Annotated in this window: 53 protein-coding genes (1 of these 53 running past the window's edge); 30 read left to right on the top strand and 23 right to left on the bottom strand. The window is 59.5% G+C overall.

Translation table 11 applies throughout. The features are described from left to right. Positions 1-243: 243 nt before the first annotated feature. Complete coding sequence (locus tag ACXAH0_RS12410; RefSeq protein ID WP_475175326.1) at positions 244-588, top strand: ArsR/SmtB family transcription factor; 345 nt, start codon at positions 244-246, stop codon at positions 586-588. A 130-nt stretch (positions 589-718) separates the two neighbouring features. Next, complete coding sequence (locus ACXAH0_RS12415; RefSeq protein ID WP_475191579.1) at positions 719-2641, top strand: ABCB family ABC transporter ATP-binding protein/permease; 1923 nt, start codon at positions 719-721, stop codon at positions 2639-2641. 52 nt (positions 2642-2693) lie between these two features. Here ACXAH0_RS12415 and ACXAH0_RS12420 read toward each other — a convergent pair whose 3' ends face one another. Continuing rightward, entirely contained in the window at positions 2694-2930 is a 237-nt protein-coding gene (locus tag ACXAH0_RS12420) for a hypothetical protein (protein ID WP_475175322.1), read from the bottom strand. Between the two features lie 96 nt (positions 2931-3026). On the opposite strand from ACXAH0_RS12420, the gene ACXAH0_RS12425 reads away from it, so the two are divergent. The 4 genes from ACXAH0_RS12425 to ACXAH0_RS12440 all read left to right on the top strand — a co-directional run bounded on the left by ACXAH0_RS12425 (position 3027) and on the right by ACXAH0_RS12440 (position 6574). Then, a complete protein-coding gene (locus ACXAH0_RS12425) occupies positions 3027-3944 on the top strand; it encodes a LysR family transcriptional regulator (RefSeq protein ID WP_475191581.1) in 918 nt (305 codons plus the stop codon). Between the two features lie 165 nt (positions 3945-4109). Beyond that, positions 4110-4841, top strand: coding sequence for a phosphatidylserine decarboxylase (locus ACXAH0_RS12430; protein ID WP_475191583.1), 732 nt, complete (start codon positions 4110-4112; stop codon positions 4839-4841). A gap of 155 nt (positions 4842-4996) precedes the next feature. After that, a complete protein-coding gene (locus ACXAH0_RS12435; RefSeq protein ID WP_475175340.1) occupies positions 4997-5809 on the top strand; it encodes a CDP-alcohol phosphatidyltransferase family protein in 813 nt (270 codons plus the stop codon). A 240-nt stretch (positions 5810-6049) separates the two neighbouring features. Continuing rightward, a complete protein-coding gene (locus ACXAH0_RS12440; RefSeq protein WP_475175317.1) occupies positions 6050-6574 on the top strand; it encodes a GNAT family N-acetyltransferase in 525 nt (174 codons plus the stop codon). 12 nt (positions 6575-6586) lie between these two features. Here the strand turns inward: ACXAH0_RS12440 and ACXAH0_RS12445 are convergent, their stop codons facing one another. The 4 genes from ACXAH0_RS12445 to ACXAH0_RS12460 form a co-directional block, all read right to left on the bottom strand. Continuing rightward, a complete protein-coding gene (locus ACXAH0_RS12445) occupies positions 6587-7534 on the bottom strand; it encodes a helix-turn-helix domain-containing GNAT family N-acetyltransferase (protein ID WP_475175314.1) in 948 nt (315 codons plus the stop codon). Positions 7535-7779: 245 nt separating this feature from the next. Then, entirely contained in the window at positions 7780-11733 is a 3954-nt protein-coding gene (locus ACXAH0_RS12450; protein WP_475191585.1) for an efflux RND transporter permease subunit, read from the bottom strand. Beyond that, positions 11730-12833: an efflux RND transporter periplasmic adaptor subunit gene (locus ACXAH0_RS12455; protein ID WP_475191587.1), complete on the bottom strand. Its 1104-nt coding sequence runs from the start codon at positions 12831-12833 to the stop codon at positions 11730-11732. The genes ACXAH0_RS12450 and ACXAH0_RS12455 overlap by 4 nt, the downstream gene beginning before the upstream one ends. 33 nt (positions 12834-12866) lie before the next feature. Continuing rightward, positions 12867-13418 (bottom strand): helix-turn-helix transcriptional regulator, encoded by a 552-nt coding sequence (locus tag ACXAH0_RS12460; protein WP_475191588.1) that lies wholly within the window; start codon positions 13416-13418, stop codon positions 12867-12869. 328 nt (positions 13419-13746) lie between these two features. Between ACXAH0_RS12460 and ACXAH0_RS12465 the strand changes: the two genes are divergently transcribed. From ACXAH0_RS12465 to ACXAH0_RS12495, 7 genes are all read left to right on the top strand, one after another. Further along, positions 13747-14118, top strand: a complete 372-nt coding sequence (locus ACXAH0_RS12465; RefSeq protein WP_475191590.1) for a hypothetical protein — start codon at positions 13747-13749, stop codon at positions 14116-14118. A 344-nt stretch (positions 14119-14462) separates the two neighbouring features. Then, the gene (gene puuE / locus ACXAH0_RS12470; protein WP_475175306.1) at positions 14463-15374 is read left to right on the top strand and encodes an allantoinase PuuE; all 912 of its coding nucleotides are present in this window, start codon (positions 14463-14465) and stop codon (positions 15372-15374) included. A gap of 109 nt (positions 15375-15483) precedes the next feature. After that, positions 15484-15825, top strand: a complete 342-nt coding sequence (locus tag ACXAH0_RS12475) for a hypothetical protein (RefSeq protein WP_475191591.1) — start codon at positions 15484-15486, stop codon at positions 15823-15825. 266 nt (positions 15826-16091) lie between these two features. Next, positions 16092-16409 carry a hypothetical protein gene (locus ACXAH0_RS12480; RefSeq protein ID WP_475191593.1) on the top strand — a complete coding sequence of 106 codons (318 nt, stop codon included), beginning with the start codon at positions 16092-16094 and terminating at the stop codon, positions 16407-16409. Positions 16410-16580: 171 nt separating this feature from the next. Next, positions 16581-17003 (top strand): hypothetical protein, encoded by a 423-nt coding sequence (locus ACXAH0_RS12485; RefSeq protein WP_475191594.1) that lies wholly within the window; start codon positions 16581-16583, stop codon positions 17001-17003. A 133-nt stretch (positions 17004-17136) separates the two neighbouring features. Beyond that, positions 17137-17520 carry a winged helix-turn-helix domain-containing protein gene (locus ACXAH0_RS12490; protein WP_475175297.1) on the top strand — a complete coding sequence of 128 codons (384 nt, stop codon included), beginning with the start codon at positions 17137-17139 and terminating at the stop codon, positions 17518-17520. A 471-nt stretch (positions 17521-17991) separates the two neighbouring features. Further along, a complete protein-coding gene (locus ACXAH0_RS12495; RefSeq protein WP_475191598.1) occupies positions 17992-18339 on the top strand; it encodes a hypothetical protein in 348 nt (115 codons plus the stop codon). Between the two features lie 125 nt (positions 18340-18464). On the opposite strand, the gene pcaF is transcribed toward ACXAH0_RS12495, so the two are convergent. Both pcaF and ACXAH0_RS12505 read right to left on the bottom strand, forming a co-directional pair. Further along, a complete protein-coding gene (gene pcaF / locus ACXAH0_RS12500; RefSeq protein ID WP_475191603.1) occupies positions 18465-19670 on the bottom strand; it encodes a 3-oxoadipyl-CoA thiolase in 1206 nt (401 codons plus the stop codon). Positions 19671-19770: 100 nt separating this feature from the next. Further along, the gene (locus ACXAH0_RS12505; protein ID WP_475191604.1) at positions 19771-21165 is read right to left on the bottom strand and encodes a mannose-1-phosphate guanylyltransferase/mannose-6-phosphate isomerase; all 1395 of its coding nucleotides are present in this window, start codon (positions 21163-21165) and stop codon (positions 19771-19773) included. 191 nt (positions 21166-21356) lie between these two features. Here ACXAH0_RS12505 and ACXAH0_RS12510 point away from each other — a divergent pair, with 191 nt between their 5' ends. The 8 genes from ACXAH0_RS12510 (at position 21357) to ACXAH0_RS12545 (ending at position 29035) form a co-directional block, all read left to right on the top strand. Continuing rightward, positions 21357-22196 (top strand): ATP-binding cassette domain-containing protein, encoded by an 840-nt coding sequence (locus ACXAH0_RS12510; protein WP_475191607.1) that lies wholly within the window; start codon positions 21357-21359, stop codon positions 22194-22196. Continuing rightward, positions 22186-23004, top strand: coding sequence for a metal ABC transporter permease (locus ACXAH0_RS12515; RefSeq protein WP_475191609.1), 819 nt, complete (start codon positions 22186-22188; stop codon positions 23002-23004). The genes ACXAH0_RS12510 and ACXAH0_RS12515 overlap by 11 nt, the downstream gene beginning before the upstream one ends. A 67-nt stretch (positions 23005-23071) precedes the next feature. Next, entirely contained in the window at positions 23072-23470 is a 399-nt protein-coding gene (locus ACXAH0_RS12520; protein WP_475175339.1) for a Fur family transcriptional regulator, read from the top strand. 317 nt (positions 23471-23787) lie between these two features. After that, on the top strand, positions 23788-24369 hold the full coding sequence (locus ACXAH0_RS12525) for an NnrU family protein (RefSeq protein WP_475191612.1): 582 nt from the start codon (positions 23788-23790) through the stop codon (positions 24367-24369). Between the two features lie 214 nt (positions 24370-24583). Continuing rightward, a complete protein-coding gene (locus ACXAH0_RS12530; RefSeq protein WP_475175282.1) occupies positions 24584-25267 on the top strand; it encodes a tetratricopeptide repeat protein in 684 nt (227 codons plus the stop codon). Further along, on the top strand, positions 25264-26616 hold the full coding sequence (locus ACXAH0_RS12535; RefSeq protein ID WP_475175280.1) for an outer membrane protein assembly factor BamB family protein: 1353 nt from the start codon (positions 25264-25266) through the stop codon (positions 26614-26616). Before ACXAH0_RS12530 ends, ACXAH0_RS12535 begins: the two co-directional genes overlap by 4 nt. A gap of 52 nt (positions 26617-26668) precedes the next feature. Further along, positions 26669-28096 carry a ribosome biogenesis GTPase Der gene (gene der / locus ACXAH0_RS12540; protein WP_475191613.1) on the top strand — a complete coding sequence of 476 codons (1428 nt, stop codon included), beginning with the start codon at positions 26669-26671 and terminating at the stop codon, positions 28094-28096. Between the two features lie 138 nt (positions 28097-28234). After that, a complete protein-coding gene (locus ACXAH0_RS12545; protein ID WP_475191615.1) occupies positions 28235-29035 on the top strand; it encodes an inositol monophosphatase family protein in 801 nt (266 codons plus the stop codon). Positions 29036-29588: 553 nt separating this feature from the next. Here the strand turns inward: ACXAH0_RS12545 and ACXAH0_RS12550 are convergent. The 10 genes from ACXAH0_RS12550 to rpsF all read right to left on the bottom strand — a co-directional run bounded on the left by ACXAH0_RS12550 (position 29589) and on the right by rpsF (position 39149). Further along, positions 29589-30317 carry an SDR family NAD(P)-dependent oxidoreductase gene (locus ACXAH0_RS12550; RefSeq protein ID WP_475191618.1) on the bottom strand — a complete coding sequence of 243 codons (729 nt, stop codon included), beginning with the start codon at positions 30315-30317 and terminating at the stop codon, positions 29589-29591. Positions 30318-30341: 24 nt separating this feature from the next. Then, the gene (gene purF / locus ACXAH0_RS12555) at positions 30342-31814 is read right to left on the bottom strand and encodes an amidophosphoribosyltransferase (RefSeq protein WP_475191620.1); all 1473 of its coding nucleotides are present in this window, start codon (positions 31812-31814) and stop codon (positions 30342-30344) included. 147 nt (positions 31815-31961) lie between these two features. Next, positions 31962-32573 carry a CvpA family protein gene (locus tag ACXAH0_RS12560; protein WP_475175271.1) on the bottom strand — a complete coding sequence of 204 codons (612 nt, stop codon included), beginning with the start codon at positions 32571-32573 and terminating at the stop codon, positions 31962-31964. An 86-nt stretch (positions 32574-32659) separates the two neighbouring features. Continuing rightward, the gene (gene radA, locus ACXAH0_RS12565; RefSeq protein ID WP_475175269.1) at positions 32660-34054 is read right to left on the bottom strand and encodes a DNA repair protein RadA; all 1395 of its coding nucleotides are present in this window, start codon (positions 34052-34054) and stop codon (positions 32660-32662) included. Positions 34055-34068: 14 nt separating this feature from the next. Then, positions 34069-35211 (bottom strand): alanine racemase, encoded by a 1143-nt coding sequence (gene alr / locus ACXAH0_RS12570; RefSeq protein ID WP_475191622.1) that lies wholly within the window; start codon positions 35209-35211, stop codon positions 34069-34071. A gap of 136 nt (positions 35212-35347) precedes the next feature. Then, positions 35348-35623: a PilZ domain-containing protein gene (locus tag ACXAH0_RS12575; RefSeq protein ID WP_475175264.1), complete on the bottom strand. Its 276-nt coding sequence runs from the start codon at positions 35621-35623 to the stop codon at positions 35348-35350. Between the two features lie 245 nt (positions 35624-35868). Further along, positions 35869-37353, bottom strand: a complete 1485-nt coding sequence (locus ACXAH0_RS12580) for a replicative DNA helicase (RefSeq protein ID WP_475175261.1) — start codon at positions 37351-37353, stop codon at positions 35869-35871. 369 nt (positions 37354-37722) lie between these two features. Beyond that, entirely contained in the window at positions 37723-38358 is a 636-nt protein-coding gene (rplI, locus tag ACXAH0_RS12585; protein ID WP_475191627.1) for a 50S ribosomal protein L9, read from the bottom strand. 116 nt (positions 38359-38474) lie between these two features. Next, the gene (gene rpsR, locus ACXAH0_RS12590; RefSeq protein ID WP_029066450.1) at positions 38475-38723 is read right to left on the bottom strand and encodes a 30S ribosomal protein S18; all 249 of its coding nucleotides are present in this window, start codon (positions 38721-38723) and stop codon (positions 38475-38477) included. Positions 38724-38729: 6 nt separating this feature from the next. Continuing rightward, the gene (gene rpsF / locus ACXAH0_RS12595; RefSeq protein WP_475175256.1) at positions 38730-39149 is read right to left on the bottom strand and encodes a 30S ribosomal protein S6; all 420 of its coding nucleotides are present in this window, start codon (positions 39147-39149) and stop codon (positions 38730-38732) included. A gap of 1208 nt (positions 39150-40357) precedes the next feature. Between rpsF and fabD the strand changes: the two genes are divergently transcribed. From fabD to gmk, 7 genes are all read left to right on the top strand, one after another. After that, positions 40358-41302: an ACP S-malonyltransferase gene (gene fabD, locus ACXAH0_RS12600; protein WP_475191629.1), complete on the top strand. Its 945-nt coding sequence runs from the start codon at positions 40358-40360 to the stop codon at positions 41300-41302. 88 nt (positions 41303-41390) lie between these two features. Beyond that, on the top strand, positions 41391-42128 hold the full coding sequence (gene fabG / locus ACXAH0_RS12605) for a 3-oxoacyl-[acyl-carrier-protein] reductase (RefSeq protein WP_475175252.1): 738 nt from the start codon (positions 41391-41393) through the stop codon (positions 42126-42128). A 250-nt stretch (positions 42129-42378) separates the two neighbouring features. Further along, the gene (locus tag ACXAH0_RS12610) at positions 42379-42612 is read left to right on the top strand and encodes an acyl carrier protein (RefSeq protein WP_008194310.1); all 234 of its coding nucleotides are present in this window, start codon (positions 42379-42381) and stop codon (positions 42610-42612) included. A gap of 85 nt (positions 42613-42697) precedes the next feature. Further along, positions 42698-43963 (top strand): beta-ketoacyl-ACP synthase II, encoded by a 1266-nt coding sequence (fabF, locus tag ACXAH0_RS12615; RefSeq protein WP_475175250.1) that lies wholly within the window; start codon positions 42698-42700, stop codon positions 43961-43963. Positions 43964-44087: 124 nt separating this feature from the next. After that, positions 44088-45206 carry an endolytic transglycosylase MltG gene (gene mltG / locus ACXAH0_RS12620; protein ID WP_475175248.1) on the top strand — a complete coding sequence of 373 codons (1119 nt, stop codon included), beginning with the start codon at positions 44088-44090 and terminating at the stop codon, positions 45204-45206. Positions 45207-45353: 147 nt separating this feature from the next. Beyond that, entirely contained in the window at positions 45354-46247 is an 894-nt protein-coding gene (locus ACXAH0_RS12625) for a YicC/YloC family endoribonuclease (RefSeq protein WP_475191634.1), read from the top strand. Positions 46248-46252: 5 nt separating this feature from the next. Further along, a complete protein-coding gene (gene gmk / locus ACXAH0_RS12630) occupies positions 46253-46948 on the top strand; it encodes a guanylate kinase (protein WP_475175245.1) in 696 nt (231 codons plus the stop codon). Positions 46949-47049: 101 nt separating this feature from the next. Here gmk and rsmA read toward each other — a convergent pair whose 3' ends face one another. The 6 genes from rsmA to lptF form a co-directional block, all read right to left on the bottom strand. Next, positions 47050-47901, bottom strand: coding sequence for a 16S rRNA (adenine(1518)-N(6)/adenine(1519)-N(6))-dimethyltransferase RsmA (rsmA, locus tag ACXAH0_RS12635; protein ID WP_475175242.1), 852 nt, complete (start codon positions 47899-47901; stop codon positions 47050-47052). Between the two features lie 12 nt (positions 47902-47913). Further along, the gene (gene pdxA, locus ACXAH0_RS12640; RefSeq protein WP_475175240.1) at positions 47914-48933 is read right to left on the bottom strand and encodes a 4-hydroxythreonine-4-phosphate dehydrogenase PdxA; all 1020 of its coding nucleotides are present in this window, start codon (positions 48931-48933) and stop codon (positions 47914-47916) included. Between the two features lie 6 nt (positions 48934-48939). Next, entirely contained in the window at positions 48940-49860 is a 921-nt protein-coding gene (locus ACXAH0_RS12645) for a peptidylprolyl isomerase (protein WP_475175238.1), read from the bottom strand. 414 nt (positions 49861-50274) lie between these two features. Beyond that, positions 50275-52650: an LPS-assembly protein LptD gene (locus ACXAH0_RS12650; protein WP_475175236.1), complete on the bottom strand. Its 2376-nt coding sequence runs from the start codon at positions 52648-52650 to the stop codon at positions 50275-50277. A 5-nt stretch (positions 52651-52655) separates the two neighbouring features. Beyond that, the gene (lptG, locus tag ACXAH0_RS12655) at positions 52656-53750 is read right to left on the bottom strand and encodes an LPS export ABC transporter permease LptG (protein WP_475175234.1); all 1095 of its coding nucleotides are present in this window, start codon (positions 53748-53750) and stop codon (positions 52656-52658) included. Further along, the gene (gene lptF / locus ACXAH0_RS12660) at positions 53747-54931 is read right to left on the bottom strand and encodes an LPS export ABC transporter permease LptF (RefSeq protein WP_475175231.1); all 1185 of its coding nucleotides are present in this window, start codon (positions 54929-54931) and stop codon (positions 53747-53749) included. The genes lptG and lptF overlap by 4 nt, the downstream gene beginning before the upstream one ends. Positions 54932-55176: 245 nt before the next feature. Here lptF and ACXAH0_RS12665 point away from each other — a divergent pair, with 245 nt between their 5' ends. Further along, complete coding sequence (locus ACXAH0_RS12665) at positions 55177-56676, top strand: leucyl aminopeptidase (RefSeq protein ID WP_475191637.1); 1500 nt, start codon at positions 55177-55179, stop codon at positions 56674-56676. Between the two features lie 586 nt (positions 56677-57262). Further along, positions 57263-57671: the 5' portion of a DNA polymerase III subunit chi gene (locus ACXAH0_RS12670; RefSeq protein WP_475191641.1), read on the top strand. 44 nt of this gene lie beyond the right edge of the window; only the first 409 of its 453 coding nucleotides appear in the window; the start codon lies at positions 57263-57265; its stop codon lies off the right edge, out of view.

Below are 57671 nucleotides of genomic sequence, written 5' to 3' on the forward strand. Positions count from 1 at the left end.
GGCGCTTTATACCTTGGGAGGCCAAAGTCAAAGGGTCCTATCATGAAGCGCTCCACAGACCCTGCTGGCAGCGACTTCGAAGACAACCGTGGACCTGGTGAGGAGGCAACAAGGCTTGGGACTTGACTGTGAGGCCGGAATTAGACAACGAACCATCTTTTCCACTTGCCTTCGGGCAGATCCATCGCATATTTACGATAAATTCAGGGCACGGCCTGGTATGGGCCAGTGTGAGGGAAGGATATGGGCGGAGCAAAGGATACGGTCTTGCAAAAAAGTGCCGGTCTTCAGGAGGAATGGGCGGAATGTGAAGACCTTGCCTCTTTGTTCCGGGCGCTGGGCCACCCGGCGCGACTTGCCATTATCAAACAGCTCGCGCTGAAGAATGAAGCCTGCTGCGGCCAGATCGTTGACTGTCTTCCCCTTGCACAATCGACTGTGTCCCAGCATCTGCAGGTGCTGAAGGAGGCCGGTCTGTTGTCCTGCGATACGCGGGGCCGAAATTGCCACTATGTTTTGAACCGGGACAAATTAAATCGCGCTGCCGCCTGTTCCGCAGCACTTTGGAAAGAATTGAAGTTAAGCTAGCCGGTTTGTGCCGCCGGCCGTGACCCGGACCGTCCGGTGTCAGCCCCATCACGATAAACCGCTGCCCCTGGCAGTCTGGAGATCAGAATTGACCGACCGATCCGCCACCCCGCCGCGAGGATCTTCCCGCGTGGCGTCCGGCAGCCAAACATCACAGGGCCAGCAGACCTCTCCGAAGGCCGTGAGTGCCGACGAAGGCAACACGCTGAAAACCCTCGCCAATTTGTGGCCCTATATCTGGCCGGAGACCCGCCCGGATCTGAAACGGCGGGTGGTCTGGGCGGTTGCCGCCCTGATTGTTGCCAAGATTGTGACTGTTTTGTCGCCCTATTTCTTTGCCTGGGCGACCGACGCCCTGACCGGAGAAAGCAGCCACCTTTCGGCCTTCCTGGTGGCGCCGGTCATGCTGGTGCTGGCCTATAACGCGGCCCGGGTCCTGGCGGTGGCCTTTAACCAGCTGCGCGATGCGCTGTTTGCCAGTGTTGGCCAGCATGCGGTGCGCCAGCTGGCCAATCTGACCTTTCGACACCTTCATCAGCTTTCCTTGCGCTTCCATCTGGCGCGCCGCACCGGTGGCCTCAGCCGGGTGATCGAGCGCGGTGTAAAGGGGATTGAGGCGATTGTCCGCTTCACCATTTTGAACGGCATTCCGACCATCTTCGAATTCGCCGTGATGGCAGCGGTGATCTGGTACCAGTTCGGCTTTGTCTATGTGGTCATTGTTGCGGTGATGATCGTTGCCTATGTCTGGTTCACGATCAAATGCTCCAACTGGCGCATCAGCATCCGGCGGGAAATGAATGACAGCGATACGGATGCCAATTCCAAGGCCATCGACAGTCTGCTCAATTTCGAAACGGTCAAATATTTTGGCAACGAAAAGATGGAAGCGGCGCGCTTTGACGTCTCCATGGAGAAGTACGAACGGGCCGCCACCCGAACCTGGACCTCTCTGGCCTGGCTGAACCTGGGACAGGCGGTGATCCTGGGCATCGGCATGGCCGCCTGCATGGCGCTGTCGGCCCGGGCGGTCATGGCGGGAGAGCAGAATATCGGTGAGTTTGTGCTGATCAACGCGCTGCTGATGCAGATCTCCGTTCCGCTGAACTTCATCGGCTTCCTCTACCGGGAAATCCGTCAGGGGCTGGCCGATATTGAGGCGATGTTCGACCTGTTGCTGGTACCCACCGAAATCAAGGACAAAGAAGAGGCCGGGCCGCTTCGGACCGAGGGCGGCAGCATCGCGTTCAAGGCTGTCGAATTTCACTATGACCCGGACCGCCCGATCCTGAAGGGCATCGATTTTGAAGTGCCGGCGGGCAAGACGATTGCCATCGTCGGCCCGTCGGGGGCCGGCAAGTCGACCATTTCCCGCTTGCTGTTCCGCTTTTATGATGTCACCGGCGGATCGGTTGAGATTGACGGCCAGGATGTGCGCGACGTCACCCAGGCCAGCGTCCGGAAGATGATCGGCATGGTGCCCCAGGACACGGTGCTCTTTAACGACACGATTGCCTACAACATACGCTACGGCCGACCGGAGGCCAGTGACGAAGAGGTCCGCGAGGCCGCCCGGATGGCACAGATCCACGACTTCATCGAAAACCTCCCCGGAGGCTACGGCTCTGAAGTGGGGGAACGCGGGCTCAAACTGTCCGGGGGCGAAAAACAGCGGGTCGCCATTGCCCGGACGATCCTGAAGTCCCCGCCCATTCTCATTCTGGACGAGGCGACCTCCGCGCTCGACACCCATACGGAGCGGGAAATCCAGTCTGCGCTGGATCAGGTGGCGCGGGACCGGACCACGCTGGTGATTGCGCACCGGCTGTCGACAGTGGTCAACGCGGATCAGATCATTGTGCTGGAGGCAGGGCAGATTGCCGAGCGTGGCACCCATCAGGACCTGCTTGCAAAAGACGGTCTTTATGCCTCCATGTGGGCGCGCCAGAGAGAAGCCGACGAAGCCGAGGAGCGGCTGCGCGCCGCACGGGATAACGACGAACTGGGGATCGTTACCCGCGGCCGGACGGCGGATTACGTTCCGGCGAAATAACGGCGCTCCCGGCAAGAGGGGCGGGCGGGTGTCAGGCGGGCGATCCCTTTGTTCAACCGGTTCGCCGAACCATCGCTCCGCCAGTGCTGCGGGGGCCGTCCCGGCCCATGGGGCATGCCACATCCCGCCGGTTGTCATTGTCCCGGAGCGCCGCGCCGCCGGAGGGCTGACAGGTTTGGCGGGCTGAGCTGCCGGACAGGAGCCGGATCAGGGCCCGCATCATGGCGCGCAGTTCCTTTTGGCGTTCCTGGCGCGCACGATGTTCGTAAATGTCTCTCGTATGCATCATGGCTGGCTCCTTCTGTTGGACACAGGCTTTGTCGCACATTGTGTTTCTTCGAAGAATTGGGTTAGTGTGGGAAGGATCTTTCGAAAGTTTCGAATAATGCGCCTTGATGATCTGAAGTTCTTCCAGCGTGTCGCCGAACTCGGGAGCCTGTCGGCAGCGGGCCGGGAATTTGGCCTGTCTCCATCTGCGGCCAGCAGCCGTTTGAGCACATTGGAAAAGGAAATCGGGTCCCAGCTTGTGGCCCGCACCACCCGCCGGACCGGGCTGACGGAAGCGGGCCAGGTGTTCCTGCGTCATTCTGCCAATGCGCTTGAGGAGATGGACCGGGCGCGGGCCTTGATCGACGCGGCCGAGGATGCACCCCGGGGCACGCTCAAGATGTCAGCAAATGTCTTTTTCGGCCGCAAGCATATTCTGCCCTATCTGGCGGAATTCCGTCAGCTTTACCCTGATTTGCGCCTGGAAGTGGATATGAGCGACCAAATGGTCGATCTGGTTGCTGACGGTTATGACATGGGCATTCGCGGGGCGCAGTTACCCAATTCCAGCCTGGTCGCCCGCAAACTTGGCGGGAATGCGCGAGTGCTTTGCGCCAGCCCGGATTATATCGCCCGCAAAGGGACACCCAAGACACCGGAAGATCTGCGAAATCATGATTGCATCCGCCTGGATTCGATGCCTGTCTGGTACTTTCAGGGGCCGGAGGGGGAAATCGTTTATCCGCTAGAGGATCCGGTCATTTCCGGAGACAATGGCGATTTTGCCTATGATGCTGCTTTGTTCGGTCTTGGACTGACGGTGAAATCCATCGCTCATGTCTGGGAAGATCTGCGCGACGGGCGGCTCGTGGAGGTCATGTCCAACTTCCCGATTGCCAGAACCGGCAATATCTATGCTGTCTATCCGCCCGCCCGGTTCATTCCGCCGAAGGTGACCGTTCTGGTCGATTTCCTGATTTACAAATATGGCCGGCCGGCCTATTGGGAGACCGATTACCGCAAGGCGGCCGGTTGACGCGGCTGAAGCCGGTCTGTGGCCTGATGTGCACAATTGCGCGCAAAACGCGCGAGACCGGTTCTCTTCGGACAAAAAAGCCTCTAGAAGCGTCTGAACCAGAAAGCGCAACAGGTGCCACCGGATGCCTTCAAGGGGCTTCAAGTTGCCCGGCGAACCCGGACCATGCCGTTTAGAAGCCGGAAGAGTTTGATGTCGATTGTGGATTCCATCACCAAAGCCGTCGTGCCGATCCACCGGGAGGGCTGGCCGTTCATCGCGATTGCGCTGGTCGCGACCCTGGTCATTGGCTGGTTTGTTGATCCCCTGTTCTGGATCGGCCTCTTCCTGACCGGCTGGGTCTGCTATTTCTTCCGCGATCCCAAACGGGTGACCCCGCTTGGCGAAGGGCTGGTCATTTCTCCGGCTGATGGGGTTGTCAGCCATGTGGGACTGGCCCATCCGCCGGCCGAACTGGAACTGGGCGGCGAAGCGCTGATGCGCGTCTCCATCTTCATGAATGTTTTCAATTGCCACGTTAACCGGGCGCCGGTCGGCGGCAAGATCCTGCGGGTGGCCTACCGGGCGGGGAAATTCCTGAATGCGGAGCTGGACAAGGCCAGTGACGACAACGAACGCAACGGGCTCGTGATTGAAACGGGCGGGGCCAAAATCGGTGTGGTGCAGATTGCCGGTCTTGTCGCCCGGCGTATCGTCTGTTTCGTGCGCGAAGGCGAAACGATTTCCGCCGGGGAGCGCTTCGGCCTGATCCGGTTCGGCTCCCGTCTTGATGTCTATTTCCCGGCTGGAACCCAGCCGAAAGTAGCCCTGGGCCAGACCATGATAGCCGGGGAAACCGTGCTGGCGGATCTCGCCCAGCCACAGGCCCCCGCCCAGCCCGTGACCCGAGTGGGGTGAGGGCTGACGTGTCCGCTTCCTCCGATCCCAATGCCCCAGAGACAGGAGCCCCTGCTCCAGACAGCTCTGGCCCCGGCACTCAAAATGCCCGATCTGCAGCGCGCGAAGAGAGCGGAGCGTCCTCCGGCGCGGCAAGACCGCCCCGCTTCAAACGGGTGCCGATGCGGCTGATCGTGCCCAATTTGGTCACGGTGCTGGCCCTGTGCTCCGGCCTGACCGCCGTGCGCATGGCCTTTGAGGGGCGCTGGGAGTTTGCCGTTGGCGCGGTTCTGGTTGCCGCCGTTCTGGATGGGCTTGACGGCCGGGTTGCCCGGCTGATGAAAGGCACGTCCCGCTTTGGAGCCGAGCTGGATTCCCTGTCGGATTTTGTCAATTTCGGCGTCGTCCCGGCGCTGATGCTGTATCTGTGGCTGCTCAAGGAAGCGGGCAATCTCGGCTGGATTGCCGCGCTGATCTTTGCCATTTCCATGGCCCTGCGGCTGGCGCGCTTCAATGTGGCGCTGGATGATCCGGACAAGCCTGCCTGGACCGCCCGGTTCTTCACCGGTGTTCCGGCCCCGGCCGGTGCGTTGATCGTGCTGCTGCCGCTTTATCTGGATTTTCTCGGCCTGTTCCCTCACTGGTTTGCCGAAGCTGCCTTTGTCGCGGCCTATACGATTGCCATTTCCTATCTGGTGATTAGCCGCCTGCCGACCTTTTCCGGCAAAACCCTGGGCACGCGGGTGCGGCGGGATTTCGTGCTGCCGCTGATTGTCGCCGCCGTTCTGATCGTCGCTCTGACGGTCAGCTATCCGTTCCGCATGCTGGCGGCGGCGGCAGTTCTTTATCTTCTGACGATCCCCATGTCCTGCCGCGCCCACCGCAAATTGCTTCTGGCCGACGCGACGATGGCGCTGGATGACGATGGTGACGAAGACGATACGGATCTGGACAATTTGGCGGACCGGGACAAGGACCACGGTGGCTAATACCCGCCTCGCCAAATAAGACCCTATCGGATGTTTTTTTCAGGTTTGCTGTCAGAAAACGCGCAGGTCGGCCAGGTTGGCCGGGAAAGCGGTGAGACACAGGCAGCGGGCGAAAGAGCCACCCAAGGCCACGACATGATCGTGTTCCGCCGTGTCGCACATCTTGTACGATGCCCCTCATCGCCCTGTGGCGTGCTCCAAAGACTTGATTGAATGTGCATCCATAAAGAGGAGCCGCAGGTGACACAGGAGATTGACATCCACAGTGCTGGGATCCGGGACCTGGGCAGTTTGCGGCAGCTCTATATCGACGCGTTTCCGGATGAAGACCTGTTCCCCCTGGTGACACGACTGATTATGGGCACCGTGCCGGTGCAGTCTCTCATGGCAACTTGCGGCGGCAAGCCTGTTGGGCATGTCATCTTTACACCTTGCACAGTTGATCCGGGCGGCATCGCCGCTTCCCTGCTGGGCCCGCTATGCGTGTCTACAGGACTTCAAAAACGCGGTATTGGCTCAGCTCTGGTCCGTTCTGGCCTCGATCAACTGAGAGCGACGGTCTCGCAGGTGCTGGTTCTCGGGGATCCTCGATACTACGCCCGGTTCGGATTCAAGCCGGACCATCTTGTCGAGCCCCCCTGTCCCATTCCGTTGGAGTGGAAGGGGGCCTGGCAGTCGGTTCAGCTTGATGGCGGTGCCGCCAGTTCATCGGGACGCCTGATTGTTCCAGAGGCCTGGAGTGACCCAGCCCTCTGGTCGGACTAAGCTGAGCGGGGCTCAGGCTTTCTTGCGCACAAATTTCTGTTCGGCGACCGCCTTGCCCCATTGATCGCCGATATACTCTTCGACCAGCACGAACCCGTTGTGTTCATAAAGGGCCCTGGCCGCCTCCAGCCCTTTCAGGGTCCACAGATGGATCTCGTCAAATCCGTTGGCGTCGCAATGGTGAAGGGCTTTCAGAAGCAGCGCTTTGCCAATGCCCTTGCCACGCAGCTTTTCGGACAGGATGAACCAGCGCAGATGGGCAATGTTGCCGTCCAGGTCTTCCCCGTCGATGGTTATGGAGCCGACGACTTGGCCATCCTCAATCACGCTCCAGCTGTTGTTGAGAGGATGGCCGATACGCTGCATGAACTCGGCCATGGCCTTCGTGACGACGCTCTCGAAGGCGGGGCCCATGCCGACAATTGGTCCGTGGGTTCGGGCATGCAGGGCGGCAAGATCTCCGATCATGCCGGTCTGATAGCCTTCCAAGATTTCAAGGGACGCCTCCACCTCAGAAGGGGCGTTCTGCGCCCCCGCAAGTCCGTCCGCATAGGCTGTAAGCGCGTCGGCGATCTCTTGAGGAGCGAGGGCGCTGCTGCGGGCGAGTGCCCCCCGGGCCTGCTGATCGCCAAAGCGGTCGATCCGCGCGCAAGTCTCCCGGCCATGCGGCGTGAGGCTCAGGCCATAAGCGCGGCCATCTTCCTTCAGCTGCGTCTGCAGGATCTCCCCCCGGGCCTCCAGAGATTTCAGCAGGCGGCTGATGGTCGACTTTTCAAGCTTCAGCCGCGTCGCCAGCTCCTTGGCGGTCAGTCCGGGAAAAAGGCTGATCTCCAGAAGGGCATGGACGGCTGAGCCGGACAGATCCGTTCCGGCGATGGTCTTGTCGAGAAACCCGAACTCCCGCACGAGCTGCCGCGAGGCGGCGCGGATTTCGAAGACGAGGGCTGGGGAAACGGTCATGATGAAAGGCCTTGCTTGATAGTTGCAATGTACAACTAAATACGGTGGACTATGCCGCAATGCAAGTGGTTGGAGGATGGGACCCTTGCTCTGAAGAGGACCGGAGGTACGACAAGCCGGCACAATGCTGCGTCCCTTAAGAACATGCAACATTGGGGAGGGACGCGCGCGCGAAAGAGAGGCGGCCGTATGTCAAGAAACGTTCCGGACCGCCAGATTTGGCGGTCCGGAATTTTAGGGCCGGATTATTCGGCGGCGAGCGGAGGCTCCTCGCCGGGCGGAACCTTGGGCGGTGCCGGTTTGGGCATCGTGACCACCTTGGCCGCTGGCCGGTCCTTGTCCATGTCCGGCTCCACCCATTCCACATCCTGATCCGGGCCGGGGCCGGGAGTGTCCAGCGTTCCGGCCGCGGGCACCGAGGACGGGTTGCGCGCACCGGAGATCCGCTGCCAGAGTGCCCGGAACAGGGCCATCCAGGTGCTGGGCAGGGCAATCATGACGGGGACCATGACGAGGGTCAGGATCGTGGAGAAGGCGAGGCCGGAGATCACCGCCGTGGACAGCTGGATCCACCAGATGGCCGTGATCCCGCCCACCGCAACAGTCTGGGTGAAGAAGTCCAGATTGACGGCGGTTGCCATTGGCACCAGACCGACGATCGTGGTTACCGTCGTCAGCAGGATCGGGCGGATCCGTTGGCCGGAGGTTTTCAGGATCGCATCCAGCGGCTCGAAACCGTCATGGCGGAACCGGTTATAGGTGTCGATCAGGACGATGGCGTTGTTCACCACAATCCCTGCCAGCGCCACGACCCCGGTGCCCGTCATGATGATCGAGAATTTCTGCCCCGTCAGCAGCATGCCCAGCAGAACCCCCATGACCGACATGACCACCGTGGAGAGGGTCAGGAGCGTCTGATAGAAGGAGTTGAACTGGGTCAGCAGGATCAGGAACATCAGGAACAGGGAGGCAATCATGGCCTTCATCAGGAACTCGCCCGATTCCTTCTGGTCTTCATCTGCACCTCGGAACTTCAGATAGACATTGTCAGGGAATGTCTGGGCATCCAGCCACTGGGTCAGCTCCTGCACCTTGCTGTCGACCGTGACCGGCTTTCCGTCCTCATCCAGCGCAGCCTTGTCCACCGTCGCCTTGATCATCATGGAATAGAGCCCGTCCCGCCGGGTGATCGAGGACACTTTCTTTTCCGGGGTCCGGTCAATGAAGTTGGCAATCGGCACCAGACCGAGTTGGGTTTGAAGGCGCAGCTGGTCGAATCGGTCCAGCGTGCGCTCATCGGCCGGAAGGCGCACACGGATGTCGACCTCATCTTCGGAATCCGCCGGCCGGTAGGTGCCGATCAGAACCCCGTTTGTCACCAGCTGGACCATGTTGCCGACCGAGCCGATTCCGGCCTGGTAGCGGCCCGCCTGTTCCCGGTCGATGGAAATCTGCCACTCGATCCCGGGCAGGGGGCGGTCATCCTCCTGGTCCAGAAGGTGGTCCATGCTGTCCAGATGTTTGCGGATCCGGGCGACCTGGGCGACCATCTCGTTATAGTCGGTCGAGGTCACTTCAAGCTGGATATCCTTGCCCGTAGGCGGTCCGCCCTCGATCTTGCGGGTCTCGACCTTGATGCCGGGAATGTCGGCCGTGCGGTCGCGGATTTCGGCAAAGATCTCCGCAGCCGTCCGGCGGCAGCAATATTTTGCCAGTTCCAGAGACATTTCGCCGATCACATCGGCAGGCTTGTCCTGAACCCCGCCAATGAAGTCGGGGCCGCTGCCGCCTCCCGGGGGAAAGGCGGAGGTGATAACATTTTGAATGCCCTTGGTCTGAAGGACTTCCGCTTCCACCTGTTTGACGATCTGCAGGGATTCGGCGGCCGACATGTTGCCACGGGCCGAGACCAAGACAACCGCCTGATCCGGCTCCTCATCGACGAAGAATATGACCCCGGTCGGGTTCGAGGAAAACGCGGCAAAGATGGCATAGCAGGTTCCAAGAACGAATACGATCGTCAGCACGTTGCCCACGGGAGTGCCCGCCAGCAGCTTCAGGTGACGGACATAAAGTCCGGTGAAACCTTTAACGGTGCTGGCGTCATAGCTGAGCTCAGCCGGTTTGGCGCTGTCTGGCGCCGGGGTCTTTTGGCCCCGGCGCAGGCGGCCAAACAGGCGTTCCAGCAGATCCACCAGGGGCGACATGGTTTTATAGGCGGCCCACAGCGCCAGGACCGTCAGCCCGATCACGGTCACGTAGAACAGGGTTTCCACCTCGTTGGGGCCGGACAGGAACGCAAGCGGCTTGGCGATCCCTGACAGAACGCCGAGCACGGCTTCAATCGGAGTGAACAGCATGGCCGGTCTGGTGGACACCAGGAAGAAGGCGAACTGCACCGCAAACCAGAGAGCGGCCACCTCAAAGGCGAGGGAGACAAATGTGACCGCGCGGTGGTGTTTGACTGGCTCTTCTGCGTCTTCCGCCGCCAGATGGGCCGCCCGTCGCCGCCGCCAGTCGATGAAAGGCCTCAGCACGAAATAGGCCGCAACGCCGACGGCAGCGAAGGCAACAAGTGCGGCCAAGAGCAGCATTGCGATAGCGCCGGCGGAGAGGCCTTGGTCCGATCCCATTCCGAGGGCGGGCGCCGCTGCGGCGAAGGTGGCGGTTGCGCCGATCAGGCCAAACAGCATTGCCAGCAGTAAGGTCGCGTATTTTTCCAGGAAATGCGTGATCAGGGCAAAGATGCCGCCGGTCACGGGCAGGAACACCATGGCCGTGAGCAGGGCCGCCGTCAGGACGATGATCACCATGATCGGCAGGTAGCTCATGAATTCGCCTGGCACGCCCGGCCATAGCAGCATGGGCAGGAAGGCCACAAGCGTGGTCGCGGTGGAGGACACAATCGGCCAGAACATCAGCCGGGCCGCCCGGATATAGGCCTCCCTGTCTTCCATGCCCTCGCTCACCTTGCGGTCCGCATATTCGACCATGACGATCGCTCCGTCGACCAGCAGGCCGACCGTCAGCACAAGGCCGAACATCACCATGATGTTCACGGTGTAGCCAAGGCCGGACAGGATCAGGAAGCCAACCATGAAGGAAGTTGGAATGGCGAGACCGACGAGCAATGCGGAGCGCAGCCCGAGCGCGGCCAGAACCAGGATCATCACCAGGAACACCGCCGTCATGATCGAGGACTGGAGCGAGCCGAGAACCTCATGGATGTTCGACGACATGTCCAGCATGTAGTCGACCTTGATCGTGTCCGGCCAGTCCTTGGTTGCCGCATCCACCACGGCGCGGATGGCAAGATTGTTCTCGATGATATTGGAGCCGATCCGCTTGGAGACATCCAGCGCAATGGCGGGCTTGCCGTTGACGAGGGTAAAGGAGTCGGGATCTTTGAAAGTGCGTCGGATATCGGCCACATCGGCGAGGGTGACAACGCCTTCGCCCGACTGCTTGATTGGCAGGGACAGCACATCGGCGGCAGATTCCACCAGCCCCGGCACTTTCACGTTGAAACGTCCCTGGCCACCATCGATGAACCCGGCCGGAACAAGCTGGTTGTTGTCGGCAAGGGACACCAGCAGTTCCTGTTGCGTGATGGCGTAGGATTCCAGCTTCTGGGAATCGATCAGTACCTCCAGCAACTCTTCCCGATGGCCCTTCAGGTCTGCGGAGCGCACCGTGTCGATGGCTTCCACAAGGTCCTTCAGGCGGCGGGCATGCTGATAGAGCGTGCGCTCGGGAACGTTGCCGGACAGCGCGATTGTAATGGTCGGCACGAGGGCGAAATTCGTTTCCGAGATTGTCGGCTCTTCCGCGTCGGCGGGAAGTTCACCCTTGGCCGTGTCCACCTTGTCGCGGACATCGGCCAGGGCTTCGTCCTTGTCGAAGGAAATGTCGAATTCCAAAATGATGCCCGCATGGCCTTCAGAGGCGATGGCGGTCAGTTCCTTCAGGCCGTCCAGCCCGCGCAATTCGGTCTCCATCGGCCGAACCAGCAGCCGCTCGGCGTCTTCAGGCGAGATGCCCTGCTGCACAACCGAGACATAAAAGACAGGCACGTCAATGTCCGGACTGTCTTCTTTCGGAATACTCAGATAGCTGAACGTGCCAGCCACCAAAAGGGCGAGCATGAGCACGAAAACCGTTTTCGGGCGCCGCAGGACACCTTCAAGCATGTCGATCATTGGCTGAGCTCCGCAACGTCCAGAACCGGTTCGACGGTTTCTCCGTCACCGACATATTCCTGACCCACCACAATCACGTCGATCTCGTCCGGCAGACCGCCCACCCAGATGCCGTTGCTGCCACCGCCAAGCACCTGAACCGGATAGAAAGCCGTCTTGTTGTGGTCATCGACCGCGCGGACGCCGACAATGCCGTCGTCATTCAGGGTGAGGATGCCCGGTGAGATCATATGCGCCTTCTCCGCCGGCAGGGCGAGCCGGGTCACAGCCGTGACCCCATCCCGGGCCTTGCCGTCCGGATTGGCCAGTTCGACCTCGATGCGGAAGGTGCGGGTGTCCGGGTCGGAGGACGGCGACACATACCGGACCTTGCCGGTCATGGTCTCGCCTGTCACCAGGGTGACGTCGGCCATCATGCCGATGCTGATCTGGCCCACATTGAGTTCCGACACCTGACCAATGGCGATCATCGGGTCGGAATTAACCACCGTTGCGCAGATCCCGCCGCTGTCAAGCTGGGCGCCGATCTCGGCCATGGGGCTTTGAATGACACCGGCAATCGGGGAGCGGATAATGGTGCGTTCCAGCTCCAGTTGGGCTTCTTCCAGCCGCGCGCGGGCCGCATCCAGACTGGCGAGGGTGGCAGCGGCTCTCGTTTGGGCGGTAAAGCCTTTGTCTGCCAGCTGGGTCGCGGCCTTGTGGTCCAGTTCCGCCTGGGCCAGCACAGCCTTGGCTTCCAGAATACCAGCCTTGCGCGCACCGCTGTCCAGTGCGCATAGAACATCGCCTGCGGCCACATGGGCGCCTTCCCTGGCCGGGCGGCGCACAACGTCGTCGCTGGTTTCAGACCGTACGGAGACTTTGGCCTCTGCCTCGGTCCGGCCACGGATTTCCAGAATGGCTTGACGGTTTTCGGCGGTCAGCTTCTTCACCTTCACCTTGAAGATCTGGCCGTCCTGTTCCGCTGCGCGTTCCGCCGGGGCCGGTGTGGCATTGGCACCATCTCCGACACCGCCGACAACAACCGTGCCGTTCGACATCCATATTCCGATGCCTGCGGCGAGACCCGCTGCCAGAACGTAGGAAAGCTTCACTTTCATCTATAGGTACTCCGGAACTTTTGACGTTTTGGCTTACTCAGCGGCATCGGAAAGAGCTTTGGCCGCGTCTTCAGCAATCTTGATCAAGGCATCGCCATGCTCATCGAGATAGGCGAGGGTGAAATTCATGCAGCCGATGCCATAGCTGCGGGTCCAGTTGGATCCGGTATGGCTGCATTCCTGATCGGTTTCTGTCAGCAACTGCAATTCCTGCCGGACCTGAGCTTTCTGGCGCTCCAATGCCCGGCGGATGACCTCCGGCGGCAATTTGTCCGCATTAAGAGCAATCAGCAAAAAGGGTGAGCGGAATGTGTCGGGCGCCTGGGGTTCGCACAGGAACCGGACCAGTTCTTCCCGTCCAGCCGCGGTGATGGAATAGACCTTGCGGGCCGGTTTGCCAGCCTGGGGCTCTTCGCGCACCGTCACAAGACCTTCCGATTCAAGCCGGGCAAGCGCCGGATAGATCGACCCGAAACTGGCATCCTCAAAATAGCTGAACCGGCCATCGGTGGATTCCTTGCGGATCTCGTATCCGGTGGCGTCTCCAAAAGACAGGATTGCCAGGCACAGGCTGCGCACGCTCATGGGGTTCTCCGCAGGGGCAAGATCATACGGCGATGGTCTCCATACAAGATCAGGCGGGAAAGGGAAAAATCATGCCCCTGCAACCACAACGCACTCTTGTGGAAGCTGCCCCTGACAAAATGTCCTATTGCGTATTCAAGTTCGATATATCAGCCTAATATATATCGCTCAGAAATAAAACAAGCGTGCAGCGCAAAAAAAAAGTGACGTTGCGGACGGCGCGCGGAAAGGTCAGACTTTTCCCAATTTGTTTGTTTTGACAGGTTGCTGACTTCAAAAAGAAGACTAGGCTTCTCACGATCGGGTTAGCAATGTTGTGGAGGGCCACATGGCGGTTGAAAATAAGGCGGTCAGGCGTGTGTTGCAGGAGCCGCTGCTGCGTCTTCTGGCCATAAACGGCGCAGCCGGTGTGGTCATTGCACTGTTGGTGCTGGGGGCAATCTTCTGGTCCAACATCGGCAATTTGCGGGTTCTGGTCTTAACAGCCGATGATCCGGTTGTGCCCGTGGTCATGCTGGCAGTGGGTCTTATCATCACGCTTGGCTCTGTCGTGATGGGATCTGCCGTGATGCTGCTGGGAGAGAGGGAGAAGGGCGGCGGTGCCTCAGGAAAGCGCTCCTGTTTTGGTGCTGATGTCAGGCTGCAGCCCGTGCGCGTTGTGGCAGTTTCCCGGCCAAACCAAACTCGTAGACGTGGCTGACCGTTCCTTTTCCTGCGTTGCCTCAGGCCCTGATCCCGTGTGAGTTGTAGGTCTGCCCCGGTGTACTCCGATTTGGCCCAGGCAGCCGTCAGCGGTGTGGATCCAATGCCGGACAAAAGCGTCATCGCGGCGGCCAGCAGCATCAAAAGACCTGCAGAGGTCAGTCTCATGTCATCATTCCCTGGTCTCATGCCCCCCATTGGCTGTTGTGCGCAGGCATAGACTGAAGCTGCCAAGACGCAATCCGGTAAAATCTAGGTTTCTCAAGCTCTGACGCTGGAGGCTCTTGCGTTGCAGCACAGGATGGGAGCACTGTGTAACGGGGCGACTCTTGGGGACTGATGATGACAGAGACCTATCCGCGTGACATGACCGGATACGGGCGTACACCGCCCGATCCGCAGTGGCCCGGAGGGGCGAAACTCGCCCTTCAATTCGTCCTCAACTATGAAGAGGGCGGTGAAAACAACATTCTCCATGGCGATCCGGCGTCCGAGGCGTATCTTTCGGAGATTGTCGGCGCAGAGCCCTGGCCGGGCCAGCGCCACTTGAACATGGAATCCCTTTATGAATACGGGTCACGGGCCGGGTTTTGGCGGATGTGGCGTCTGTTCATCGAGCGGTCCTTGCCGGTGACTGTCTTTGGTGTGGCAACTGCCCTGATGCGCAACCGCGAAGCCGTCGCCGCCATGAAGGAAGCGGACTGGGAAATCGCGTCCCACGGCTTGAGATGGATTGAACACCGGGACATGGACGCGGCCGAAGAGCGCCGCCAGATCCGCGAGGCGATCCGAATCCATGAGGAGGTGACCGGGGCCCGCCCGCTCGGCTGGTATACCGGGCGCTGCTCCATACACACCCGTCAGCTCATTCAGGAAGAGGGCGGGTTCCTCTATGATTCCGACAGCTACGCGGATGATCTGCCTTATTGGGTTGACAGTCCGCAGGGCGATCATCTGGTTATTCCCTATACGCTCGATACGAACGACATGCGCTTTGCCTCCGCGCAGGGGTTCAATTCGGGCGACCAGTTTTTCACCTATCTGAAGGATGCGTTCGACACGCTCTATCAGGAGGGCCTGCGCGGGGCGCCCAAGATGCTCAATGTCGGCCTTCATTGCCGCCTTGCGGGCCGTCCCGGCCGCACAGCGGCCCTGGCCAGGTTCCTGGACTATGCCGCAGGCCACGAAGATGTGTGGATCGCCCGCCGGATCGATATTGCCTGGCATTGGCACGCGCATCACGGCCGGGTCTGAAAAGGCAGGATACTCTGGAAGGGAAAATGACCAGTGGTGTCACACCGAAATTAAGTCTGGTTGCTATTTCAGTCCTATTTCAATTTTTCAGACGGGATTGGGATTTCATATGATCAAGCATGCCTTTTCAGTTGCCGCCCTGTGTGTTGCGTTGACGACCGGCGCCATGGCCGACGACACATCAATTGCCGCTGCATTTGCCGGTAAGCAACTTACCGGGAGCGGCGTCGACATGACCATCAACCCGAACGGGACGTTTACCGGGAAAGTCGGCAAGAACCTCAGCCAGAATTTTTCAGGAACCTGGAAAATCAAAAACGGCAAGTGGTGCCGGACGATCAAGGAGCCGGAAAGGTTCAAGGGCTCTGAATGCCAGAAACTGACCATGAATGGAGATGGCACAGTCACAATCGAGGGCCGGCGCGGGCCAGCGACCTATACTCTCAAGTAACGGGTGCCCTCAGCAAACGCGCGCCGTCAGCAGGGTCCAAGGCAGCGCCGGAACCTTGATGAAGACTGGCGCCTGTGGACAATGCCGGAGCCATTCTTCGGTCAGATAGCCTTGTATGCGGCCATGTTCGGGGGGAGCCTGGAGGGTGCCGTTGAAAAAGGCAAATGGGGCGCATTGGAAGACCATGTGTCAGGAGCTGCGCCTGGCAGGAGACCGGTTTCAATAAAATTACCCCGCGAGCCGTTTCCCGGGCAGCTCGCGGGGCATTGAAAATTTCTGCTCGCAACAGGGTTAGAAAAACAACATTCCCTTTGGGAAGTAAACAGTTTGTTAAATTTAACCTTAAGATTGAAATATCCCTGAAAGCAGGCAACGTACTTAACGGGGTGCACAGCTGCGAACGGCCCGGAAAACCGAGGCGTTTAAGGGAGTTAGAGCGCGGCGAAGCGCTGGTTTGCAACGACTTCAGCCCTGTCTCGCGCGGCTTGCCTGCCGGTACGAACGCCATCGTTCCTACTGTTCTTATCCGTTCAGGAACGGCCGTTGACCGCTATGCGGCAGTCAAACGTGCGGGACAAAAATGACACATCCAAGAAAGATTTTCTTAACTTTTAGGGAAGGACAGCAACGCTGACGGGTTCTGTTGTCGGTGGGGGAGTAACGCCGGGCGGTGAGTTGGTTCGTCCGGGTTTCTCGAATGCGTTTCCGGAGTTTCGGGGGCGCGTGGAACCAGTTGAACGTCGGGCAAATAGACTGTGGATCTCTCAACTGCTCAGGATGCGGCTTTTACCGTATCCGCTTATAGACCTTTCGTCAGAGGTCGCGAACCAAAGCACCTTTCGATTCGCCTCGGCTTCGAAAGAATACTGTGGGTGCCGAAGGCAGGCATCAGGCGGAAAAAACCTCCGGTTCGCAGCGTTGGGCCGAGTGGTCTGACCAAGAAAAAGTCCTTCGTAGAGGCAGCCGGTTCTGTTGGGCGCTGCATGATTATCAGTGGCGCCTCAAAAGAAGGGCATGTGCCGTTCCGTGGAGCGGCAACTGCCAAAAAGTTGTCCAGAATGGATGAAACAGCGTTTCTCAAAGACAACAAGATCAAAACCCGTGGCATCTGTGCCGGCAAATTTCGTAATTCGTCAATTTGCCGTTCGTTGCGGCCAAAAGAGAACGAAGTTCAATGACACTAAGAAAGCGGCAGACTTGGAAGATCAGCGGACAAGGTTCGCTTGGGTCTTTCCCCTTTGAATTCCAGGGAAGGGAGCAGGGCGTATTCCCGGCCGTTTCCTGGGCTCCTCAAGAGCGGGAGGCTGAAATATGAGCCTTGCTCTGGACTATGAGGTTGTTCATCTGCGCGAACAACTGGAAGAGAAGAACGCGCGGATCGCTGAGCTGGAGCGCCTTGTTGCGGACCAGCAGATCATGTTTCCGCCAGACTGGGACCTGACCCGCATTCAGACCCGTATCCTGCGCTTTCTTCTAAAGCGCAGCTATGCGAGCCGCGAGCAGATCCACGCATATCTTTATGCGGACCGGGACGATGGCGGACCGGAACTGGAAAACGTGCGGGTGCATATCTGTCTGCTTCGCAAGAAGCTGAAGCCGCACGGCGTCGAGATCAGCTGGCTTGTCGGGATGGGCTACCGCCTGGACGATGCGACCAAGGATCTGATCCGGGCGAGCCAGACCCTCGTCGGCTAAGCCACGGGCTTGCTGCGGCATGCAGCATCTGAAGGCCCACAGACGCGCTCAGAACGTCTAAAGACGGGACAAGGCAGGTTGCACGCCGCCTGCCTTGTCCCTTTTGCGATACAGGCATGGGTTGCTCTCCGCTTGGCCCACCAACGCGGTAACCGCGTGACCTGCGTCCCGGGTTGCCTTGATATATTCCCCAAGAGAAGTTTTTGGTTCGCGTCCGCCTTCCTGCTGAAAGAAGCTAAGAGTATCTTCCAAAAAAATTTTTCCAGTTGTCGTGGGGCTGAGGCAGCTATCCGGTTGCCGTACGGGTCTGAAACGCATTGGAAGAGGTTACGGGTTAACCTTACTGGCTAAAATACAACTTAAAACTGAACGAAACAACTTGCGGCTTCCACCACGGCAATCTACGACTTGGCTGAGGTTAACTAAGTATTAATTCGTGGTGGGGTTGCAATGCGCCTTTTGACCCAGAATTTGTATGTATTTGTTTTTTCGCTTGTTTCTCTCGGATCTGCCGTTTGGGTCGCCAGCGGCCCGGACCGGGCTGCGGAGATCGTTCGCTACATGGTTGAAGATGCGGCCGAGTTGCAGCAGGCCACCAGCAGATCGTATCAGGAAATCAGGAATTTCCCCATTGCCAGCGCCATGGACGACGCGGCCGCTGTGGCCGTCGTTGTCGTGCGGTTGCCGACGCTGCTCTTTGAGCAATTGGCGGACCGGCTGGGGGAGGTGAACAAAAAAATCTCCAAACGGGCAGGATCAGTGCGGCCTGTGGTTCCTGAAAAGGCAGGGCCGTCCAGCCCTAGAACCGCGAGACTGTGAAGCAAATCCGGCCAGACGCGGTCTGCGCTATAGCTTTCATGGTTCGTCGGATTTGTCTTTCGCTGCCTGAAATCAGAGATTTCAACGCAAATGACAAAACCGTTTGAAACCTCTTGAACGATGCTCTAGATCGCGGCGAGTGCCAGAGCGATGCCCTGGCCGACGCCAATGCACATGGTTGCAAGCGCCAGTTTGCCGCTCCGGCGGGATAGCTCCAGGGCCGCTGTGCCGGTGATCCGCGCGCCGGACATCCCGAGCGGGTGGCCAAGGGCGATTGCGCCGCCATTGGGGTTGATGGCGTCGCTGTCTTCGGGAAGCCCCAGATCACGCAGGACGGCAAGGGCTTGAGCTGCAAAAGCCTCGTTCAACTCGATGACATCAAATTCGGCCGGGGCAAGGCCGAGACGGGCGCAGAGCTTGCGTGTCGCAGGGGCTGGCCCCAGTCCCATGACGCGCGGCGGCACGCCAGCGGTCGCGCCACCCAGAATGCGGGCGATGGGCTTCAGATTGTATGTCTCAATGGCGGTTTCTGAAGCCAGCAAGAGAGCTGCGGCACCGTCATTGACCCCCGACGCATTGCCTGCGGTCACCGTGCCCTGGTGCCGGAACGGCGTTTTCAGGGCGGAAAGCGCCTCCAGCGTTGTGCCGGCGCGCGGGTGTTCGTCCTTGCTGACGAGTATCGGGTCCCCCTTGCGCTGTGGGATCGTCACCGGGACGATTTCCCGCGCCAGGCGGCCATTCTCCTGGGCCGCGACAGCCCGCAGCTGGCTGCGCAGAGCAAAGGCATCCTGGTCTGCCCGGGAAATGGAAAAGTCTTCTGCGACGTTCTCTGCGGTTTCCGGCATGGAATCGATGCCATACTGGCGTTCCAGCAGCGGGTTGACGAAGCGCCAGCCGATGGTGGTGTCATAGAGCTCTGCTTTTCTGGAAAAGGCCGTCTCCGCCTTGGGCATGACCAGCGGTGCCCGGGACATGCTCTCCACGCCACCGGCAATGGCCAGATCCATTTCGCCTGCCTTGATTGCCCGCGCGGCCGTCATCACCGCATCCATGCCCGAGCCGCACAGGCGGTTGAGCGTCAGGCCAGGCACCGTATCGGGAAGCCCGGCAAGCAGGGCCGACATACGTGCGACATTGCGGTTGTCTTCTCCCGCCTGATTGGCGCAGCCATAAAAGACGTCCTCCAGATGGGACCAGTCCACATCCAGGTTCCGCTCCATCAGGGCTTCAATCGGAATGGCCCCCAGGTCATCCGCCCGCACCCCGGACAACGCCCCGCCATAGCGGCCAATGGGAGTGCGGATATAGTCGCAGAGGAAGACGTGATGCATGGGGTGTATCCGGAACTGGCAGCAAACTGAAAGATGTGGCCGGAGCTTGAAGACTTTTGGAGCCCGGCGCAAGACCGTTCAAAGGTCAGGATGTGGGGCCTCAGTCCTCGTCCCCGTGGCGTTGAATATCATCCTCCGCCAGATAGGTTCCTGATTGCACTTCGATCATACGGACCGGGATTTTGCCCCGGTTGTGCAATGTGTGCTGGGAGCCAAGCGGCACATAGGCAGACTGGTTTTCCGTCAGGAGGCGGGTTTTTCCGTCAATCGTGACTTCGACGGTGCCTGACACCACCACCCAATGTTCGGCGCGGTGGAGATGACTTTGCAGGCTGAGGCCCTTGCCCGGTTTGATCAGCATGGACTGGACCGCGAATCTGTCGCCTGAATTGATCCGCTCCGTGTAGCCCCAGGGCTTGTAGGCGCGCGGGTGCCGTACGATCTCGTCGCGCCCTTCCGCCTTCAATTGCTCCACCACGGTTTTCACGTCCTGGGCGTTGTTCTTGTGGGCCACCAGAACGCTGTCACCGGTGGCGATGACCATCACATCTTCCAGGCCGATCACCGACACCAGGCTTTTCTGGGAATAGGCTAGACAATCCCGGCTTGACAGAAACCGGGTGTCCCCCAGACCGGTATTGCCGTCGGCATCCTTCTCAAGCACGTTCCAGATGGCCGACCAGGAGCCCAGATCGTCCCAGTCCGGGGCGACCGGCGCGCAGACCACGGTGCTGGCGTTTTCCATGATGGCATAGTCAATGGAAATGTCCTGGATCGCCTCAAACCGGGCCTGGTCGAGCCGGGTGAAGTCCAGATCCCCATGGCGCGTTTCCATGGCTGCGCAGACAGCGTCATACAAGGACGGCTGCAGGCCTTTGAAAGCCTCGATCATGGTGTTGGCGGCGTACAGAAAAATCCCGGCATTCCATACATAACTGCCATCTTCCAGAAAGGCTTTGGCCCGCTCAAGATCCGGCTTTTCGACAAAGGATTCAACGGCCCGCACGGGCGCTTTGCCCGGTGCGACCTTGATATAGCCGTATCCGGTGTTCGGTTCGTCTGGCTTGATGCCGAAAGTGACAATTGCCCCGGAGCGGGCCGCGTCTTCAGCTTGATGAACGGCAGAAAGAAACACGTCCTCCTTGCGGATCAGGTGATCGGATGGCAGCAGCAGCACAAGCGCGTCCGGATCCTGTTCGGCTGCAATCAGGGCCGCCATCAGCGCTGGGGCGGCCGTGTTGCGGCCCACTGGTTCCAATAGGATCGTATTGGGTTTGATGCCGAGTTCGGAGACCTGTTCGCCCATCTGGAACCGGTGGGCGTTGCTGCCAATCACGATTGGGGCCGCAAAGCCGGGACGGGCCACGCGCCGGCAGGTCTTTTGAAACAGGCTTTCGCCGTCAAACAGGGGCAGGAATTGTTTGGGCCTGTCTTTCCGGGACAGCGGCCACAGCCGCGTGCCGACACCGCCGGAGAGAATACAGGGAAAAATCATGGTCTTGTCCTGGAACTGTCAAGTTGTCCGTTTGCCGTCTGACGGCTCGCCTGAGCGCCTTCATACCATCTCACCCGGTTTCCGCCACCCATGCCGTGAGGGAGCGGCACTTGACGGTATGGAGCGTTATAATGTAACGCAAACTTGACGTCCGGGAGCGGTATCCCCCGGAGCGAAATAAGGTTTACGGTATGGGACTGGAAAACAACCGGCTGGTGCAGCTCGACGGGGCGGGCGTGCGCAGAAGCGGCGACTGGCTGGTGCGCGGTGTGGATCTGACTGTATCTCCCGGCGAAATCGTGACCCTGATCGGCCCGAATGGCTCCGGCAAATCGACCACGGCCAAAATGACCCTCGGCATTCTGAAGCCGACCGAAGGCCGCAGCCGCCGCAAGAGCGGTCTGAAAGTCGGCTATGTGCCACAGAAACTGGCCATTGACTGGACCTTGCCGCTGACGGTGCGCCGGTTCATGCGGCTGACCAACCGGCTTTCCAGCGAAGCCTGCCACTGCGCGCTGGACCAAACCGGGGCAGGCCATCTTGTCGACGCGCAAGTCCGCACGCTTTCGGGCGGTGAATTGCAGCGCGTTATGCTGGCCCGGGCCATTGCCCGCCAGCCGGACCTTCTGGTACTGGACGAGCCAGTGCAGGGGGTGGATTATGCTGGCGAGATTGCGATTTACGATCTGATTTCCGAAATCCGCGATCGCCTCCGCTGCGGCATCCTGATGATTTCCCACGACCTGCATGTGGTCATGGCCGCTGCAGATCAGGTGATCTGCCTGAATGGCCACGTCTGCTGCCGGGGCACGCCGTCGGATGTCAGCCAGGACGAAAGCTATCAGGCGCTTTTCGGAGCCCGGGCCGGGGCAGGGCTGGCGGTCTACAAGCATCACCACGACCATGTGCATTTGCCGGACGGCACGGTGCGCCATACCGATGGCAGCCTGTGCCCAGACTGCCCGGGCGGAGACCATCTTCAGGACGAAGGGCCCGCAACCGGGCAAGGGGCGGCCAGCCATGCTGGATGACTTTTTTACCCGGGCGCTCATTGCCGGAGTTGGGGTTGCCGTTGTGGCGGGGCCACTCGGCTGCTTTGTCGTCTGGCGGCGCATGGCCTATTTCGGCGATACGCTGTCCCATGCCGCCTTGCTCGGTGTGGCCCTGTCCCTGCTATTTGACCTGAACACGACCCTGGCAGTTGGGGCGACCTCCGTCGTGCTGGCGCTTCTGCTGGTCACTTTGCGCCGTAGCGACACGCTGTCCTCCGATGCCCTGCTCGGTCTCTTGTCCCATTCTGCCCTGGCACTCGGTCTGGTCTGCCTTGCGTTCATGACCTGGGTGCGCGTGGACCTCCTGGGGCTGCTGTTTGGTGACATTCTATCGGTTACCCGGCAGGACATTGCCATGATCTATGGGGGCGGGGCTTTGGTGCTGGTGGTTCTGGTCGGTATCTGGCAGCGGCTATTTGCCGCCACCGTCAACGCGGATCTGGCGGCCGGTGAAGGCCTGGATCCGGACGCCGTCGAGCTTGTCTTCATGCTGCTGACGGCAGTGGTTATCGCCATCTCGTTGAAAATTGTCGGGGCGCTGCTGATCACGGCCCTTTTGATCATACCGGCGGCCGCCGCACGGCGCCTGTCCTCGTCGCCGGAGCAGATGGCCGGTCTGGCGGCGGTGCTTGGCGGCGCTTCAGTGATCGGCGGGCTCTATGCCTCGCTGGCCTATGATACCCCCTCCGGTCCCTCCATTGTTGTGGTGGCCCTGGCTCTGTTCATGATCAGTCTTGTCCCGGGGGGCATACTTGTGAGAAGGATGAGATCAGGGTCCGGGCGTTGATCATGTCCTGGCCTTTCCAAAAGATCCTTGGGGCCAAGACAGCAGGAGAGCATCTTTGAGCGCGCATATGCATCCCGAATTGACCAAGAATCAGGCTCTGGTGTTCGGCTCTCTTTCGCGGGCCGAGGGGCCATTGACGGCCTATGCCATTTTGGACCTTTTGCGCGAAGACGGCTTCCGGGCGCCGCTTCAGGTCTACCGGGCCCTCGAAAAGCTGGTTGAATACGGCATGGTGCACCGGCTGGAGAGCCTCAACGCCTTTGTCGCCTGCGATCACAAGGGCTGCGCGGCCCATGGAACCGCCGCTTTTGCGATTTGCGATCAGTGCGGCAGTGTGCGCGAGTTTTCGCCGGATGCGGCCGTTCTGGCCTTGAAGGACTGGACCGAGGCGGAAGGGTTCCGCCTGTCCCGCTCCACGATCGAATTGCGGGGCACATGCCGGGAGTGTCTCGCCAAGGCGAACTGAACCACCTGCGGCAAAAAACGCGCGCCGTTTGAGGCAGACGCTCATTCGGAAACGCTGCGTTACTTCGCCATAAACCTGCCGAAGCGGACTTGAAGCTGCTTGGCCATCCCCTGAACAGTTGTCACATATCCCATCCAAGAGCATAGATAGTACAGGGCAGCTCTGACCCTTCCCGGTTCAAGGTCCTTGAAGGCCGTGGAGGTCCAGTGTGGGGGGAGCTGCCGGGACGCATTTTGATGCGGTTTGCAAGCTGTGGACCGTAAGACGAGAGGCCGGGCGCGCCGGAACCGGAGCCCGGATGCATGAGGGAGAGCAGCATGGCTGTGCTGATTGCCGGATTGGTTTTGTTTTTGGGAATTCACCTGGTGCCGGCTTTTCCAAGGCTGCGCGCAAGTCTTGCCGCAAAGCTGGGTGAAAACGGCTACAAGGGGCTGTTTTCCGTTGCCTCGGCCATAGGTTTGGGCCTCACAATTTACGGGTATGGCCTGGCCCGGTTTGAAGGTCCGGTCCTGCTCTATGATCCGCCGGTCTGGTTGCGGCATGTCACCATGCTGCTGATGGTGCCCGTGTTCATTTTTTTGGTGGCCGCTTATGTGCCCTGCCGGATCAAGAGAGCCCTTAAGCACCCAATGCTGGTTGCAATCAAGCTCTGGGCGCTGTCCCATCTTCTGGCCAATGGCGATCTTGCCTCGGTGCTGCTTTTTGGTGGATTCCTGGCCTGGGCGGTTCTTGCCCGCATTTCCATCAAACGCCGCGGGCCGGGGGCAGGCCAGCTTCCCTTTGCGGCCGGTGAACCGGGAAAATTCTCCGACATCGTGGTGATTCTCACCGGCCTCGCGTTCTATGGCCTGTTTGCCTGGAAGCTGCACCCGCTTCTGATTGGCGTGCCGGTCGTTTGACAAAAGGGGAGGCAAGCGGCGGAAACCTTCGAAAAAGCGCCGCCGCATGCCTCAAAATCTGGCCGATTGCCCCACTTGCGCCACGAAGGGCGGATTAAAGCCCGGTCAGGGAATTGCCCGAGGCGGATCAAATGGATAATGTGCGCCACTCATAAAGGGATGGTGGCCCGGTTTTACGGCGCGCCGGCAAGGTAACTGCAGGAACAAGACACGCATGTCTGACATTTTTCGTGAAGTCGATGAGGATATCCGCCAGGAGAAATACCGTCGGCTTTGGAACCGGTTCGGTCTTTGGATTATCGGCTTTGCGGTTTTGATCGTGGTGGGGACAGCCGGCTACCGGGGCTTTCTCTATTGGCAGGAGACCCAGTCGGAAGCCTCCGGTGACAGGTTCTTCGATGCAGTGGAGCTTTCCGAAGCCAAGAACTATCAGGATGCGGCAGCCATTTACAAAGAGCTGGAAAGCTCGGTCGGCGGCTATCCGGCCCTGGCGCGGTTCCGTGCTGCGACTGATCTGGCCAGTTCGGGCGAAGCAACCCAGGCCCTTGCCGCATTTGACGCCTTGTCCAACGACGGCAGCCTGATGCAGGCGCTGCGTGACATGGCGGCCCTGCGCGCAGGTTATCTGGCCGTGGACACGCAAGACTATCCGGGCGTTGCCGACCGGGTGGAAAGACTGACCGGCGACACGTCTCCGTTCCGGGCGGCCGCACGGGAGCTTCTGGCTCTGAGTGCCTGGAAGAATGGCGATATCAAAACCGCGCAAAGCTGGATTACGGCTCTGGAAGAGGATCAGGAAACCCCGGTGGAAGTGAGCCGGCGGATTTCGATTTTGAACGATGTAATCCGCGCAGCCAATGGCGGCGCAGCGGCGGATGGTGAAGGAAGCAATCAGTGATTTTTGGGTCAGGTTCCACGCGCAGAGGTGCACTGCTTGGTCTTTTTGCGGTTTCCCTGGCGCTCACCGGCTGCGGATCGGTCAGTGAATTCAGCGAATCCGTCAATCCCTTCTCCCGGGAGAAAACACTGACCGGTGAACGGGCGCCGGTCTTTGACGGCGCCGATCCGGCCGCCCGCGCTCTGGGCAAGACCGCAAAGATCGGCTCCGCAACCGGCGGGCAGAGCTGGACGACTGGTGGCGGCGGCCTCACCAATGATCCGGGCAATTTGGCGGTTTCAGTCTCCGGAACCACGTCCTGGCGGGCAAGTGTTGGTGCGTCCGGAGGCGGGTTGACCTCTTCGGCCCTGCGAATTTCTTCCAGGCCGGTCAGCGATGGCAGCAAGATCTTCATCTATAAGCCCAATGGCGAAGTCGTTGCCCTTTCAACGGCGGGCGGACGGGTCTGGACCCAGAACCTGCGTCCGGAAGGCGAGCGGGATATCGGTCCTGGCGGCGGCGTGACCGTTGCGGGCAATGTGGTTTATGCGGCAACCGGCTACCGTCAGCTTGTCGCGCTAAATGCGGGCTCCGGTCAGGTTCTTTGGACCGCCGATCTGGACACACCGCCGCGCGGTGCGCCAGTCGCCGGGGGCGGCCAGGTGTTTGTCGTGTCCCAGTCCAACGAAGTCTATGCCATCTCACAGACCGACGGCTCGCTCACCTGGACCTATGCGGGGGTGGATGAGACCGCCGGTTTGCTGTCAGCCGCCAATCCGGCGATTTCCGGCAACCGGGTGATTGTCCCGTTCTCCTCCGGTGAGATCATGGCCATCAACATGAAATCCGGTGAGGCGGACTGGATCGACAGTGTCTCCCGCGGTTTCCGCACCCTGGCCCTGTCCGGTCTGGCGGATGTGTCGGCGAGCCCAGTCGTCAGTGGCAACACGGTTTATGCCACAGGCGTCGCCGGGCGCACGGTTGCCGTTGATGTCCGCACCGGCCAGCGGCGCTGGGAACAGGATCTGGGCAGCGTGCATACGCCTGTGGTCTCCGGCAGCAGCCTGTTTATGGTGGATCTGGACGATCGCATGGTTGCCCTGGACCTGAAAAACGGCGAAACCCTGTGGGCGACGTCGCTGCCGCGGCCGGAAAAGAAGAAAAAGCGCCGCAACTGGGCAGGACCGATCCTGGCCAATGGGGCTTTGGTGGCCTTTTCCAGCGATGGCCAGCTGGCCATTGTAGACGCGGCAAGCGGGAATATCATGACCACCCAGCGCACCAATCAGGATGTCTATGTGACACCGATTGCCGCTGGCGGCCGTGTCGTGGTACTGACCGGCAAGGACGGCGTAGCCGCGTTTAATTAGAGATCCGGGCGGATCCCTTGTGAAAAGGGCCCGTCTGTCAGGAGAAATTGCTGTGGGCGCAACTGTCGCCATTATCGGACGGCCGAATGTCGGCAAGTCCACTTTGTTCAATCGTCTGGTCGGCAAGCGGCTGGCGCTTGTGGATGACACACCCGGCGTCACCCGTGACCGGCGCCCGGGCGAAGCCCGTCTGGGCGATCTGAGGTTTACCATTGTCGATACGGCCGGGCTGGAAGAGGCCGACAGAGCCTCTTTGGAAGGCCGTATGCGCCGCCAGACCGAAGAAGCTATCGACAATGCGGACGCGGTTCTTTTTCTGATCGATGCCCGCGCTGGCGTGACACCACTCGATGCCCATTTTGCCGAAGTGGCACGCAAGACCACCCGTCCGGTGATCCTGCTTGCCAACAAGGCGGAAGGCCGGGCAGGGGAAAGCGGGCTTTACGAAGCCTACGCTCTTGGCCTGGGCGATCCGATCGCCATTTCCGCCGAGCATGGCGAAGGGCTTGCCGATCTTTATGACGCGCTCAAGCCCCATGTGGACCGGGTGACGGAAGAGGAAGACGCTCGGCGCGAGGAAGCCATCACCAATGTCGATGTCGACGAGGATGGCGAGATCGTGGACGAGGAAGATCCTGCAGGCTCCCGGGAACGGCCCTTGCGGGTTGCCATTGTCGGGCGCCCGAATGCGGGCAAGTCCACGCTCATCAACGAGATGCTGGGCGAGGACCGGATGCTGACCGGTCCGGAAGCGGGTATCACACGCGATTCCATCTCCGTCGACTGGATCTGGCGGGACCGTCATATCAAGCTGTTTGATACGGCAGGTATCCGCAAGAAGGCGCGGGTTCAGGAAAAGCTGGAAAAGCTGTCGGTAGCTGATGCACTTCGGGCGATCAAGTTCGCCGAAGTCGTTGTGGTCACGCTGGACGCGACCATGTCGTTTGAAAAGCAGGATCTGCAGATCATCGATCTGGTTGCCCGTGAGGGCCGGGCCCTGGTGATTGCCATCAACAAATGGGATCTGATCGAGGACCGGGAAGCGGCCTGGAAAAAGATCCGCGACGCCAATGAGCGCTATTTCAACCAGATTCGGGGTGTTCAGATCGCCACCTTGTCCGGCATTCAGAGGCAGGGCATCGACCGGCTGGTAGAAAGCGTCTTCAAGGCTTATGAGGCCTGGAATGCGCGCGTGTCGACCGCCAAACTGAACCGCTGGCTGGACCGGGTCACCGCCAACCATCCGCCTCCGGCCGTGGCCGGACGCCGGGTGCGTCTGCGCTACATGACCCAGCCCAAGACGCGGCCGCCGCATTTTATCGTCTTCTGTTCCCGTCCGGAGCAATTGCCGGAAAGCTATACGCGCTATCTGGTCAATTCCATGCGCGAGTCATTCGATATCCAGGGAACCCCGATCCGACTTGCCTATCGGAAGGGGGACAATCCTTACGCCCCCCGGAAAAAACGAAAGATCCAGTAGCCCCGATCCTGTCCGGTCGCGCGGCGGTGGCCGGAGACAGGGGCCAGAGGACATGGGCCAGAAGACTTGGGCCAGAGACAGATGTATCGGTACCGGAGCTGTGCCAACATGTTCATGCGGATTTGAAGGAGCAATTTGATGATTTCCGAACGGCTTGCCTTTGCCGAAAACCTGGCCCTGAAGGCCGGGGCGCTTGCGCTGGACTATTTCCGCAAACTCGACACCCTGACCATCACCCAGAAGGGCCATCAGGACCTTGTGTCGGAAGCCGACAGGAACGTGGAAACGCTGATCCGCCAGGAGCTTGCAGCTTCTTATCCGGACGATGGAATTCTGGGCGAAGAGCATGGTATGGAAGAAGGCACGTCCGGCTACACCTGGGTGACCGATCCGATTGATGGAACCGCCAATTTTGTGACCGGGATACCGCAATGGTGCGTGATCATTGCCTGTGTCCATCAGGGCCAGGTGATTGCGGGGGTCATTCATGATCCGGTGGCCGGGGAAACCTTCACCGCTGCGGCCGGGCAGGGCGCCTTTTTGAACGGCAAGCCGATCAAGGCCTCAGACAGTGACAGCCTGTCGGTCGGCTCGGTCGGTGTTGGGTTCAATGGCCGCACCTCGATCACGGACGCGGTCAATGTTGTCGGGGCGGTGGTCTCCAAGGGCGGTGTGTTCTTCCGCAACGCGTCTGGCGGTTTGATGCTGGCCTACGCGGCCTCCGGCCGTCTGATCGGCTATGTGGAAGCCCACATGAATGCCTGGGACTGCCTTGCAGGCATGCTGATCACGACCGAGGCGGGCGGCAAAGTCATGGAGCAGGACATTGCCCACGCCCTTTATCACGGCGCGCGGGTGGTTGTTGGTGCTCCGGGTGTCTTTGACGAGCTCAAGGAGATTGCCGAAACCTCCTTCGCCCCGCTGGAAGCAGCCGAATAAGGCGGTCTTCCAGCGGCAGGACCGGCCTGGGGCGCAAAAGCTTCAAACGTGCTGGTCGACCAGAACCGGGTTCCCGTCCGGGTCGGTCAGCAGAAAGCTCGCAGGCCCGAAGGTCGTCTCATCGGCCTCTCGCAGCGTAAGGTTGAAATGATTGACCAGCCCCCTTAACCAAGGGTTGGTCTTTCAAAGTGTCGGGAACCTTCCCAGATGTTCGCTCTAAAATCTATCATAGCGTTTGGTATCTTGGCGATTTGTGCCTTCATCGTCTATCTTGTAGGTAACGCACTGATAAACGGACCAGCGAACCCTGATCTAGCTGGCACACCAAGATTTTATGTGATCTTAGCGCTTGCAACTCTGCTAGCTGGACGTCCTGTCTGGAAGTTTCTCAAAACCCTGATAAAAGACTAGCTAATTCAAGTCCCGCCGTCCGCACCAACCCTGTCACAGCCTGTGTCATCAGTGACAAACGAGTGACACGGCGCCAAGGTCAATACACCTAAATCGCTGAGACTATTGATCTTTTGAAAATTAAAAGGGACTGCGATTTGTTTCAGAGTTCGGACCAGGAAGCGCTCACCCGGTCATAGAGCGCACCCGTTTGTGAGACGCGTGGGGAGAGCAGTGGCAGCAGGCCACTGGCGGCGTCTGCCGGGTTGGGCAGGCTGTCCGGGGCTTCGCCGGGCATGGCCTTGGCGCGCAGGCCCGTGCGGACCGGGCCGGGGTCGGCCACGTTGATTTTCATGGCCGTCTGCAGGCTTTCATTTGCCCAGGTTTTGGCCATGGCCTCGATGGCGGATTTGCTGATCGATTGCAGGCCCCAGAACGCGGTCCGGGTCCGGGCATGGGCAGAGGTCAGAAACAGCGCCCGTGCAGCCTCTGACTGGCGCAGCAGCGGGTCCAGGGAGCGGATCAGCCGCCAGTTGGCAGTCACATTCACCGCCATGACCTTTTCGAAGTCCTGCGGGCTGATATGGCCGAGCGGGGACAGGACCCCGAGCATGCCCGCATTGGCCACCAGAATGTCGAGCTTCTTCCAGCGCTCAAACAGGGCGGCGCCCAGCCGGTCCAGGGCGTCGAAATCGGCAAGATCGACGGGAACCAGCGTGGTCTGGCCGCCAGCGGCCTGGATTTCGTCATCAAGATCTTCAAGCCCGCCCACCGTGCGGGCCAGCGCGATCACGTGAGCGCCCTGGCTGCCGAGTTGCTTTGCGATCTGGTAGCCGATCCCCCGGGACGCACCGGTGACCAGCGCAATCCGGCCTTCGAAATCCTGTGCCATGCTGCTGCTGCCCCGATCCGCGCCTTATCCGACTTCGACCAGGCGCGGCGCGTTGCCGAATTCCTGATCCTCCGACAGGTCCGTCAGCGGGGTTGGATAGTCGCCGGTGAAACAATGGTCGGTGAATTGCGGATTGTCATTGTCGCGGCCCTCATAGCCCATGGAGCGGTAAATGCCGTTCACGGACAGGAAAGCCAGACTGTCGGCGCCGATATATTTGCGCATTTCTTCCAGACCGTATTTGGCCGCCAGCAGCTTTTCGCGCACCGGCGTGTCGATGCCGTAATAGTCGGAATAGCGGATCGGCGGGCTGGCGAGGCGGAAGTGAACCTCCCGGGCGCCGGCATCGCGGATCATCTGCACGATTTTCACCGAGGTGGTGCCGCGCACAAGGCTGTCATCCACGAGCACAACACGCTTGCCTTCGATCTGGGAGCGGTTCGCCGAGTGTTTCATCTTCACTCCGAGCGCCCGGATCTGCTGGGTCGGCTCGATGAAGGTGCGGCCAACATAATGGTTGCGGATAATGCCCAGTTCGAACGGCACGCCGCTTTCCTGGCTGTAACCGATGGCTGCCGGAACACCGCTGTCAGGCACGGGCACGATGACATCGGCATCAACCTGGGTCTCGCGGGCCAGCTGACGGCCCATTTCCCGGCGCACGTCATAAACACTGCGCCCGCCAATGATGGAATCGGGCCGCGAGAAATAAATATATTCGAAGATGCAGGGGCGGGCGGTCTGCTTGCCGAAGGGAAAGAAGGATTCAATCCCGGTGGAGGTACATACGATCACTTCACCGTTTTCCACCTCACGGATAAATTTCGCCCCGATAATGTCGAGCGCGCAGGTCTCAGAAGCCAGGATCGGCGCACCGTTGAGGTCGCCAAGGACAAGCGGGCGGATCCCGAGCGGGTCACGGGCGCCGATCAGCTTCTTGGCTGTGAGGGCCACCAGAGAATAGGCGCCTTCCATCTGGGTGAGAGCTTCGATGAACCTGTCGACGATCTTGCCCTTACGTGAGCGGGCAATCAGCTGCAGAACCACTTCGGAATCGGAGGTCGACTGGCAGATGGCGCCATCCCGGATCAGCTGACGGCGCAAGGTCAGCGCGTTTGTGAAATTGCCGTTGTGGCAGACCGCAATGCCGCCGCCATCCAGTTCGGCAAAAAGCGGCTGCACATTGCGCAGGATCGTTTCGCCGGTGGTGGAATAGCGCACATGGCCAATGGCGAGCCGTCCGCTGAGCCGGCCAATCGTGTCCGCATCGGAGAAATGATCGCCGACGAGCCCCTGATGCCGTTCAGACCGGAACTGGTCCCGGTCAAAGGTCACGATGCCGGCCGCTTCCTGGCCCCGGTGCTGAAGGGCATGAAGCCCAAGCGCTGTGAGGGCGCTGGCGTCCTCGTGGCCCAGAATTCCGAAAACGCCGCATTCTTCACGCAGCGTGTCGGCGTCCATATCGAGTGGATCACGCATTTCGGTTCCGCCTGCCATGGCGAACACTCCTATTTTTCGCCGGTTGGGGCCGGCCAGGGGCTTTTGATCGGTCCGCCTGTCTGGAAGGCCGGGCCTTGATATCGGCTGCGCGTCAGGCGCAGGCGGGATACACGAAGCATGCAAGGGGCGGGGACCGCTTCTGGATCAGTTGGTGTCGCTCGTCAACTGTTCCAGGCCCTGCTGCTCGGATTCGCTATAGGACGGCTCTTCTGCCGCCGCGCCGCTGCCGCGGCCATTCAGATTGGCATCCCGGATCCGGTCGAGGATCGCCTTTTCCGGATCTTCCGGCAAAATCGCCACCAGCCGCTCGCCAATAGACAACAGGATCGGCCGCGACTTGGCGTCCAGAACCCAGGTCGGCTGCTTGTCCGGCTGAACGAACCAGTTGAAGAACATCATCGCGACGACCACCAGCAGCAGGCCGCGCACGGCGCCGAACACGAATCCCAAGGTCCGGTCCAGCGCACCGATGCGGCTGTCCAGCACGAAATCGGAAATGCGCATAGTGATGTAGCTGACAATCACAAGCGTGACCAGGAAGACGGCGGCCGCAGAGGCGCCCATGGCGACAAGGTCGTGGTTGATATATTGTTTTGCGTAGGGAAGCACGCGCTCATAGAGCAGAAATGCGGCTGCTGCTGCCGCCACCCAGGACACGATAGACAACACTTCGCGGACAAAGCCGCGGATCATCGCAAGCACAGCCGAAATGAACATGATGGCCAAAAGCAGCCCGTCCAGAATGGTGATCGGCATGGTCCTGAAAAATCCCTTTCCTGGTGCTCACCGAGGAGCTCAAAACATTTGCCCGTTCCATAGGGGGCATTTGGGGCCATCATGCGTCAGCCGGAGCTGGCCGCACCAGCTTCAGCCGTGAGTTTGGCCACAAAGTCCCCAAGTTCCGGAAGCCCGGTGGCCTTGAATGACGTTGCCGCACTGTCTTTGAGGTTTCCTTCCGGGCACAAGGCCTGATCGAACCCCAGTTTTTCTGCTTCCTTCAGCCGGGACTGGGCCTGGGCCACAGGCCGGATCGCGCCGGAAAGACTGACCTCGCCGAAATAGACGCAATTGGCCGGAAGGGCAAGCCCGCTCAACGAGGAGACAAGGGCGGCTGCAACGGCAAGGTCGGCGCCCGGTTCCGTGATCTTGAGCCCGCCGGCCACGTTCAGATAAACATCGTGCTGGGAGAAGCGGACCCCGCAGCGCGCCTCCAGCACGGCCAGGATCATGGAGAGTCGCGCGCTGTCCCAGCCGATCACCGCTCTGCGGGGCGTTCCGAGAGACGATTGGGCGACCAGCGCCTGGATCTCGATCAGAAGCGGGCGGGAGCCTTCCAGCCCGGCAAAGACGGCCGCGCCGGGAGCGGAGGTGGACCGGTCGCCCAGAAAAAGAGCGGACGGGTTGGACACTTCCACCAGGCCCTTGCCGGTCATTTCAAACACGCCGATCTCGTCGGTCGCACCAAAGCGGTTTTTGACCGAGCGCAAAATTCTGTACTGGTGCGCACCATCGCCTTCAAAATAGAGAACGCCGTCAACCATATGCTCCACCACGCGGGGGCCTGCAATCTGGCCGTCCTTGGTGACATGACCGACCAGAACCAGCGTGGTGCCGTTTTTCTTGGCGTAGCGCACCATGGCCTGGGCCGAGGCCCGGACCTGGGTCACGGTGCCGGGGGGCGAGTCCACCTGATCGGTCCAAAGGGTCTGTACGGAATCCAGGATCAGCAGGGCGGGCGGAGTGTCCGCTTCCAGCGTGGCCAGAATGTCTTCCACACTGGTTTCGGCAGCCAGCGCCACGGGGGCGTCTGCAAGTCCAAGCCGTTCGGCCCGCAGGCGGACCTGGCCGATGGCTTCTTCGCCGGAGATATAGATGGTCTTGTGGCCGAGATGGGCGAGCTGTGAGGCCGCTTGAATAAGCAGGGTCGACTTGCCGATGCCCGGATCGCCGCCGACCAGAAGGGCGGAGCCGCGCACGAAGCCGCCGCCGGTCACCCGGTCCAGCTCGACCACCTTGCTCTGGATGCGCGGGGCTTCCTTGGTCTCACCCGACAGCCCGACCAGGGGCACGACGCGGCCCTTGCTACGGGATGCCCGGCCCGGGCCGCCACCAATGCCGCCGCCCGTCTGCTCTTCCACAATGGTATTCCAGTCGCCGCAGGATTCGCAGCGCCCGACCCATTTGGCCGTGACTGCGCCACAGGACTGGCAGACAAAGGATGTGGACCGCCGGGCCATTCACTCCGCTCCGTTCAGGTCAGTGGCGCGTAAATCCGTTCGAACCGCTGCCCGAGGCTTGTCAGATACTCATAGTCGATGGTTTCCGCATAAGCTGCCAGGTCCGCAGCTGCAACATGGGGACCCAGCATTTCCACAAAGGCGCCCCGTTTGATGAGGTGCTGTGGAATATCGGTCACATCCAGCGTGATCATATCCATGGAAATCCGTCCGAGGATCGGGGCCTTGTGTCCACCGATCATGGCAAAGCCACCGGGCCGGTCATCGGAAGAACTGGCGCGCCGCAGCATGCCATCGGCATACCCGGCGGCGACAACAGCGTTTTTCAACGGGCGGCGGGCGGTCTGGGCAGCGCCGTAGCCGATGGTATCGCCCGCCGGAACGTCGCGCACGATCATGATCCGAGCCTCCACCTTGGCAACCGGCGTCATCGGATTGGGGCCGTTGTCCAGTGCCTTGCCGCCATAAAGGGCGATCCCGGGGCGGACCAGATCGAAATGATACTCCGGGCCCATCAGCACTCCGGCGGAATTGGCCAGCGAGCGCGGAAATCTGGCGAACGGACCAGTGATATCCTTGAACCGCTCCAGCTGCTGCCGGTTCATGGGATGGGCCGGATCAGAACCGCAGGCCAGGTGGCTCATCAGCAGAGAGGGTTCAAAAGGGCCCATCAGATCCGCATCTGACAGCGAGGCCGTGAATTCTTCTGCCGACAGGCCCAGCCGGTGGATGCCCGTATCCACATGAACGGCCGCTCCGAAGGCCTGGCCGGAGGCCTTGCACAATGCTGTCCACTCTTCCAGTTCGGCCAGTGAGCCCAGAACCGGCCGGATATTGTGCTCCAGATAGGCATCAGCCGTTCCGGGCAGGAGCCCGTTCAAGGCGTAGATGACCGCATCCGGGAGGGTCTGGCGCAGCGCAAGTGCCTCTGTCGGCACGGCGGTGAAGAATGTTCTGCAGCCGGCGTCATAAAGGGCCTGGCCGGCTTTATCCTGTCCAGTGCCATACGCGTCGGCCTTGATGGCGGCGCCGCACTCCGTGGCCCTGCTCAGTTTGGATTTCAGGAAACTCCAGTTTCGTGCAATGGCTGTCAGATCAATGGTCAGGCGGCCACCGTAAAGGCTGGACGGGTAGGGGGAGGACAACTGGGAAGGCACTGTGCTGGAAAGCTCCGCTCGGCTGGGCATCGGGAGGAATCGGAGGCTCAGCTTATCCTATCGGCCGGGGGCGATGCCAATCCGATTTGCCGGAAAAGGGCGGGGTGGGCTTCTGCCGAAGGAGATCCGTGGAGGATCAATCCATATACAAAAACTCGATGCCGATTTCGTCGGTCCTGATCCAGCGGATCTCGCCGTGAAAGCGCAATTTCTTGCTTTCGACCTCAAGAACAACTCTGGCGTTTGAGACCAAGCCCTTGGACTTTGTCGCGACGCGGCACCCGCCAGCACTGATGTCTTCGACAATGCATGGCTGATGGATGTTCTCGTGCTTCAGGATTCCTGGCCATTTACAGTGTTTGCGCGGGAAAATCCGCGCTTCTTCCAATAATTTTTGCGCAGGCGAAATCACGTTTGACTAGTCCTGAGAAATATCAATGCCTCGAAGGCAGGTTCCAAGACTAATTCATGATATTTAAGAAGAACTTAAGATTGTCAATTTGAACAATGCGAGACTGGCTTGCCGCTGCGACGGCAAGAAGATGGCCGGTGCGGGAGAACGCAGACACAGGCTGTTTTCTGGATGGCCATCGGCCTTCGGCCATCCAGATCGTTGAAGAAACAGCAGAAACAGGAAGGTGAAAGGGTGGCGGCGGCCTATTCGTAGCGTTCCGGCAGATGCTCGTCTTCCGCCAGATCGGAGAAACGGGTGAACTCGCCCTGGAAGTGGAGGTTGGCTGTGCCGGTCGGGCCGTGACGCTGTTTGGCGATGATCACTTCAGCCTTCCCCTTGGCTGCCTCATGCTTGGCCTCCCAGGCCGCATATTCCGGCGAGCCGATTTCGGGCTCGGTCTTGGAGAGGTAATATTCCTCACGGTAAACGAACAGGATCACGTCCGCGTCCTGCTCGATGGAGCCGGATTCACGCAGGTCCGACATCATCGGGCGTTTGTCGTCGCGAGATTCCACCTGACGTGAGAGCTGGGAAAGGGCGATGATCGGCACGTGCAACTCTTTTGCCAGCGCCTTCAGGCCGGTGGTGATTTCCGTAATCTCCTGCACGCGGTTGCCGGAATTCTTGGCGGACCCGGACAGGAGCTGGATATAGTCGACCACCAGAAGATCGAGGCCGCGCTGGCGTTTCAGACGGCGCGCCTTGGCCACCAGGGAGGCAATCGAAATGCCGCCGGTCTGGTCCACATGCAAAGGAACCGTCTGCATGGTTTGTGCGCAGGCGGCCAGCTTTTCGAACTCGGCTTCGGTAATGTCGCCGCGCCGGATCTTGGAAGATGAGATTTCCGCCTGCTCGGAGATGATACGGGTAGCCAGCTGTTCGGCCGACATTTCCAGGGAGAAGAAGCCGACAACGCCTCCATTGGTGGTCTTGATCGACCCGTCAGGCTGCTCTTCGGACTTGTAGGATTGGGCAATGTTGTAGGCGATGTTGGTGGCCAGGGACGTCTTGCCCATGGCCGGACGTCCCGCCAGTACGATCAGATCGGAATGCTGCAGTCCGCCCATCAGCCGGTCAAGCTCGCGCAGACCGGTTGATATACCGGAAAGCGCTCCCTCGCGGTTCCAGGCGGCATGGGCCATCTCGATGGTTTCGCTCAAGGCGTCACCGAAGGAGACGAAGCCACCTTCACTGCGCCCGGTTTCGGCCAGTTCGAACAGCCGGCGCTCGGCATCGTCAATCTGCTGGGACGGGGGCACGTCGATCGGCGCGTCAAAGGCGATATTGACCATGTCCTCGCCGATCCGGATCAGATTGCGGCGGATGGCCAGATCATAGATCGTGCGGCCATAGTCTTCCGCATTTATGATCGAGGCCGCATCGCCCGCAAGCCGGAGCAGGAATTGTGTTGCCGACAGGTCCGCGATTCTGGCATCGGCCGGATAGAAGGTCTTCAGCGTGATCGGTGAGGCTGTCTTGCCCGCGCGAATAAGGTGGCTGACCTTTTCGTAAAGGTCCTGGTGTGACGGCACGAAAAAGTGGTGCGGCTCCAGGAAATCCGAGACCCGGTAGAATGTTTCATTATTGACGAGAAAGGCGCCCAGAAGCTGGCGTTCCGCTTCCGCGTTGTGCGGGGCGAGACGCTGGATTTCTTCTTCTGTTTCGACTTTCTGCAAAGTACCCTTCATCTGGACCCCCAATGACGCTTATCCATCCGGAATACCTGTTGAGGCGGGGGGGCTCAAGGTACAAAAACAGCTCTTTTTGTTTCCCACTGCCTTCGGCAAATCAGCGGGGAAAGAGTCGAATCCCGCTTGACTCCAAAGCGTGTAGAGGACTCAAGAGTCTAGCTGTTAGTGATTGATTATAATAAGTTTTTTGCGAATATGAACAAAAGATTAATGAATTCAATAGTGAATTCAATACGTTGTCAGTTGTGTCATGATGCCGTTGTGGAGGTTTGATTTGCCGTAGCGTGAAAATGTCGCCGGCAAAATAAAAACGGCACTGCGGTGCAGTGCCGTTTCCATCTCACAAAAAGAGGAAGGTTGGCCCGATCAGGCGTCTTCTTCTTCCGCAGCTGCTTCCGCTTCGGTGTCAGCAGCCTCTTCAGAAGCTTCGCCGTCTTCGCCTTCAGCGTCTTCGCCTTCAGCGTCTTCGCCTTCAGCGTCTTCGTCTTCTTCAAATTCGAAAACGTCCTGTTCCGGCGTGGTCAGGTCTTCACCAGCAGCCTGGCGGTTCGCTTCGTCTTCGGAGCGGGCCACATTGACCGTGATCGACACTTCGACTTCCGGGTGCAGGCTGATCAGAACCGAGTGCAGACCGATGGTTTTGATCGGGGTGCGCAGTTCCACCTGGCTACGGGCCACGGTGAAGCCGGCGTCTGTCAGGCCTTCAGCCACGTCACGGGTCGAAACGGAGCCGTAGAGCTGGCCGGTTTCGCCTGCAGAGCGGATCATGACCAGAGCTTCGCCGTCGAGTTTGGACGCAACAGCTTCTGCTTCGTTCTTGCGCTCCAGATTGCGGGCTTCAAGCTGAGCGCGCTCCTGCTCGAACCGTTCCAGGTTAGCTTTGTTGGCGCGCAGGGCCTTGCCTTGCGGCAGCAGGAAGTTACGGGCATAGCCGTCGCGCACGCGCACGGTGTCGCCCATCTGGCCGAGCTTTGCGATGCGCTCAAGAAGGATAATCTGCATGGGTTTTCTCCGACTGTCCCGCCCCGTCTGTTCCTGGGGCGGTTAGAGACCGTTTGACCGCGGCCCCAATACGGCTCTCCCGGGCTGGCCCGGGAGATATGCTCACACAGGAGCTGTTAGCTGATCACGAAAGGCAGCAGGCCGAGCAGGCGGGCGCGCTTGATGGCACGGGCCAGTTCACGCTGCTTTTTCGCGGACACCGCGGTGATGCGGCTCGGAACGATCTTTCCGCGCTCGGAAATGTAGCGTTGCAGCAGACGGATGTCCTTGTAGTCGATCTTCGGCGCATTGGAGCCGGAGAACGGGCAGGTCTTCCGGCGGCGGAAGAACGGACGGCGGCTCGGAAGCTGTGCAATATCAACCATTGTCTCTTACTCCTCTTCACCACGGCGCGGGGGACGGCCACCGCCGGAGCGCTCGCCACGGTCACCACGATCACCGCGGCCACCGCCACGGCGGTCATCGCGGTCACGCTTCTGCATCATTGCGGACGGTTCTTCGTCCAGTTCATCGACGCGGAAGGTCATGAAGCGCAGGACATCTTCGCTCAGGCCCATCTGACGCTCCATCTCGGCCACAGCAGCGTGCGGTGCGGTGATGTTCATCAGTGTGTAGTGAGCCTTGCGGTTCTTCTTGATGCGGTAGGCAAGGGACCGCAGACCCCAGTTTTCGACTTTGCCGACAGTACCGCCAGCGCCTTCGATGAGGCCCTTGTACTGCTCGACGAGTTGTTCGACCTGCTGGGCCGAAACGTCCTGGCGTGCCAGGAAGACGTGCTCATAAAGAGGCATGAAAATCGCCTTTCTTCGAGTTGACAGCGCGGGATCGGCGCAAAGCCTCCTCGTAACCCCGGAAAGGCACGAGAAATCTTACGGAGAGCGGGAACACGGGAAGTCGGATCTTTGTTGTGATCCTGGCAAATGCCCTTCCGTTCAGCCCCCGGCCAAATCCCGGATGAAGCGCGCTATGTACTCTGTTTTCTGCGAAATGCAAGCGCAAAACGTGCGTGGTGTCTTCAGTGCACAAAAATGGCAAGGCAAAACCGCTATGCGCGCAAGCGCGAGGTCTGGTGAAGTGAAAGGCCTGCATGCCTCGCCATGTGACCAATTTCAAGAGAGCGGCGTCCGAATTCGGTTCGTAAATCTTCCATCGGCGGCCTCCTGCAACCCTGCCGCAGCGACGAGCAAAAGCGGCCCGCTGGCGGTTACTGGCACGGGAAAGACCCGAATACCCGCCGGAATTACGCTATGTATAAGACCGTATTGGATCGGATCTTCAGGTTTGACGGCAAGCGGCGTGACAACGTGCGGCGGGCGTGCAAAAGCCACCGAAGGCCGCGGCTTGAGAGCGTTCCGCCGTGGCGGGTGCCTTGGACGATGCTCCACATTGCACAGTGACACGCTCCTTGCAGAACGCTCTCATGTCACGGTCAAAAAGGGTCCAATCGGGTGAGGTTGGTCTTTGGCCCAAAGCACCACCTTGAGAGCCGGAACACTCGCTCAAAAGTCTCAAAAATTCTTTCCGCATGTCCAGTCTCGGGAAACGCGAACGCAGCAGCTATGCGTATATTTTGAATTGAAATGTGCATTGAGACAAAACTTAATGACACTGTAAAAAATAACTAAAAATGATATCTTTCATTGGTCATGTGTCAAAGATTAGGGGAGGCGTTTGCCTGGTTTGCCGTCATAATTTGCCTGGTTTGGCGCCATCAGGAGATGGCCCGGATTTGAGACGATTCAGGCCAGACATTGTTTCAGGCCAGACATTGTTTTTGGGGCAAATGTGCAGAATGCGGGATTTTGTACAAAAAGAGCATGATTTAAGGGTTTGATTGTCCCGTGGGCCTTGACAGTGCAGGCAAGAGCGTATCATAGCCTCGCGCCAAGTTCGGCACGCGCCCGCAAGCGGGTGGCAGGCCGTATGTTTTCCAAGCCGCCGGTCTGCACCCAGGAAAAGGGTACGCCGGACGGCCATGTTTTTCGGAGGCGTCTTCCCGATGACCACAGCGTTCACATTCCCAGGCCAGGGCAGCCAGAGTGTCGGAATGGGCAAGCTTCTTGCCGAGACCTATCCGGAGGCGCGGGCTGTTTTTGACGAAGTGGATGAGGCGCTCGGGCAAAAGCTTTCCGAGGTCATGTGGACGGGTCCGGAAGACGCGCTGACGCTTACGGCAAATGCCCAGCCGGCCCTGATGGCGGTGAGCCTCGCGACCATGCGGGTGCTGGAAGCCAAGGGGCTGGATCTGAAAGCGCATGTGTTTTATGTCGCCGGTCATTCCCTGGGTGAATATTCCGCACTGGCAGCCGCGGGCAGCTTGGACATTGCCACCACGGCGCGTCTTTTGCGCGTACGCGGGGAGGCCATGCAAAACGCCGTTCCGGTGGGGCTTGGGGCCATGGCCGCTCTGCTTGGCCTGGATTTTGATGTTGCTGCCGACGTCGCACAGGAAGCCGCGCAAGGCGAAGTCTGTCAGGCCGCCAATGACAATGCTTCCGGGCAGGTGGTTGTGTCCGGGCACCTGGCCGCCGTTGAGCGGGCCGTGGAGATTGCCAAGGCCAAGGGCGCGCGCCGGGCGGTGATGCTTCCCGTCAGCGCACCGTTCCACTGTTCTTTGATGGCGCCTGCCGCTGAGGCCATGTCCGAGGCTCTGGCCAATGCGGATATCAAGGCACCGGCCGTGCCGCTGGTTGCCAATGTTCTTGCAGCGCCGGTCTCCAATCCCTCCGAAATCCGCTCCCGTCTTGTGGAGCAGGTCACAGGCACGGTGCGCTGGCGCGAAAGCGTTCTCTGGCTGGCGCAAAATGGTGTGGACACGCTTGTGGAAGTCGGCACCGGCAAGGTGCTGACCGGCATGGTGCGCCGGATCCACAAAGAGGCGAGCGGTCTTGCGGTTAACACGCCGGACGATATTGATGCGCTTATGGAAAAGCTCGGCGCCTGAGGCGCCCCGGCTTGCCAATCACTTTAAAGACATCCCGCAGGGCAATTCAATCAGGCCACAGGGCAAATCAATCAGGGAAGGACCCTCAATGTTCAACTTGGAAGGCAAAAACGCTCTCGTGACCGGCGCCACCGGCGGGATCGGTGAAGCCATCGCCCGTGTGTTGCACGCCCAGGGCGCTGCCGTGTCCTTGTCCGGCACCCGTGCCGAAAAGCTGGAGGCTCTGGCCGGCGATCTGGGAGAGCGTGCCTTTGTCACGCCTGCAAACCTGTCAGATCGCGAGGCTGTGGATGCGCTGTTGCCGGCAGCGGAGGAAAAAATGGGCTCGGTCGACATTCTGGTCAACAATGCCGGGATCACCCGAGACAATATCTTTATGCGCATGAAGGATGACGAGTGGGATCAGGTGCTGGAAGTGAACCTCACCTCAGGGTTCCGCCTGTGCCGGGCTGCCATCAAGGGCATGATGAAGCGCCGGTCCGGCCGCATCATTGGCATCACTTCCGTTGTTGGTGTGACTGGCAATCCGGGGCAGGTCAATTATGCCGCTGCCAAAGCGGGCATGATCGGGATGTACAAGTCTCTGGCCCGCGAAGTGGCGAGCCGGCACATCACGGTCAACACGATCGCGCCGGGCTTTATTGAAACCGCCATGACCGGGGCTTTGAACGACAAACAAAAGGAATCGATTTTGGCGAGCGTGCCGGCGGGCCGTCTTGGCACTTCGGAGGAGATCGCCTCCGCCGCGCTTTACCTTGCCAGCGACGAAGGGGCCTATGTCACGGGGCAGACCCTTCATGTCAATGGCGGTATGGCTATGATTTAAAAGAGAGTTTCGCCGAGCAGGCAAAAAGAATCCGGGCCGTTTTCAAGCGGTCTGGACTGGCTGGTAAAGGTGAACAAAGTGTGTTACCAACCCGCCGATTGTTCCGAATTGCGTTGTCGCACCCGGTCCCCGGGTCCGATTTCGCTGAGACACTTGGAGTTCGCGCGTTCTCGCCACCGTTTTTTCCCAAGGAAACCGGATTGGTGCGGTGTTGCGGCTGATGAATAGACGAAGAATAAGGAAGTGAAAGATGAGCGATATCGCGGATCGGGTAAAGAAGATCGTTGTTGAGCACCTGGGTGTTGACGCTGAGAAGGTTGTGGAAGGTGCAAGCTTCATCGACGATCTGGGCGCAGACAGTCTCGACACTGTTGAGCTTGTTATGGCATTTGAAGAAGAATTCGGTGTGGAAATCCCGGATACAGCAGCGGAGACCATCCTGACCGTTGGCGACGCTGTCAAGTTCCTGGAAGCCAACAAGTAAGGGAAGCTCCCTTTCTTGAATTCTGATTGACGATCGGGCCGGCGGGGAATGCCCCGCCTGGCCCATCAAACGTAAGTGCAGGTGTATGAGGCGAGTTGTCGTTACTGGGTTGGGCATGGTGTCGCCGCTGGGCGGCAATGTCGACTCCACTTGGAAAAAGATCCTTGAGGGCAGAAGCGGGGCCAACAAGGTCACGACGTTCAAGGTGGATGATCTGGCCTGCCAGATTGCTTGCCAGATCCCGCGCGGCCCGGGCGAGGATGGCGCGTTCAATCCCGACGACTGGATGGACGTAAAGGAACAGCGCAAGGTCGACGACTTCATTGTCTATGCCATGGCGGCTGCGGATCAGGCGATGGCCGATTCCGGCTTCAAGGCGGAAACGTACGAGCAGCAGGTGCGCTCCGGTGTTCTGATCGGGTCCGGCATCGGCGGGCTTCAGGGAATTGAGCAGGGCGCTTATCAGCTTGCGGAAAAGGGGCCACGGCGGATCAGCCCGTTCTTTATTCCCGGACGCCTGATCAATCTTGCCGGCGGCTATGTCTCCATCCGGCACGGTCTCAAAGGACCGAACCATGCGGTGGTAACGGCCTGTTCCACCGGGGCTCATGCCATTGGCGACGCCTCGCGTCTGATCGCCTTCGGCGACGCGGATGTGATGGTGGCGGGCGGCGCGGAATCGCCGGTCTGCCGTCTTGCACTGGCTGGGTTCGCAGCCTGCCGGGCGCTGTCCACCGGCTTCAACGAGGCACCGGAACAGGGCTCACGCCCCTATGATGTGGCCCGGGACGGGTTTGTCATGGGTGAGGGCGCCGGTGTCGTCGTTCTGGAAGAATATGAGCATGCGGTTCGCCGTGGCGCGACGATTTATGCGGAAGTGATTGGCTATGGCCTGTCCGGCGATGCCTATCACATCACTGCACCAACACCTGACGGGGACGGCGCCTACCGGTGCATGGAAGCTGCGTTGAAGCGCGCCGGAGTGTCGCCGGCGGAGGTTGATTATGTCAACGCCCACGGCACTTCAACTCCGCTTGGGGATGAGATCGAGCTGGGCGCTGTGTCCCGACTTGCAGGCGAGCATGCCGGAAAACTGACCATGTCTTCCACGAAGTCCTCGGTTGGACATCTCCTGGGCGCAGCCGGGGCTGTGGAAGCGATCTTCTCCGTGCTTGCCATCCGCGACAGCGTGGCGCCGCCCACGATCAATCTGGACAATCCGTCTGTGGCGACCGAGATTGATCTGGTCCCGCACAAGGCGAAGAAGATGGACATCAACGTGGCGCTTTCGAACTCTTTCGGATTTGGCGGCACAAATGCTTCGCTCGTCTTCCGCAAAGTTGCCGCATAACCCCTTCAAATTCTCCCGGACCGTTGCCGGTCTTTGGCAGCGGTTCAGGAATTTGTTTGTGACAACTGGTTCGATTGTGTCCGGGTCACGGATTTTGGGCTCGATCTTGGAGGTGTGACCCGACATGCGCATAAAGCCGAAAAGCCCGCGTGAAGCCCTGCAGCCGGAACCGGCCCCGGCTCCTCCCCAGCGCTCGCGCCATGTGCGCAATCCCCTGGTTATCCTCAGCAATATGATCATCACGCTGGCGGTGTTCGGGATGGCTGCTGTTGGCGGTGCGCTCTATTTCGGCAAGCATAAATTCGAAGGGCCCGGACCGCTGGCCCAACAGGAAATGGTCGTGATTTCGTCAGGCGCAAGCCTGTCGGGCATTACGGACAGCCTGTCCAGCAAGGGCATCATCAACGACAATGTGGTTGATGAGTGGATCTTCAATCTCGGTATCCGCTTCTTCAAGAATGCGAACAAGCTGAAGGCTGGGGAATATGCATTTGCCCCCGGTGTTTCGATGCAACAGGTCATGACCGATCTGGTGGAAGGAAACGCGGTCACCCACTCCGTCACTGTTCCGGAGGGCTGGACCACGGCCCAGATCGTGGAACGCGTCCGCCAGCAGCCAGTGCTGGTGGGCGAGATCACCGACATTCCGGCCGAAGGCGACCTGCTGCCGGAAACCTATACGTTCGCGCGAGGCACGAGCCGTCAGGAGGTGATCAACCAGATGAAGGCCGCTCAGGAAAAGCTGCTTGCGGAGGTCTGGGCCCGCAGGACGGCCGATTTGCCGGTCTCCACTCCTGAGGAACTGGTCATTCTGGCGTCCATCGTGGAAAAGGAAACCGCCTTGGCGGATGAGCGTCCGCGGGTGGCAGGTGTCTTTGTCAACCGTTTGAACCGCAATATGCGGCTCCAGTCCGATCCAACGATCCTCTACGGTCTTTACGGCGGCGAAGCCTGGCTGAAAGACCGCTCAGCGATCAAACAATCGGAGCTGAAGGCAGAAAACAAATATAATACCTATCAGATTGATGGCCTGCCGCCGGGGCCAATCGGCAATCCGGGCCGGGCGGCTATGGAAGCTGTTGCCAATCCGTCGCGCACCAAGGATCTTTATTTTGTGGCTGATGGAACCGGCGGGCATATCTTTGCCGAGACCTATGAGCAGCATAAGGCAAATGTCCGCAAATGGCGCGAGATCGAACGCAAGCGCCGGGCGGAGCAACAGCAGCAGAACACGTCGAACTGACCTGATGCGTGTCTGACGTGCGGCAGCGCCCGGACATTTCAGGGCCAGACTGGCTGAAAATCTGCAGGGGCAAGGGCGGATCCGCACCGGACACGGGAGGATCCGGCCGGATGGATGGCCACATGGCCAGGATCATTGGAGGGGCACATGGCACTTGCCAGCATGACCGGATTCGCACGCATGCAAGGGGATTGCGCCCCCGTGCGCTGGACTTGGGAACTGAGATCCGTCAACGGAAAGTCACTGGACCTGCGCATCCGGATCCCAGCCGGGCTGGAAGTGCTAGAGCCGCAGATCCGTGAGCGCTGCGCCAAGGTGCTGCGGCGAGGCAACGTGAGCATCGGGCTCGCCATGCAGCGGGATCAGTCGGAGCAGCAGCTTCAGGTTAATGAGGCTGCGCTTGAGGCCGTGCTGTCCACCATTAGCCTTCTGAAATCCCGTGTTCCGGATCTCGCACCACCGTCACTGGATGGTATTCTTGCTCAAAAAGGGGTTTTTGAGCTTAAGGAGCCGGAAGATGACGAGGCAGCTCAGGCTGCTTTGCACTCGGCGCTTCTGACCACCCTGGACGCAGCCCTGATCGATCTGGTGGACATGCGCCACACGGAAGGGACAGCCATTCATCAGGTGGTCCAGGGGCAGATTGACCGGATCGCCGATCTGACGCGGGCGGCAGAAATCCTCCCGGCGCGCAAACCTGAAGCCATCAAGGACCGTTTGAAAAAACAGGTTCAGGAGCTCATGGAGGCGTCTGACGGTCAACTTGACCCGCAAAGGCTGCATCAGGAAGTGGTGTTTCTGGCCACCAAGGCCGATATCAGGGAAGAACTCGACCGGCTGCAGGCCCATGTGGCGGCGGTGCGCGATCTCATGGACAGTGGCGGCGCCATTGGCCGCAGGCTCGATTTTCTGGCCCAGGAGTTCAACCGCGAGGCCAACACCCTGTGCTCAAAGTCCAATGATGTGGCCCTGACCGCAATCGGGCTGGACTTGAAGGCTGTCATTGATCAAATGCGCGAACAGATACAGAATTTGGAGTGATTCCCATGACCGATGTCCCCGCCGGCACAACAGTGAGCGCCGATCAGGCCGAAGAGCAGCGCCGGGGACTGATGCTGGTGCTGTCGTCTCCGTCCGGTGCCGGGAAATCCACAATCGCCCGTATGCTCCTGGAGAAAGAGAACAATCTCGAACTGTCCATTTCGGTCACAACCCGGCCGCGGCGGTCAAACGAAGTGGATGGGGTGCATTATCACTTTCTGGACACGGCCCGGTTTGAACAGATGCGCGCGCAGGACGAGTTGCTGGAGTGGGCCGAAGTGCACGGCAACTATTATGCGACGCCGAGAGGGCCGGTTGAGGCCGCGATCGAGAGCGGGCGGGATATCCTGTTTGATATCGACATCCAGGGCACGTTCCAGCTCTATGACAAGATGCGCTCCGATGTGGTGTCAGTGTTCATCCTGCCGCCCTCCATTGCAGAGATGAAATCCCGCCTGCTCGGCCGAGCAGAAGACGCGGACGAGATCATAACCAAACGCATGAAAACGGCTGTCGGTGAGATGCGCCATTGGTCAGCATATGACTATGTGGTGGTGAATGACGATCTGGACCGGGCCTATGAAAATGTCCGCGCCATATTGCGGGCGGAACGCTTGAAACAGTTCCGTTCCCCCAAGATCGGGCCGCTGATCCAGGGCATGGTCAAGGATCTCGAGGCGGAGCTTGGCGACACAGCCTGATCTCAAAACAAGGTCTTGAGATTGACCGGAACCCTTATGACAGACCATCGCCTGAAGGGGAAAAGAGTTTGTGCCCAAGGGCTGTGGTGCGGAGACGCCGCTTACGGTTTTGGGGCTGCTTGAAAGGTGTTGGCCAGGGATACAAATCCGGCGATGTCGATTTCTTCTGCCCGGGCGGTTGGTTTCAGTCCAGCTGCGGTGATGAGGTCCTCCGCGTCCGGGGAGAGGGCTTTCAGGCTCGCCCGCAACATTTTGCGCCGCTGCCCAAAGGCTGCAGCCGTGACTTTTTCCAGTGCGGTCAGATCACAGGGCAGAGGCGCTTCATTTGGCGTCAGGTGCACCACCGCCGAGGTGACCTTTGGCGGCGGTGTGAAGGCTTTCGGGCTGATGTCGAACAGAATGCCGCTCTTGCAGCGCCAGCCTGCCAGAACCCCGAGGCGGCCATAGGCCTTGCTTCCCGGGGGCGCTACGATGCGATCGCCGACTTCCCGCTGAAACATGAGCGTCAGCGACGACCAGAAGGGGGGCCAGTCTGCTGTGGTGATCCAGTTCACGAGAAGCTGCGTGCCCACATTGTAGGGAAGATTGGCGGCAATACGCACAGGACCGCCGCCGGTCACGGTCACCGGATCAATGGCCAGGGCATCCCCTTCAATCACCTCAAGCCGCCCCGGATAGTGCCGGGAGATTTCCGCAAGAGCGGGCAGGCAGCGGCTGTCCTTTTCAATGGCAACCACTTTTTTTGCGCCAGCCGCCAGCAGGGCGCGGGTCAGCCCTCCAGGGCCCGGGCCGATTTCAAGGACCGTGCAGTCCTCCAGTGTCCCAGCGGAGCGGGCGATCCGCGAGGTGAGATTCAGATCCAGAAGAAAATTCTGCCCGAGTGATTTCTTGGCGTTGAGGCCATGCGTTGCAATGACATCGCGCAAGGGGGGCAGGTCGTCTATCTGTGCCATGAGGGGAAGCCGTTAAAATGTGTCTGGAGCCGCCAGCGCTGCGGCAAGGCGCAAGGATGCAGCGAAACTGTCGATCCGGGCCGTCCCGGTCCCTGCGAGACCATAGGCCGTGCCATGGTCCGGAGAGGTTCTGACAAAGGGAAGGCCAAGCGTCACGTTGACACTGTCGTCAAAGCCGATGGTTTTTGCCGGAACAAGAACCTGATCGTGATACATGCCAAGTGCACAGTCATAGGTACTGCGTGCCGGTGGATGAAACAGGGTATCGGCCGGATGGGGGCCAGAGGCTGCGATCCCCATGGCCTGGAGCCGTTCGATGGCCGGAACAACCGTATCCCGGTCCTCCGTGCCAAGGGCTCCGTCTTCACCCGCATGGGGGTTCAGCCCGCACAGCGCAAGTCTCGGGTGGGAAATACCGAACCGCATCTTAAGATCTGCAGCAGTGATCCGGGCGGTTTCGACAATGAGCTCCACCGTAAGCGCCTCCGGCACGTCCTTAAGCGGAATATGGATGGTGACGGGAACAACCATCAGTTCGGGACCGGCAATCATCATGACAGGCTTTGCCGGTGCACCGGGCCAGTGTTTTTCCGCCAGAGCGCCCAGAAATTCCGTATGACCGGGAAAGGAAAACCCGGTTTTGTAGAGAGCGGCCTTGTTGATCGGGTTGGTCACAAGGGCGGCCGCTAGACCCGCCCGGATGTCCTCGACACAGGATTCGATGGAGCCGACCACTGAGGCAGCCGTTTCATCCCGTTCAATCCCCGGCCGGTCCTGAAGCTCAGGTCCCGTTTGAACCAGAGGCAGGGCCTTGGCAAACTGCGCGGTCGCCTCTTCCGGGCGGCTGTTCAGAATGGACAGTTTGACCCCGATTGTTCTGGCCCGTTCTTCCAGAAGTGCCTTGTCCCCGCGCACATAAAATGGGGGCAGGTCCAGAAGCTTTCGGTTTGCCCAGGCCAGAACGGCGAGTTCTGGCCCGATCCCAGCCGGTTCCCCCATGCTGACAGCCACCGGCAGTTTAGCGAAGCTCATCGGTGATCAGCGGTAGATGATGGTGGCGCGGCGGCGGACTTCCAGCAAGTATTTGCGGGACTGTTGTTCACCTTCCTTGGCGCGGATCTCATTCTCAAGCTCGGCCCGGACAGCTATGTCGGAGGCGATTTCGCGTTTGCCGCAAACAGCAATCATCTCATACCCCACCGGAGTGGTGGTCGGTTTGGTCAACCGCCCCGGTGCCAGTGCATTGATTTCCTTGCGCATGTTTTCCGGCAGCTCGGTTTCCAGGCGGCGGCCAATCGGTTGCACGACCACTTCGCTATACTGCCCGAGCACGGTGCCAATGTCGTCGCAGCTCTGGAAGGAGGCACGGATCTTGTTGCTCTCCTGCTTGCGCTTTGATTTGAAGCCACCGGAAGATTTTTTCGGCACAACGACAATGACGCGCTTCAGGTCATATTCGATGGATTTCTGGCGTTCAGCTTCATCAGTCTTTTGAAGGGCAGCAATGATGTCGGATTCGTTCACTTCAATCTTGCCGCTGAACTTGCGCTGCAACAGGCGGTTCCAGGCAAGCTGTGCTTTCAGGCGGGCCTTCAGGGTTTCCGGTTTCACCCCGCCGCTTCGCAAGGCTTTTGACAGCTGCGACGGCGACATTTTTACATTGCGGGCAATGTTGTTGAAGGCGTTGTCGACCTGCGACGTGCTGATTTCGATATTGTAACGCTTGGCTTCCGACAGTTTAGCCTGGTCATCGATCAGCTCTTCCTTGGCTTGGCGTTTTGCGGCAGACGCCGACTTGCGCTGGGTCAGCGTGATCAGGCGCGCGCGCTGGCTGATGTCATAGTCTGTGATTGGAACATCATTGACGATGATCTTGATGGCCGCAGAAGCCGGAGTTGCCACCGGCGCCGCCAGCACCAGAAGAAACAGAAGAAATACAGGTACAAAGCGGGTTCGCATTGTCAAACCATCCGTAAAGGCCAGAAGCCAAACCGAAATTATAGCGTGTCACGTTTATCTGGATTCGAACCATATTGCCTTCTGCGTTGAAATCTTTGATTTCGGACAGCAAAAGGCAAACCTGATGAAACGCGGCTTGCGCTAGTGTTGTTGTGGCCTGCTTTTTCGCATATCGCGGGCACAAATTCAAAGTATTCCCAGTATGATGCCTGTTTTCGTGGCGGCAAAATGTCTTTGCGGAAGGACCGGAAACAGAAAACCGTGAAGGGGCGCGGGCCTTGCCGTTTGTGATGACCGCCCTTCAGGGAGGGTCTCCTGTTGCTTGCCGGGCAGAGAACGTGCGCAGCTTGCGTATTTCCCGTCCAGGCCATCGCCGCCTGCTATGCCTTGCAGATCTTCACGCCATACGGTGATCTAGTTGTTCAGGACACCTTTTGACACCTGGGTGCTTCCGATTGTGCGCAAGCCGATGCGGAAGAACAACGTCCGGTCGACATCATCGCCATCGTTCCGGCTGCGGTCCTCCGCATAGGAGACGGAGAACGAGAAGCCTTCGTCGTCATAGCCAAGTCCTAGGCCATCCTGCACGATGTTGGCATTTTCCATATCGTAACGCATGGATCCGAACAGCCGCCAGTTTTCCTTCAGGCGCAGGCTTGCAGACCCGAGAATTTCCTCGCGCGGGTCATCAATGCCGAGATCCGGCTGCTCGCCAAGGAAGGCATAGGCAAGGGACGAGACAACCGGACCATAGATCGCGCTCGCCTGGGCCTGCAGGCGGTTGACGGAGAAATTGTCCTTGTCGAACCGGGCCTGCGCACCAACTTTCACCCCGTATTGGGTGTCGAGATAGAGGCTGCCCACGTAATCGGAGACGGAGGACGCCAGGCCTGAATCCTCAGTGGCTCCCAGAATATCGGGAACCGCATAGGAGTTCTCGCCAGCCAGTTGATAGGAACGCCCGAAGAGGCCTGTGACGTAATAGCCGCCATCCAGCTGCAGTTTGTAGTTCATGCCCACATTCAAACGCGTGCCGCCTTCGGCCCGATCGAACCCGGAAAACTTGTCATAGTCGAACAGAGTTGTCGTATCGAATACGATGCTCTGGGCGTCTTCGTTTGGCAAATCCCCGATCCGCTGTTCATCCGGCCGGACAACGACCTGGGCAATCGGTTCGAAAATCTGGGACCCGCCGGTAAAGCTCGCCATGATGGGATAACGGTATTCCAGACCGACGGCCGGCATGGCCCGGCCAACAAAGCTTTCCCCGGCCAGAGCTGTGACGTCCGAATCGGGCGAGGCCAGGAAAAATAGATCGCTGCGCATATAGGCAAAGGGTGTGAAGGACTGGCCCAGCGGATCGATATAGGTCCGCCGCCAGTCGCCTTGCATGGTCAGACGGGAGAACGTTCCGTCCACGCCCCGGAATTTCGCGGTCGTGCCGCCGTCGACCGAAAACGCATCAGTTTCATCCCGGGTCAACGAGGTGAAATTCGCGGTCAGAGACAGTTCACCCGCCAGCACGGGATCGGCAAAGACGTAGTCATAGTCAATCACGGGAAGGACAAGGGGCTGTTTGTCCTGCAGGGAACTCCCAACCGGAGAGAAGCCATTGGCGTCGAAGTCACTGTCTTCATAGTCAGACTGCGAGATCTGGAACGCATAGGCTCGCACGGTCAGGGCATTGCGCTCGTTTGCTCCTTCCAGATAGACGGTTGATGTATCACTGCCGCCGATGGTTGCAAACGAGTAATCTTTGAAGAATTGCCGGTCGCTCTTGTAGGTGACGTTCCAGCCGAAGGTCCAATCCGTCGAAATATTGAACCTGCCCTTGGAATTGACTGCACCGCGCAGGCGGTCATCCGCCCGGTCCGTAGTGAATTGGCTGGGTTGAGCCTGCATGAGCCCGCCCGCCGCAACCGAAAATTCTCCGAAAGAGAACCGCTGCCGGTATTGCACTTCCCCGAACAGACCCTGTTTCGTGAGTGGCGTCAGGGTTGTGGTGACGTCGTTGCTCGGGCTGAGCACCCAGAAATAGGGAACCGTGACCCCGTAGCCCAATTTGTCGTTGATGGTGCCGGTTGGCATCAGGAAACCCGATTTGCGCGTGATCGTCGGGTCGGGCATGGACAGGAACGGGAGATAGGCAATCGGCTTGCCATAGATCTCAAACGCCGCGTTTTCGAAGCGGATGACCTTTTCCTGCTGATTGTGAATAATTTTCTGGGCGCGCACCCGCCAAAGCGGGGGCTTGTTCGGCGGGTTGGTCGGTTTTGTGTAAACCGTGTACACGCCGTTTTCGATCGCTGTGACATTGTCACCCTGGCGCGTGGCCTTCTCCGCCAGGAACCGGGTTCGTTTGGTGGTGTCGATTTGCAGGGCCTTGGCAAACCCATCAGCAAAGTCTTCCGACAGGGTCAGCTCGGACGTGCGGACCACGGTGCCGTTCGAATCGACGAAAATCACGTTGCCCATGGCGGTGAGCTGACCGCTTTTGCGGTCAAACACGATCTTGTGGGCCTGGACCGTGTTGCCGTCGTAAAAGACCTGCACATCACCGGTCGCGACGATCAGATCCTCATCGAAATTATAGATCAGATCGCTGGCTTCCAGCAGCAGCTCTTCATTGGGAGAAACACTTCCGGCAAGGTTGCTTGCCAGATCCTGTGCCTGTGCGCCCGGAAGCGCGTCCAGCCACAGACTTGCAGCCATGGCAACAGCGCTGACCGCCGCCAGCAGGCAGCTCTTTCTGGTCACGTTCTCTGTGTTCAGGAAAACCGGCAAAGACATCGGTCCTATCCGTCCTCCTGATGCAAGAGAATTGTCAAACCCATAAGTACTCCAAATATACCAGGCGCCCACGCCGCGACCAAGGGAGGAACGATACCCGCGCCTCCGAAATCCTTGGCAAGCTCGGTAAGAACGTAAAGCACGAACCCGGACAGGATTCCACCCAGAATCATGCTTCCAAGTCCTCCAAATCTCGAAACTTTCAGAGAAACCGCAGCCGCGATCAGAATCATCGCGACCAAAAGAAGCGGGCGCGCGAGCAGTGTTTGATATTGTAAATTGTAACGATACGCCGGTAATCCGGCGTTTCTGGCCAATTCGATGAAGCGCGGCAGATTCCAGAACGAGATGGATTCAGGAGATCCGATGCTCTCGCGCACCTCTGTCGCGGTCAAAAAAGTGCTGATCTGATACTGTCCATAAGGCTGTGGATCTTGCTCTGTCGTGTAGACTATCGCGTCGTCCAGATACCAGATTTTGTCACCGAGCCTGGCCTGGGCTGCTTCGATACGCTCCCTGAAGGTGCCTTTCTTGTCGAATGTGAAAACGGTCACCCCGAGCAGTTTGGTGCCGCCATCCAGAAGCTGCTTGGCAAGCAGAACTGATTCTCCGTCCAATCCGTCCTGCCGGACCCAGACTTCGTTTGAATTCTGCATCAGGAAGGTCTGGTCGGCCCCAAAGAGCCCAGAGGCCACTTCGTCAGATTTCTTTTGAAACCAGACTGCAGCAGGGTTGTAGACGGTGACGGACAGGATGCCGAGAACAATCCCCACCAAAATGGCAGGTGTTGAAAACTGCCAGACGGAAATGCCCGACGCCCGGGTGACCACCAGTTCCAGGGCCCGGCTCAGCGTCACGAAGGCGGCAATGGACCCGAACAGGACGGTGAAGGGAATCACCTGCTCCAACAGAAGCGGCACACGCAAGGCGGAGATCATTGAGACGCGCAGGACGGAAAAGCCTTCCCGGTCGCCGCCGCGCCGCACCAGTTCCAGAACGTCGAAAAGAAAAATCAGCACTGCCGCGAACAGGAACAGACCCAAAATCGCTTTCAGGAACCGGCCGGAAAAGTAGACTGAAAGGGTTCTGCCGAGAATCACGACGCTCCTCCTGTCTGCCGGTTGTTCAACCGGTTCGCTATGGCGTCGAGGCGGTCCTGGAGGCTGAGCTGCAGCTCTGCGAGCCAGCGGGGCTGAGCCTTCTGTTCGCGCAAGATCGATGCGAGCGCAAGGATCGAGCCGACGATGGGCACCGCATAGAGCAGCCACAACAACGCAACGCTGCCACCCGAAATGGCGGTGACGCCAAAGCCGCTGGTCCGCAGCAGCACACAGCTTGCAATAGCGCCAACCACAGCCGTGCCCCGGCTTTGGCGGGTGGTGCGGGCCTTGCCGAGAAAGGCGAACACGATCAGACCAAAGGCAATCGCATAAAGAGGCTGGCTGAAGCGTTCATGAAGCTCCTGGGCGAGCTTGTCCGGGTTCTTCAGCGCGTAGGCATCGTTGCGGCCCGGTGCGAGCAGATTGCTGGTCGTGCGCTCGCTGGCCTTGAAAACGGGTTCTCCGGCTTCCGGAATAAGATTGGACAGGTCAAAGGCATAGGACTGGAAGCGAACAATGGAAATGTCGCCCTGCTGTTTGGGGCGGCGCTGGATCGTGCCGTTATGCATCACCAGCAAGGTGCGGTCAGCCGCTTCGACGATCTGACCTGTATCGGCCTGATAGGTGAAGGCGGTTTGCGGGTCGCGTGTGTCATGCAGCAGCAGGCCATCCAGTGTGCCGTTGCCCGACCGGTTCCGGATATGAAAGGTCAGGCCACTTTCGACACTGATGAACTTGCCCGGTTTGACGATATTGGCCACCAGATCTGCGCGCACCCGGGTGATTTCGGTCCTGAGCTGGGCAAGGCCGCTCGGAGCCACATAGAGGGACATGGCGGCGATAAATGCCATTACGGCAACCGAGAAAACAAGCACAGGTTTGAGTACGAGAAATCTGGACCCGCCACTGGCGTCGATCACGATGAGTTCGCTGTCGCCGGATAGGGCGTTCAGCACCAGGATCAGCGCAAGCATGAGAGCGAACGGCGCCACGATCATGATCAGAAACGGCAGAGCAAGCATGGTGATGCCGATGAACTGGACGATGGTCTGGCCTTTTGAGGTCACCAGATCCAGCTGGCGCAGGGCCTGGGTTGCCCAGACCACCCCGGTCATGGCTGCAATCGTGAGTGTGAATGCATAAACGGTCCGGCGGATTATATAGCGTTCAAGCGTCTTCATGTCTGGCCGGACCAGGTCCTTTGCATCAATTGTGAAATAGACGAACCGGTCTTTGAGTAACACGGAATGTGGTGAATGGCGCCTAAATAAGGATGGTTAATATACATTAAATTTTGCCGGGTCTTGCCGAAAAGCTGTTAAAACCCCATGATTTGCGAGCGAATCCGGGCGTAAGGGGGTGTGGATGGATCATTTGCATCCCGATGATCAAGAATAAGACAGAACAGTCAGACAGGAACCGACACATGACCAAACTTGCCAAAATCGCCTTTTCCAAGGCAGACGCACCCAAAAAGGGGGTTGCCGTTCTTTTTGCGGATGACGCTCTCAGCCTTGGGTCAAGCGCAGGCGAGATGGTTGCGGGCCTGGAGGGCGGTTTGGACCGGGTCGCCGGGATTGCAGGGTTTTCCGGCCGGAAAAAATCGGTGCTTGATCTGGTCGCTCCAGCGGGCGTTGGCCCCGACCGGATCATCGTTTTCGGCCTTGGCAAGGGAGCTGACCTTGAGGCCGCGGATTGGCGGGCGTTTGGCGGGGCCGTGTTTGCTGAACTGCAGAAGATCAAGGCAGAGGCCGCCGAGGTTCTTCTGGACCCTCCGGCGTCAGCAGAACTGACCCCGGAGGCCGTCGCCGAATTTGCCATGGGGGCGAAGCTGCGCGCCTATGCGTTTGACGCTTATAAGTCGAAGAAAAAAGACGATGATAGCGCCAAGGACCTGAAGCTAACCTTGAAGGTCTCCGATCCCAAAGCCGCCAGAAAAGCCTGGGGTGAGGCGGAGGCCATCGCAGATGGTGTGCTCCTGGCCAGGGATCTGGTGAACGAACCGGCCAATGTGCTCGGCCCGGTCGAATTTGCGAAAAAGGCGGCAGCGCTTGAAGAGCTTGGTGTCGAGGTCGAGATCCTTGGTGAGAAGGAGATGAAGAAGCTCAAGATGGCGGCTCTGCTCGGGGTTGCCCAGGGCTCTGTCCGTCCGCCTCGCCTTGCGGTGATGCGCTGGAACGGGGGCAAGAAATCCGAGGCGCCGGTGGCCTTTGTCGGCAAGGGCGTGGTGTTTGACACAGGTGGCATTTCCATCAAGCCAGCAGGCGGCATGGAGGAGATGAAGGGAGACATGGGCGGGGCTGCTGCGGTGACCGGGGTCATGCATGCGCTGGCTGCCCGAAAGGCCAAGGCCAATGTGGTCGGTGTGATCGGTCTGGTCGAAAACATGCCCGACGGCAATGCCCAGCGGCCAGGTGATATCGTGACGGCCATGTCCGGAACCACGATCGAGATCCTGAACACGGATGCGGAAGGCCGCCTCGTGCTCGCTGATGCGCTCTGGTATACGCAGGAAAAGTACAAGCCTGCGGTGATGATCGATTTGGCCACCCTGACCGGGGCCGTTCTTGTGGCCCTCGGCAATCTCAATGCGGGGCTGTTTGCCAATAATGATGATCTGGCCGACAAGCTTCTGGCATCGGCAAAGGCAAGTGGAGAACCGCTCTGGCGGCTGCCCCTGTCCAAAGATTATGACAAGCTCATCGATACCCCCAATGCGGATGTGAAGAACACGGGCGGCCGCTGGGCGGGCTCGATCACGGCAGCGCAGTTTCTGCAGCGGTTTGCAAATGATGTGCCCTGGGCGCATCTGGATATTGCAGGCACGGCTTTCGGGGCACCGAAAGACGACATTTGCCAGAGCTGGGCCTCGGGATATGGCGTCCGGCTGCTCAATCAGCTGGTGGCCGATCACTACGAAACCTAAAGCTCGGCCCGCGCGCTCTCAGACATGCGCCGGGAGTGCTTTCGTGCGTGTCGCGTTCAATTGGTTTCAAACCGGTTTCTCTTTTACGTTGAAATCTTTGATTTCAGGCAGTGAGAGGCAAATCCGATCAATCGCGACATGCTTTTGAGACAAGAAAAAACCCGCCGGAAGGCGGGTTTTTTGAAACCAGATCGCCTGTGTTTTAACAGGTCTTGTAGGCCTGACAGGCCGTTGCCGGTTCCACCAGCAGTCCCATTCCAAATGTGGCGCCAGCAACAACAGCGACCAATGCACAAAACACAAAAACACGTGCAATCATTTACCAAATCCCCTTTTCGGCCGGTTCGGTGAACCGCGCACCAGCCATCCAGAAAATGATCCTTGGATCGTCCCCGGAAACAAACCTAGTCAATCGACATTTGCGAAGCGTTAATGATACGAGTCTTGTGGCCTGTCTATGGCCGCTTTGCGGCAGGCGGCATTTGCGCCACCCATTGTTGCAAGCGCGCATCACTTTCAAAGGACGCCGGATTACGGGCGTTTTGGTCCTGAATGGCCAGGACATTGGAGCCCGGCGGGAGGCAATATGAGTGTTGAAGTCGTCTTCTATCATCTGCTGCACCAGCCGCTGGAAGCAGCGCTGCCAAAGCTTTTGCTGAAATGCCTGGAACGGGACTGGAAGGTGGTGGTTCAGACCGGTAGCCAGGAACGCTGCAACGCGCTGGATGCCCATTTGTGGACCTTTGCAGATGACAGTTTCCTGCCCCATGGCACCAGGACGGATGGTTATGCGGAGCATCAGCCGATCTATCTGACGGCCGAGCAGGACAATCCGAACGAGGCCGATGTGCGGTTTCTGGTCGACCGGGCACCGCCGCCACCGCTGAACGGCTACAAGCGCGCCATCTACATGTTTGATGACAATGACCAGAGCGCTGTTCAGGAGGCCCGTCAGCGTTGGAAGGACGCCAAGGCGGAAGGCTTCGACATTGCCT

This window comes from Roseibium sp. AWQ4_290, from assembly GCF_056160985.1.

Excerpts from the sequence above, each read along its gene's own strand:
- rsmA (WP_475175242.1), bottom strand. The coding sequence starts at position 47,901 with ATGGCACAGATAGACGACCTGCCCCCCTTGCGCGATGTCATTGCAACG.
- ACXAH0_RS12525 (WP_475191612.1), top strand. The coding sequence starts at position 23,788 with ATGGCTGTGCTGATTGCCGGATTGGTTTTGTTTTTGGGAATTCACCTG.
- pcaF (WP_475191603.1), bottom strand. The coding sequence starts at position 19,670 with ATGCATCACGTCTTCCTCTGCGACTATATCCGCACTCCCATTGGCCGC.
- ACXAH0_RS12650 (WP_475175236.1), bottom strand. The coding sequence starts at position 52,650 with ATGTCTTTGCCGGTTTTCCTGAACACAGAGAACGTGACCAGAAAGAGC.
- rpsR (WP_029066450.1), bottom strand. The coding sequence starts at position 38,723 with ATGGTTGATATTGCACAGCTTCCGAGCCGCCGTCCGTTCTTCCGCCGC.
- ACXAH0_RS12665 (WP_475191637.1), top strand. The coding sequence starts at position 55,177 with ATGACCAAACTTGCCAAAATCGCCTTTTCCAAGGCAGACGCACCCAAA.
- ACXAH0_RS12550 (WP_475191618.1), bottom strand. The coding sequence starts at position 30,317 with ATGGCACAGGATTTCGAAGGCCGGATTGCGCTGGTCACCGGTGCGTCC.
- purF (WP_475191620.1), bottom strand. The coding sequence starts at position 31,814 with ATGGCAGGCGGAACCGAAATGCGTGATCCACTCGATATGGACGCCGAC.
- ACXAH0_RS12645 (WP_475175238.1), bottom strand. The coding sequence starts at position 49,860 with ATGCGAACCCGCTTTGTACCTGTATTTCTTCTGTTTCTTCTGGTGCTG.
- gmk (WP_475175245.1), top strand. The coding sequence starts at position 46,253 with ATGACCGATGTCCCCGCCGGCACAACAGTGAGCGCCGATCAGGCCGAA.
- fabG (WP_475175252.1), top strand. The coding sequence starts at position 41,391 with ATGTTCAACTTGGAAGGCAAAAACGCTCTCGTGACCGGCGCCACCGGC.
- ACXAH0_RS12460 (WP_475191588.1), bottom strand. The coding sequence starts at position 13,418 with ATGAGCGTGCGCAGCCTGTGCCTGGCAATCCTGTCTTTTGGAGACGCC.
- ACXAH0_RS12465 (WP_475191590.1), top strand. The coding sequence starts at position 13,747 with ATGGCGGTTGAAAATAAGGCGGTCAGGCGTGTGTTGCAGGAGCCGCTG.
- rpsF (WP_475175256.1), bottom strand. The coding sequence starts at position 39,149 with ATGCCTCTTTATGAGCACGTCTTCCTGGCACGCCAGGACGTTTCGGCC.
- ACXAH0_RS12430 (WP_475191583.1), top strand. The coding sequence starts at position 4,110 with ATGCCGTTTAGAAGCCGGAAGAGTTTGATGTCGATTGTGGATTCCATC.
- lptF (WP_475175231.1), bottom strand. The coding sequence starts at position 54,931 with ATGAAGACGCTTGAACGCTATATAATCCGCCGGACCGTTTATGCATTC.
- rplI (WP_475191627.1), bottom strand. The coding sequence starts at position 38,358 with ATGCAGATTATCCTTCTTGAGCGCATCGCAAAGCTCGGCCAGATGGGC.
- ACXAH0_RS12625 (WP_475191634.1), top strand. The coding sequence starts at position 45,354 with ATGGCACTTGCCAGCATGACCGGATTCGCACGCATGCAAGGGGATTGC.
- ACXAH0_RS12520 (WP_475175339.1), top strand. The coding sequence starts at position 23,072 with ATGCATCCCGAATTGACCAAGAATCAGGCTCTGGTGTTCGGCTCTCTT.
- ACXAH0_RS12420 (WP_475175322.1), bottom strand. The coding sequence starts at position 2,930 with ATGATGCATACGAGAGACATTTACGAACATCGTGCGCGCCAGGAACGC.
- fabF (WP_475175250.1), top strand. The coding sequence starts at position 42,698 with ATGAGGCGAGTTGTCGTTACTGGGTTGGGCATGGTGTCGCCGCTGGGC.
- ACXAH0_RS12445 (WP_475175314.1), bottom strand. The coding sequence starts at position 7,534 with ATGACCGTTTCCCCAGCCCTCGTCTTCGAAATCCGCGCCGCCTCGCGG.
- ACXAH0_RS12580 (WP_475175261.1), bottom strand. The coding sequence starts at position 37,353 with ATGAAGGGTACTTTGCAGAAAGTCGAAACAGAAGAAGAAATCCAGCGT.
- ACXAH0_RS12530 (WP_475175282.1), top strand. The coding sequence starts at position 24,584 with ATGTCTGACATTTTTCGTGAAGTCGATGAGGATATCCGCCAGGAGAAA.
- ACXAH0_RS12475 (WP_475191591.1), top strand. The coding sequence starts at position 15,484 with ATGATCAAGCATGCCTTTTCAGTTGCCGCCCTGTGTGTTGCGTTGACG.
- puuE (WP_475175306.1), top strand. The coding sequence starts at position 14,463 with ATGACAGAGACCTATCCGCGTGACATGACCGGATACGGGCGTACACCG.
- ACXAH0_RS12510 (WP_475191607.1), top strand. The coding sequence starts at position 21,357 with ATGGGACTGGAAAACAACCGGCTGGTGCAGCTCGACGGGGCGGGCGTG.
- radA (WP_475175269.1), bottom strand. The coding sequence starts at position 34,054 with ATGGCCCGGCGGTCCACATCCTTTGTCTGCCAGTCCTGTGGCGCAGTC.
- ACXAH0_RS12425 (WP_475191581.1), top strand. The coding sequence starts at position 3,027 with ATGCGCCTTGATGATCTGAAGTTCTTCCAGCGTGTCGCCGAACTCGGG.
- ACXAH0_RS12490 (WP_475175297.1), top strand. The coding sequence starts at position 17,137 with ATGAGCCTTGCTCTGGACTATGAGGTTGTTCATCTGCGCGAACAACTG.
- fabD (WP_475191629.1), top strand. The coding sequence starts at position 40,358 with ATGACCACAGCGTTCACATTCCCAGGCCAGGGCAGCCAGAGTGTCGGA.
- ACXAH0_RS12545 (WP_475191615.1), top strand. The coding sequence starts at position 28,235 with ATGATTTCCGAACGGCTTGCCTTTGCCGAAAACCTGGCCCTGAAGGCC.
- ACXAH0_RS12610 (WP_008194310.1), top strand. The coding sequence starts at position 42,379 with ATGAGCGATATCGCGGATCGGGTAAAGAAGATCGTTGTTGAGCACCTG.
- ACXAH0_RS12455 (WP_475191587.1), bottom strand. The coding sequence starts at position 12,833 with ATGAAAGTGAAGCTTTCCTACGTTCTGGCAGCGGGTCTCGCCGCAGGC.
- mltG (WP_475175248.1), top strand. The coding sequence starts at position 44,088 with ATGCGCATAAAGCCGAAAAGCCCGCGTGAAGCCCTGCAGCCGGAACCG.
- ACXAH0_RS12410 (WP_475175326.1), top strand. The coding sequence starts at position 244 with ATGGGCGGAGCAAAGGATACGGTCTTGCAAAAAAGTGCCGGTCTTCAG.
- ACXAH0_RS12515 (WP_475191609.1), top strand. The coding sequence starts at position 22,186 with ATGCTGGATGACTTTTTTACCCGGGCGCTCATTGCCGGAGTTGGGGTT.
- ACXAH0_RS12450 (WP_475191585.1), bottom strand. The coding sequence starts at position 11,733 with ATGATCGACATGCTTGAAGGTGTCCTGCGGCGCCCGAAAACGGTTTTC.
- ACXAH0_RS12505 (WP_475191604.1), bottom strand. The coding sequence starts at position 21,165 with ATGATTTTTCCCTGTATTCTCTCCGGCGGTGTCGGCACGCGGCTGTGG.
- ACXAH0_RS12560 (WP_475175271.1), bottom strand. The coding sequence starts at position 32,573 with ATGCCGATCACCATTCTGGACGGGCTGCTTTTGGCCATCATGTTCATT.
- pdxA (WP_475175240.1), bottom strand. The coding sequence starts at position 48,933 with ATGAGCTTCGCTAAACTGCCGGTGGCTGTCAGCATGGGGGAACCGGCT.